Below are 57,671 nucleotides of genomic sequence, written 5' to 3'. Positions count from 1 at the left end.
GGGCGGCGTTTCGCGCATGACTAATGTATCCAGGCAGGCATTTCCGGCGCCGCCGGCCAGAGCGAGCAGGATGTACAGGAAAAATGCCTGCAGGAAACTCCCGCTGCTGCTGATGGCCATCAGCAGGATTCCCTCCAGCAGAAGTCCGGTGAGCGCTGCTGCCAGCAGCCGCCTTTTCAGCAGCCTTCCCGCGAAATAGCTGAGGCTCAGCCCAATTCCAAGCGCTGCATAGAATGCGCCCACTCCGGCATCCCCGGCATGAAACTCCTGCACCGCATATACACTGATCAGCACATTATCCCACCCGTTGATCACCGGCACCAGAAGCTCATAGGCGATTACAATCTGCAGCGCCAGACTGCCCCGGGCCACAAATTTAAGGGTCTGCAGACGGCCTTTGTCAGTCTGCTCTCCCTTCACAGACTCACCATCCGCTCCTCTTTCTCCGTCCGCAGACTCTACGGCAGCCTCAAGCCTGTTGCGTGTTGCCCTGCCCGCCGCCTCAGGCTGCGGAAACGAAATTCCCCACAGGAGCACAGCCGCTGCCAGGAAGGACAGTGCATTCATGACAAAAGCCATATCGGGTCCGAACCATAGTGATACCACACCGCCGATAAAGGCGCCGAGGATCAGTACGCTGCCGTTCATCAGCTGCTCCAGACTGTTTATCTTCAGCAGCGCGGAGGCATCCGCGAGCAGCGGAATGGAGGATTTGCGTACAGGACTGTATACTGCCTCTCCGGCAGCCATAATAAAACTTCCGGCATACAGCAGCCACAGCCTATCTTCCCCGTCCACCAGCAGAAAAGACAGTGCGACCGGTACACGCAGCAGATCTACGGCAATCATAATTGCCTTGCGCGGCAGCCTGGCTGCCAGCAATCCCCCCAGAGGGGCCATAAACAAATAAGGCAGCACTCTGACTCCAAGCGAGATTCCTACAGCCATTCCTGATCCCGTCAGCTGCAGGACGAGCGCTAGCATTGCTACACTGCTGAAACGGTCACCGATTCCGTTGACCAGCCCGGCAGCAAATAATCTGGAGTAGCCCTTCAGCTGCCACAGGCCCGGACCGGCAATCCTTATGTTCATTGCAAACCCCCGCAATCTAATTAATATAATATCTAATTAGATATTAATCGAATGTGCTGGCGATGGCAATGCCTTCTTTTCTTTCCCCTGCGCAAAATATAAAATGATTGTTGACCGCTATGCCGGAATTAATTTATTGATAAGAGGTGTCCTTCCGTGAAAATTGACCGCCTGCTCTCCATCGTGATCCTTCTGATTAACCGTCCCCTGATCCAGGCCAAGGAGCTTGCTGATATGTTCGAGGTATCCGTGCGCACCATCTACCGTGATATTGAAAGCATTAACGGAGCCGGAATCCCGGTCGTAACATACCAGGGTGCAGGCGGCGGAATCGGATTAATGGAAGGGTACCGGCTTGACCGCAACCTGCTGACCGAGCATGAGCTGGCTGATATTTTTACCGCACTTCAGAGCGTGTCCTCCTATGGCGGGGGTGAGCATTCGCTGCTCATGGAAAAAATCAGCAGTGTCATCCCCCCCTCCCAATCCGCCGCCTTCCGCAGCAAAACCGCCCAGCTGGTTGTCGATTTCTCCCCCTGGGGAATGCAGGGGCCGCTGGAGGAACGGCTGACGCTGCTCAAGGAGGCGCTGGAGGAAGCGGCAGCTGTCACTTTCGAATATGTTGCTGCCAGCGGTGCAGTAAGCCAGCGCTCGGTAGAGCCTTACACACTGGTGCTCAAAGGCCAGTCGTGGTACTTGTATGGCTTCTGCACGGAGCGCGGCGATTTCAGGCTGTTCAAGCTGCTCCGCATGAAATCACTGGTCAAGGAGGAGCGCAGGTATGTCCGTCAGGACATTCCTGTGAAGGAGCTGCCCTGGAGCAGCGGCTGGGCTGACCCTTCAGGCACAACGCCGGTTGTGCTGTATTTTCCGGCTGCAGGCAGGCATCTTGCGGAAGACTATTTTGACTGCAGCGAGCTGCATCCGGACGGAGACGGCGGCTATACAGTGACCATCTATTACCCTGAGGATAATTGGCTCTACGGCTTCCTTCTCGGCTTTGGGCCCTTAGCCGAAGTGCTGGAGCCGGAGCATATCCGGCGCAGACTGGGCGAAATAGCCGCCGGCATTGCCGCTGTCTATAATTCCCCCTCACAGCCCGCAAGATCACCGACTTGATGACTGTTTTCATTTATAATTCAGGTAGGCAGGATCTTTTGGGAAAGAGGTGGTGAAGTTGAATCTTGAGCAGCGGAAAATGTGGAATGTGAAGCACAAGGCGCTAACGGAAATGCTCGCCCGGCCTGATCAGCACCCTGGGGCTGTGGAGTTATTTCTGGAACAGCACCGCTGGCTGTATGCCTCGGGAGCTGAGTCTTCCGGGCAAACGACTTATGAGGATGAAATTTTAAGCGGCCTCACAGAGCAGACCTTCCGCAATTATCCGGTACATACACCAGCCAGCAGGAACTCTATCGCCTGGCATCTGTGGCACGCTGCGCGGATTGAAGACATCACGATGAATATTCTCGTCGCAGGCCGGGAGCAGGTGCTGCACAGCGGAGGATTTGCGGAGATACTGAATACGCGTTTCATCCATTCGGGCAACGGGATGGATGAGGCAGAGATTGCCGAACTGAGTGCGGATCTGTCTTTTGGGGCATTAAAAGACTACAGGCTGGCCGTTGCCGGACGGACCCGTTCCATTATTTCCGGACTAAGCGCTGCCGGGCTGAAGACTAAAGTAGAGGCATCACGGCTTAGACAGGTCAGTGATCAGGAGGCTGTCAAAGCTTCAGAGCAGTGGCTGCTTGATTACTGGGGCGGCAAAAGCGCAGCCGGTCTGGTGCTGATGCCGGCCACCAGGCATAACTTCCTGCATCTGAACAAGGCGATGAAGGCTAAGCTGAAGCTGCAGAAGCAGCCGATTTCCCCGTAGAGTGAAACGGCAGCACAAGAAGCGGGGCAGGGAATCTTCCTGCTCCGCTTCTTGTGTAATTTTGTTGAGCCCTTAGCTTCCTAAAGAACCGGCTCATATCCCGCTGCTGAAGGTTCCCAGCTTAACCGGCTTACCCAGACGGCCGGCCGCCTGTCTGGCCTTCGTACCGCCAGCCAGCTCACTTGCTATGGACATCATCAGCTTGATCCGGTTCGCCTGGTTCACTACACTGACCCCGGCATCATAATCAATCGCCGCAATATTCGCTCCCGGGTACAGCTCCTTCAGCCCTTTGATGGTGCCGCGGCCGGTGATATGATTCGGCAGGCAGGCAAACGGCTGAATGCAGACGATGTTGTTCACCCCGTTGTCCAGCAGATCCATCATCTCCGCCGTCAGGAACCAGCCCTCGCCCATCTGGTTGCCGACCGATACAAGCCGGCTTGCCTTCTCGGCCAGCCCGTAAATATTCTCGCGGCTCTTCGCGAGGCCCGCCTCCTCCAGCGCCACCTTCACCGGCCTGCGGTAAATCTCCAGATAAGAGATCAGCATCGGGTTGATATAGCCGAGCTTCTTGCTCTTCCCGAACTGCTCCGCCTTGTAAATCGGATTGTAGATGCAGTAGAAAATAAAGTCCAGGAAGTCCGGCATCACCGCTTCGCCGCCCTCCGCCTCAATCATGTCAATGATCCGGTTGTTGGCATCCGGATGGAACTTGATCAGAATTTCGCCGACAATGCCCACCTTCGGCTTCTCGTAATCATGCACCGGCAGGCTGCAGAACTCTGCGACAATCTCCTTGACCAGCCGTTTATATTCCCGGAAGGAGAAGGCCGACAGGCTGCTCTTGCAGCGCTCCATGCCCTTGCGGTATAGCGCTTCGGCGCTGCCCGGAATCTGCTCGTACGGCCGGAACCGGTGCAGCAGCCGCATCATCAGATCGCCGTAGCAGGCTGCGGCTACAAGCCGGTTAGCCAGCTTGAGGCTGATCTTGAAGCCGGGCTGGTTTTCCATGCCCGAAGCATTCAGCGAGATGACCGGAATATGACCCAGCCCCGAGTCCTTCAGCGCCTTGCGCAGCAGCGAAATATAATTCGTTGCCCGGCAGCCGCCGCCTGTCTGTGACATGATGACCGCTGTGCGGTTCAGGTCATAATCACCGCCTTTAAGAGCGGACAGAATTTGCCCGATGGTGACAATGGCCGGATAGCAGGCGTCATTGTTCACATAACGGAGCCCTTCCTCCGTCTCCTGCGGTCCGGTAGTCTCCAGTATCTTGAGCCGGTAACCGGCATGGCGGAAGACGCGTTCAAACAGTTCAAAGTGCACCGGTGACATTTGCGGCGACAGAATGGTATAGGTATCCTTCATTTCTTTGGTAAAGGTGATATTGGCCTGGGTTTTGTACATGAGCTGCGGCAGCACTTCGCTCTTCTCGCGTTCGCGCATTGCAGCCAGCAGCGAACGCAGCCGGATGCGGGCTGCCCCCAGGTTGCTGATCTCATCGATCTTGATCAGTGTATACACCTTGTTGTGCCGCTCCATGATCTCCTGCACGGCATCGCAGGTAATCGCATCGATGCCGCAGCCGAAGGAGGTCAGCTGGACCAGCTCAAGATCCTTCCGGGCCGAGGCCAGCCGGGCGGCCCGGTACATCCGGGCATGATAGGTCCATTGATTAACCACCGCCACGTCGCCTTCGCTGCGGTCCAGATGGCAGACCGAATCCTCGGTAAGCACAGCAAGCCCCATACCGGTGATCATATCGGCGATGCCGTGGTTAATCTCCGGATCAGCGTGATAGGGATGCCCGCACAGGAGAATGCCCTTGGTCCCTGTCTCGCTGAGGAATACCAGCGTCTCCTCGCCTTTGATGCGTACATCCCTTTTGGCGTGCTCCGCTTCAGCCAGCCCCGCCTGAACAGCCGCCGCAATCTCTTCCCGCGGAATGTCGGTAAAGGTCTTCATCAGTCCTTTGGTCAGGGCATTAATATCGTCAAAGGTCAGGAACGGGCTGACCAGCGGGACACCCTTTTCCTTCAGGCTGTCCATATTGTTGCGGATGACCTCGGGATAGGAGGCGACCACCGGACAGTTGAAGTGGTTCGTCGCCGCATCGTCTTCCTTTTTCTCATAAACAACCGCCGGATAGAAGATAAAGTCTACCCCTTTGCCGACCAGGCTCTGCACATGACCATGGGCCATTTTGGCCGGATAGCAGATCGACTCGGAAGGAATGGTATCCATTCCGCTTTCGTAGAGCTTTTTGCTGGATTTGGGGGACAGGACCGTGCGGTAACGTAAACGGGTGAAAAAGGTATGCCAGAACGGGTAGTTCTCGAACATGTTCATCGTCCTTGGGAGGCCTACAACACCACGTTCTGCCTGCTCTTCAGGCAGCCCTTCATAATCAAAAAACCGTTCATACTTATACTGCATCAGATTGGGCAGCGTGTTCTTGGTCTTCTTGCCGCCTGCACCGCGTTCACAGCGGTTGCCGGTCACATGGAAGCTCTTGTCCGGGAAGCGGCTGATTGTCAGTGCGCAGTTGTTGGCGCACAATCCGCAGCGGCCCGGAGAAACCTGATAGGTAAAGGCCTCAAGCTCCTCCGGCCCGAGCAGCGAGCTCACTCCGCCGGGAACGGCCTGTTCCTTGGCCAGCAGCGCGCAGCCGTAGGCACCCATGACTCCGGCAATGTCCGGCCGCACCACTGTTCTGCCGGTCAGCATCTCAAATGCCCGCAGCACAGCCTCATTATAGAAGGTTCCGCCCTGCACAATAATATTGCGCCCCAGATCCTCGCTATTCCGGATTTTTATGACCTTTTGCAGGGCATTCTTAATCACCGAGTACGCCAGGCCGGCTGAGAGATCGGCCAGCGAAGCGCCTTCCTTCTGTACCTGCTTCACTTTGGAGTTCATGAATACGGTGCAGCGTGAGCCGAGGTTAACCGGCTTGCTTGATTCCAGTGCAGCCATGGCAAATTCGGCAATGCCCAGCTCCAGGGCGGAGGCGAAGCTCTCCAGAAAAGAGCCGCATCCCGCCGAGCAGGCCTCGTTCAGCATCAGGCTGTCGATTGCTCCTCCGCGGATCTTGATGCACTTCATATCCTGTCCGCCGATATCGAGAATGAAATCAACCTCAGGCATAAATTTAGAGGCTGCCTTATAATGGGCTACCGTCTCTACCTCACCGCCGTCTGTCCGCAGCGCAGCCTTAATCAGGCCTTCGCCGTATCCGGTCGCATATGAGCCGGCGATATAACAATCCTCCGGCAGCAGCCGGTAGATTTCCTTCAGTGCATCACTGACCGACTGCAGCGGATTACCCTTGTTGCTTCCGTAAGAGGTGTACAGTATCTGATCATCGCTGCCGGTGATAACCAGCTTGGTGGTTGTCGATCCTGCGTCGATGCCCAGGTAGCAGGGTCCGCTGTAATCCGCCAGTTCGGCACGCTTGACTGCAGCCCTGCCATGGCGCTGCCGGAATTCGGCCAGATCTCCGGCCGTCTCGAACAAAGGCGGCAGCTCGGCATCCTCGGCGCGGTCAGCCTTGAAATCGACTGCGGCGATCCGGGAAATCCAGTCTGCCAGCGGCAGAACAAGCGGCTCCGCCTTCGAGAGCGCCGAGCCGATAGCCACAAAATACTGGGAGCGCTCCGGAAACAGCACCTCCCCCTCGCTAAGCCCCAGTGTCTTCGCGAACAGCTCCCGCAGCACAGGCAGGAAGGTCAGCGGACCGCCCAAAAAAGCCACCCGGCCGCGGATCGGACGGCCACAGGCCAGACCGCTGATCGTCTGGTTCACAATGCTCTGGAAGATCGAAGCGGCGATATCCTCACGCCGCGCCCCTTCATTAAGCAGCGGCTGCACGTCACTTTTGGCGAACACCCCGCAGCGGGAAGCAATCGGATAGATCCGCTCATGCTGCTCAGCGAGCGCATTCAGGCCGCCCGGGTCCGTCTGAAGCAGCGCAGCCATCTGATCGATGAACGCCCCTGTGCCTCCTGCACAGGCAGTATTCATCCGCTGCTCGATCCCGCCGTTTAAATAAATAATCTTGGCATCCTCCCCGCCAAGTTCAATTGCCGTGTCGCACTGCGGGATCAGCTCACTGATCGCTTTAGTGCAGGCAATGACCTCCTGTACAAAGGGGATTCCGCCAAGCTTGGACAGGGACATCCCCGAGGAACCGCTTACAGCGAGTGCCGCCTTCCTGTCCGGAAACCTGTCCCGGACATCGGACAGGAGGGACAGGGCGGCTTTTTTTATATCACTGAAATGTCTGACATAGTCTTGATAAACAATGGTATTTCGTTCCATAACAACCAATTTGGCCGTAGTTGATCCGACATCAAGCCCTATACGCATCATCATGCCATCCCCTTGCCATGCCCCAAATTTGAAGTAATATGAGGCAACTATATCATGAGAGCGCCTTATAGAGGCTGTTAAAAAAGTTACAGACAATTTCAAATCTTTACCAGCATACTAATTATTTCGCAAGCTCTTCCAATGTCTTTTCCACATGGCCTTTAACACGGACTTTACGCCACTCTGCCGCCAGTTTTCCCTGTTCATCAATCAGGAAGGTTGAGCGCACAATCCCCATAAATTCCTTGCCGTACAGCTTTTTGAGCTGCCACACGCCGAACATTTCACTTACCCGGTGCTCTTCATCCGACAATAGCGGAAACGGCAGGCTGTTCTTCTCTGTGAACTTGCCGTGTGAGGCCAGGCTGTCCGGGCTGATCCCCAGCAGGACCGCTCCCCGGGCGGAAATCTCATCATGGGCGTCACGGAATTCGCAGGCCTCCTGGGTACAGGCGGGGGTCATATTTTTGGGATAAAAATAAAGCAGCACCTTACGCCCAAGATACTGACTCAGGCTGATGTCGCCGCCTGTGGAGGCAGGAAGCGTGAAGTCAGGGACCTGCTGTCCGATTTCGATTGGTTTCGTCATATGTATACCACTCCTAATCCGTTGCTTTGCTTTACGATTGTGCTAAACATTTTGGTGAAATATTCCGAAATTGCTTGTATTCCTAAAAGAAATTATAATGTAGAGAATGTGAATGCGAAAGGAAGAACGAAATGCCTCCAAGAAAGAACCGGCACGCAAAAGCCGGCAAGTCAAAAAAGAAACCGCTGCTCTGGACTCTGGCCATTATACTTCTCCTGATTGCCGGCGGCGCCGCTTACTACTTTACCAGTCTTTACACCCAGCTGGACAACCTGCATAAGACTGGAGAGGATTCACCTTTTGCAGCCGTTCCTACACCATCAGCTGAAGTAGAGCAGCCTCCTGAATGGGAAGGCACCGAGCCTGTTAACATCCTCCTTATGGGCGTCGATGCACGCGGAGTGAAGAAAGGCGAAGTTCCGCGCTCAGATACCATGCTGGTTGCCTCTCTGGATCCGGTTAAGAAGAAGTTCTATGTGTTTTCCATTCTCCGTGACACCTATGTGGACATTCCCGGCTTTGGCAAGGAGCGCATTAACACAGCAATTACACATGGTCCCGAGGTAGCGATGCAGACCGTAAGCGATCTGCTCGGCATCCCGGTTCAGTATTATGTATATACAGATTTCCAGGGCTTCATAGCGCTGGTTGATGCAGTCGGCGGTGTGGATTATGAGGTCGAGAAGGACATGGTCTACAAGACCATAGCTGACGGACCCGAATACGACATCGATCTTAAAAAAGGCTTCCAGCATCTCGACGGCAGTATGGCGCTGCAATATGTGCGCTTCCGTCATGACGCAACCTCCGATTTCACCCGGACAGAGCGCCAGCGCGGCTTCCTGAAGGCCGTAGCAGATAAGGTAATCAGCACAACCTCCATTATAAAGCTTCCATCGATCCTGTCCCAGGTTACCCCTTTCATTGATACGAACCTGGACATGAATGATATGTGGAAGCTGGGCACCGTCGGTTATGACAGCTCCATGGGCGGCAGCGAGCAGATTCCGCCCATGGACCTGCTGACCGAAGAAAGAACCAGCGGCGGCGCTTCGGTCATCGGGTTCAAGAGCGAAGAAGAGCTGAAGCAGTTCGTGCAGGATGCAATGGCCGAACCGGAGCCGACGGCAACACCGGAGGCATCTCCGGAGAGCAGCCCTTCTGCAACAGCTGAAACCCACTAAGCAGTTCCCCACTCGGCCAAAGGACGGGCGGACAGCGGAATTCCCCGTTGTTCGCCCGTTCCCATGCCCGTACATAAGAAAGGATGATTTTGATGACACGCAGTAATTCAGAACAGTTATACCAGGAAGCCCTCCAGCATATTGTCGGCGGGGTTAACAGCCCGTCCCGTTCCTTCAAGGCTGTCGGCGGCGGCGCCCCCGTATTCATGAAGCGCGCCAGCGGCTCCCGCTTCTGGGATGAGGACGGCAACGAATACATTGATTATCTTGCGGCATATGGTCCGATCATTACCGGCCATGCCCATCCCCACATCACTGCAGCAATCACAGAAGCTGCGCAGAACGGCATTCTGTACGGAACGCCGACCCAGCTTGAGATCAAGCTGGCCAAGATGCTCAAGGAAGCCATCCCTTCGATGGATAAGGTCCGCTTCGTCAACTCCGGTACCGAGGCTGTAATGACTACCATCCGCGTTGCCCGTGCCTACACCAAACGCAGCAAAATCGTAAAATTTGCCGGCTGCTATCACGGCCACTCCGATCTGGTGCTGGTTGCCGCCGGCTCCGGCCCTTCCACGCTCGGCATTCCGGACAGCGCCGGTGTCCCGGGCAGCATCGCCCAGGAAGTTATCACCGTGCCCTTCAATGACCTGGACGGGCTGCGCGAAGCACTGGAGAAGTGGGGCGAGGATGTTGCTGCGGTTATGGTTGAGCCCATTGTCGGCAATTTCGGTATGGTTATGCCGAAGCCCGGCTTCCTTGAAGGGCTGTGCAAGCTGGCTCACGATAACGGCTCACTCGTCATTTATGACGAGGTCATTACCGCTTTCCGCTTCCATTACGGCTCCACCCAGACCTACGCCGGTCTTGATAATCATGAGGACATCACACCGGACCTGACCGCACTGGGCAAAATCATCGGCGGCGGACTGCCGATTGGCGCTTACGGCGGCCGCAAGCATGTTATGGAGCAGGTTGCTCCGCTGGGACCGGCCTATCAGGCCGGAACGATGGCCGGCAACCCTGCCTCCATCTCGGCAGGAATCGCCTGTCTGGAAGTGCTTAGCGCAGAGGGTGTCTACGATGAAATGGAGCGCCTGGCCATCCGCCTGACCGAAGGGCTGCAGGCCTCCGCCGGCCGCCACGGCATCCCGCTGACGATCAACCGCATCCGCGGCGCGTTCTCCACCCATTTCTGCGAGCATCCGATTACGAATTATGACGAAGCGCAGGATACCGACAGCGAGCTGTTCGCCAGCTTTTTCCGTCATATGCTTAACCGCGGCATCAACCTCGCCCCGTCCAAATACGAGGCCTGGTTCCTGACCACGGCACACACGGATGCTGATATTGATGCTACCCTGGAAGCGGCTGAAGCGTCCTTCCAGGCTATGGCGGCAGAGAACAAATAATCTGTCCGTTAATATAACCGGTTCCATACAAATAACCCGCCGCCTCCCCGGCAGCGGGTTATTTGTATGACTATTTCAGGTCATACAGGCTGCGGATTTCCACATCCTGCGGCAGCTTGAACGGATTCTCCTGATTAATCCGGTCATAGAACATAACGCCGTCAAGGTGATCCATTTCATGCTGGATAATGATGGCCTGATAGCCTTTGAATTTCAGGGTAACCGGCTTCCCCTCCAGATCAAAGCCCTTTACCTTCACTGTTTCATATCGGGGTACAAAGCCGTGTACCGGCCGGTCTACGGACAAGCAGCCTTCACTCTCAGGCAGATAGACCATAGAGACCGAATGGCTGATTATCCGCGGATTAACCCAGGCATGCTCAACGATTCTGCCTTTTTCATCCTTCGAGTACATGACGAACATCCGCTTCGCCACGCCAATCTGATTTGCAGACAGCCCTACGCCGGAACGCAGCTTATATTTGGCTGACAGCTCCGGGTCCTGACTGTTCTTGAGAAACTGCAGCATGCATGCAAGCGTCTCACGGTCCTCCGCCCCAAGCGGAAGCTCTACCGGCGCAGCTGCGCTGCGGAGCACGGGATCGCCCTCACGAATAATATCATCCATCGTGATGATATAGTCTGCCTTGAATTTTGTACTAGACAACGCAATTCATCCACCTTTGCTTTTGGCTGGTTAACCATTACTTTAGAATCATGTTCCGGTTATGGATTAATAAATGCCGTGCGCAGCTTGCTGCTGTAGTTCACATCAAAACCAAGTCCGGTAGCGAGTGCAGCGAGCGGCAGATACGTTTTGTCCTCTTTTCCTACTTTTTGCAGAAATGCCGGGGTATCAATCGCCTGGTTCACTCCGTTAACCCGGATAAACTTGGACCCGATCGTTATGACCACCGTACGTCCGCCGTAAACAATGGTTGCACTTGACGTTTTGTTGTCCCATTTACCCGTGGCGCCTACCGCATTGAGAATATCCTTCAAGGCCAGGAAGTTCTGGCCATTCTTCAATATAGGCTTATTCGGGGTATTCAGCTCCACCCCTTTTACAACGATCGACATCGGAACCGCCGCAGCACCTGTCATTGCTATAGCTGAAGGTGTACGGTATTCTCCCCACTCCAGCTCGGCAAACACTCTGGCTATTTTCTCATAGCCCAATTGGGTTGGATGAAAATCTGCTGCGCCTGCACCAATAATATGGGTCAGCGATGCCTCGACTCCAGCGAACCGGGCAGCAACATGAGCTGTAACTACCGGGGCTGCCGCCGTATTCAGGCTGGCAGTGACGCTATCCGCAGCTGCCGTGAACCGTTCCGCGGCACCCATCAGTGTGGCATAATTGGCGCCGAGGGCGATTTTGGGAGCCGGCTGGTATTGATCCGCAAGCAATATGGTTGCAGCAGGATTGACCGCCCGGATATTCTCCAGTGCCGCCTTTACATTGGTGGTGTATGCCGTCAGCCGCTGCTCCAGCTGGGCTTCGAAATCGGCAGAGGGCAGCTCCTTCACCTTCAGAAACAGGCTGCTGACGTCATTGCCGCCGATTGTAATGGTAATCAGATCAGCATCCGCAAGCTCAGTTTTGATTTGCGGTGTCAGCTGCGCAAACTGGCTGATCCGCGGATCGGGCAGGCCTGCCTGAATACCGTCAGCCGGGATAACGGCGCCGTTCTTGATAGCCCCGGTGTAGTTAAGCAAACCTGCCGAGGTCAGACCAAGAATCCCGTAATTGTTCAGGGCGCTTCTGCCGTGATACCAGCCCTGCTCCAGCAGCCGCTCTGCATATCCGTAAGGTTTCGTATTCGGATCCGTCATCCCCGGCTCATAACCGGCGGTGATGGAATCCCCCAACGCCACGATGCGAAAGACATCCTGCCCCGTTCCCTGCCCTGCCGCTGTATCAGCAGCATCAGCCTGCTCCGCCCCTGCACCCAGCAGCAGAGTGAACAGCAGCATGCCGCTTGTTCCGGCGGCCCATAGTTTTTTCCATGCCATCAGCATCGTACCCCTCTACATTATTATAATTCCATTCTATCATCTGGACGGCCTGCAGCAAAAGAGCGGGTTCCCGTTAACCGGAAACCCGCTCCATAGCTTAACCTTATTCTATTGCTGCCCGCCTCCGGATCCGGAAGCCGGCTTGCCGTCTTTATCCGGCCGATGATCAATAATACCGGAACGCTTCAGATATTTGTCGTAACGGTCATCCAGCTCACGGGCAATCTTGCGGTACCGCAGGGTTTCTTCCACAATCGGGTCGTGTGCAGTCTGAATCCGGATTTCGTATTTGGGCGAAATCTGGCGGACCTCCGTGGCTGTACGGTCGCTCTGCTCCATTTCACCTTCCTGCAGCATTTCGCTCAGCATTTCACTCAGCCTGCGCTCCAAATCGTAATCATTCATCCTTCAGCTGCCTCCTTAAAGCTTGAATCCCGTAGCTTCCGCTTCCTGCAGCGAGGAGACCAGAAATTCATGGATCTGCCCGTTGCTTGCCACAATATGACGTGTACCGATGTCATACGGATTGCCGAGCGTATCCGTTACCCGTCCGCCCGATTCAAGCACCAGCAGCACGCCTGCAGCGCAATCCCAGGGGCTCAGGCCGACTTCCCAATAGCCGTCCACCCTGCCTGCTGCAACATATGCCAGATGCAGGGCAGCCGAGCCACCGGCACGGACGCCGCGGATCTGCGGCAGAATATGCTGCAGGCCGGCCATATTCGCCGGCTGGGCGAAGGTGCGGTCTGGCGGGAAGCCCATTGCAATCAGGCTGCTGCCAGGCTCCGTCTCCTTGGATACCGCGGTCGGGATGCCGTGCATATAGGCGCCTTTGCCTTTCTCGGCAACGAACATTTCGTCGCGGATCGGATCATAAATAACCCCAACCGACAGCTCCCCGTTAATCGCCAGGGCAATAGATACACAGTAGAAAGGAAAACCGTGTACGAAATTGGTTGTCCCGTCAATCGGATCGACAATCCACAGATATTCATGCTTGCGTCCCTCTTCGAGGGCGGCAGTGACTGCATCTGCACCGGGAGTCACCCCTTCTTCCCCAAGGATGGCATGGTCGGGATAATGGGTCAGGATCAGCCGCCGGATCATCTGCTCCACACCTTTATCAACTTCAGTAACCAGATCCTGCGCCGACGTCTTGCTGCCCAGTTCCTTCACTTGTCCCTGTCTGCTCTTGATCCATTCCCCCGCTTTGGCTGCAGCGTTGATCGCTGCCGCCGTATAACCCTTGCTTGTTACCACATAGGGCTCCCGTTCATTCCGTTTATCAGAATTCAAAGGATTCATCTCTTCACTCCGCTTTCTTGAACTTGATTGCTCTCCCGTGAAACACTGCAAGTTAAGCAAGCACACTCCCTGCCGCTTAAGTTTCATTCAACGTACCCTATTTCCGGGCACTTATCAAGTCTAACCTTGCTTAAGGTTCAACATTGATGCTGGCTCCACTCAGAACGGTAATTCCATTGCCGGCCTCCGCCAGCTCCTTCATTGCCTCCATCAGGCTGAACAGCGCTCCGTCCTTCAGTTTTGCTTCAATCATTACATCAACAGCAGGTGTATCCGCGGCAATCCGCTTCAGAAAAGCAAGCAGCGGCGCCGGCTCCACCCCGTCGGCATGGCTGCGCGGATCGGACGGGCTGCGCGGGCTGGAGACATGGATCTTCGGCGGGAGCAGCTCTCCCGGGCCTACATCCGTCAGGGCAAGCCTGCTCTTCCACGTACCGAGAATGTCCGGCCAGAGCTCCCAGGGCAGCTCACCCTCGTTGTTCACCCACTGGTGGTGAATATCAAGCACCATCGGCAGGCCGAGCTGACGGCAGACAGCTAAGGTCTCCCTGGCATTAAAGGTCTTATCATCATTTTCCAGCGTCATCCGCTCCTGCAGCCTGGAGGGCAGGCCCGCGAAATGCGTTTTGAAGCGCTCTGCCGCAGCAGGCTTGTCCCCGTAGGCTCCGCCGATATGGATGTTGTTCTTGGCTGTTGCCTTAAGCCCCAGGGCGTCCAGCATGTCCGTATGGTACTGCAGGTCACGGACGGAGCTGGCCAGCACCTCGGGGCGGGGTGTACTCAGCACCGTGAAGTGGTCCGGATGAAACGATACCCGGAGTCCGTGCTTAATAATATATTCCCCGACTTCGGCAAACTCCCCGGCGAGCGCCGTAAAAGGGTTCCAGTCCTGCAAGTCGGGATGGGTCGAGAGCGGGATCAGCTTGGAGGTCATCCGGTACACCTTAATCTCCGAGCCGACATTATGCTTCAGGAGGCGCAGCGTGTTATGCAGGTTCATCCTGGCGATCTGCTCCAGGCGCCGCAGGCCGGCCTCCCGGTCATCCAGCTTGTTAAAGCTGGCCATAGTCATGGTCTTGGAGGGTGAGCAGTCTTTGATGACAGTCGACATGGCCACGTAACCGAAACGGACAATCATTTTTCTTCCCCGAAAAACATCTCGTAGGCGAGCGCAGTCTGCACCCGTGACTCTTCCTCATTCAGCCTGCGCACCAGATCCATCTCCACTGCGGTAACCTCATTGCCCTGAAAATTGATTTCGGCGATGGAGGCGGAAATCTTCACGATTGCCACAGCCACATTCTCAGGCGTGTAGGCAATCACCTTCTGGCCGGTCGGGTAGACGCGGAAGCCCTGCTTGACCATCTTGGTACGCCCGTACTCCAGCAGTTCGTATAGCTCCTGCTCATTCTTGAACTTGCAGACTGAATTGAATTCCGATAGAAATCCCATTGCTATTCGATTCTCCTTCCCGGCCGGATTGCCTCCGCCGCTTCGCTTAATATTAATTATTCATTATCGTATTTAAGGCCTTGTCTGAACTGGTACCGCTCCAGCGCCAGCTCAACCATACGGTCCAGGAGCGTCTGATAAGACACGCCGGTCTCCCGCCACAGCAGCGGATACATGCTGAAAGGGGTGAAGCCCGGCATTGTATTCACTTCATTAATCAAAATTTTGCCGTCCGACTTCCGCAGGAAGAAGTCTGCCCGGGTAATGCCGCTCCCCTCAATGGACCGGAAAGCCTGAAGCGCCGCTTCACGCAGACGGTCGGCCACTTCCGGATCAAGCGGGGCGGGAATCAGCATCTGCGACTTGCCGTCGATGTACTTGGCCGCATAGTCATAATATTCACCGGAAGAGACGATTTCACCCGGAACCGATGCTTCGGGCTCTTCATTCCCCAGTACGGCTACTTCCACCTCACGGGCATCCACAAATTCCTCGATAATAACCTTCGTATCATACCGGAGAGCGAATTCAACAGCCCTGATCAGGCTCTCTTTATCCGATGCTTTGGAGATACCTACGCTTGAACCGAGATTGGCCGGCTTGACAAAGACCGGGTAACCCAGTTTATCCTCCACTCCGACAATCAGCTCATGGCCTTTCTGTTTCCATGCAGAGGCGCTGAAATAACAGTATTTGCACTGCTCAAGTCCCGCTTCACCGAACAGCTTCTTCATTACAACCTTATCCATACCCGCTGCAGAAGCCAAAACGCCTGCTCCGATATACGGAATGTTAGCCATTTCGAACAGCCCCTGAATGGTGCCGTCTTCCCCGTTGGTTCCATGCAGCAGCGGGAACATGACATCGACTATGCTCTCTTCCCCGTTCAGCCCGCTGAAAACAGTATTCAGCGCCATGCCCATGTCTCCCGCCGGTCCTTCCAGCTTCAGATCCTCAATCCTGCTGTACGGGGCACCTAACGTCTCCCCGACCTTCCACAGCCCCTGCTTGGAAATGTAAAATGGAATAATTTCATATTTATCGTAGTTAAAAGCGTTCATGACTGCAAAAGCCGTCTGCAGCGATACCTCGTGCTCCCCGGATTTGCCCCCGTACACCAGTCCTACGGTACATTTTGTGTTCCCCATGCCCTAACCTCTTTCTGAATTATAAGTAGTCATTAATATGAAAAAAACGGTAGGCCGTTCTGTCGGTCCATGCATAGGAATCACGATAATCCCAATAACGGTGGCGGCTTGAAACCGTCCGGGCATTCACCAGCGGCATGCCCTCCGCATCAAAGGCGGTAACAATTGTGCTGTGCTGAAAATGGCCGTTGCCGTCCCAGTCATATTGAATGATATCCCCCAGGCTCAGCTGGTCCGGGCGCTCCATGGCCTCTGCACGAAGACCGCTTAAGCGCTGCCCGCTCAAAAACCGCTCCAGACTGTCCGATACAGCCCAGCTGAAGCTCCACCATTCCCGGGTTCCGTTGTAGCCTTTGTACCACCAGCCCGTTTCTCTTTTACCAGTATAGTTGATCGGTGCTTCCCCTGCAAAGAGACATTGGGAGACATAATTGGTGCAGTCCACCTCAAAAATTTCAAACTCCGGATTGCCGTCCTTCCACCAGCGGTCAGCATAAGCTACCGCTTCCTCCCGGCGGTACCTCACCTCTCTGGCCCCGGGAGTACCGCGCAGGATCTTGCGGTTAAGCAGCGGCTGTGACGGCTGCGGCGCCTTCAGCACCTCACCCCATTGGGACAGCCGGACTGCCGGTTCCGCCTCAGCCGCCCTCCGCAGGGAATTGCGCTCAGGCACGCTGCGCTCAATGTTCACGATCTCCCAGCTGCTCCCTGTGCGCACAAAGGTCAGCCGTTCAGATTCAATTTTATCCTCGCGGTGGGTAATTCCGCCCTTTTCATAATAAAGTGCACTGTGCAGGGCCACATCGGCTACAAGCTCACCGGGGTTCTGCCGCACAGTCCGCAGTGTCCGCACCCCGGTCTCGCCGCGAAGCGGCGTAATGCTGCGCCGTTCATACCACTGCGCAATGCGGCGTGAACGCTCGCCATGCATTTTGTGGAAACGGGCATCCTTTACGGTGCCCTGAACCTGCGCATATCCCGGAGCGACCCGACCTTTGTTCAACAGATCCACATAAGCGTACAGACTTTTTTTCCATTCCTGCTCCATTGCATACCCGCCTCTCCCTATTTGGCTGCTGTCCTATGTATATGAACGAAAAGGAGCCGCTATACAGGCGGAAACAGGCGGGAGCGGGGAAAATGGTCCGCCAGACAGGCAGCTTCCCCACGAGCTGTCAGAGGCTGTTTGCAATGTCAGGCCAAATCCCGTTATAGTGGACAAAAAACATATGCGACAACACCGGAAAACCGGCTGCAGCCCATGCCAAACCGGGCGGATAAAACAGCAAAAAAAACTTTACTCTCATCTATGTAACCGTTATACTTTAAATATAAGCAATTTGAAATGGAGTTTCACCAGATGAAACAAGGAGGCGCATATATGCCAAGCAAGGATCATTTTTCGCTGTCCAAGAGCCTGGAATCAGGCGGAAAAACTTACCGTTACTATGATCTGAATTCCCTCGAACAACAAGGTGCAGGCGACATTTCCTCCCTGCCTTTTTCCATCAAAGTGCTGCTGGAGGCTGCTGTCCGCCAATATGACGGGCGTGCCATCACGGAAGAGCATGTGAAGCAGCTGGCCGGCTGGTCCGGCGGCATCGACCGCAACAAGGAAATTCCGTTTATTCCGGCACGCATCGTGCTGCAGGATTTCACCGGCGTACCGGTCGTAGTTGACCTTGCAGCCATGCGCGATACCGTCAAGAAGGCTGGCGGAGACCCTAAGAAGATCAATCCGCTGGTTCCTGTAGATCTTGTTATTGACCATTCCGTCATGGTTGATGCATTCGGCACGGCCGATGCGCTTGATTATAATATGAACGTTGAATTTGAACGGAATGAAGAGCGCTACCGCTTCCTGCGCTGGGCGCAGACCGCATTCAACAATTTCCGTGCCGTTCCTCCGGCAACCGGAATTGTGCATCAGGTCAATCTGGAGTACCTCGCTTCCGTAGCGGCTACCAAGACCGTTGACGGTGAAACCGTAGTCTATCCGGATTCCCTTGTCGGAACCGACTCCCACACAACCATGATCAACGGCCTGGGCGTCGTCGGCTGGGGTGTCGGCGGGATCGAGGCTGAGGCAGGGATGCTGGGACAGCCGCTGTATTTTGTCACACCTGAGGTTGTAGGCTTCAAGCTTACCGGCAGCCTGGTGGAAGGTGCTACGGCAACCGACCTGGCGCTGACTGTTACCCAGATGCTGCGCAAGAAGGGCGTTGTCGGCAAATTCGTAGAATTCTACGGCCCGGGTCTGGCTAACATCAGCCTCGCTGACCGTGCTACTGTCGCTAATATGGCTCCTGAATACGGTGCAACTATCGGCTTCTTCCCGGTAGACGAAGAGACGCTGGCCTATCTGCGCAGCACCGGCCGTCCGGATGAGCTGGTTGAGCTGGTCGGGGATTACTATAAAGCCCAAGGTATGTTCCGTACTGCTGATACACCTGATCCGCAATTCAGCGATGTCATCGAGCTTGATCTGGCGTCCGTTGTTCCGTCCCTGGCTGGACCTAAGCGTCCGCAGGACCGTGTAGAGCTGTCGCACATGAAAGAGAATTTTGAAGGCATCATCCGTACGCCTGTCGATAAAGGCGGCTACGGCCTCAGCGATGAGAAGATCGCCGAAGTGGTTGAAGTGCAGCACAAGAACGGAACCACCAGCAAGATGGGTACAGGAGCCGTTGTTATCGCTGCAATTACCAGCTGTACGAATACCTCCAACCCAAGCGTTATGCTCGGTGCGGGGCTGCTCGCCAAGAAGGCTGTGGAGCGGGGCCTGACCAAACCGGGTTATGTAAAAAGCAGCTTGACCCCGGGCTCCCTCGTCGTTACCGAATACCTGGAAAAGGCCGATCTGCTGAAGCCACTGGAAGCGCTGGGCTTCTACCTGGCCGGATACGGCTGCGCTACCTGTATCGGCAACTCCGGTCCGCTGCCGGATGAAGTCAGCCAGGCCATCACTGACAATGATATGACAGTAGCCGCCGTTATATCCGGTAACCGTAACTTTGAAGGCCGCGTGCACGCCCAGGTCAAAGCCAACTATCTGGCTTCACCTCCGCTCGTTGTGGCTTATGCCCTGGCCGGTACGGTTAATATCGATCTGCAGACGGAGCCGCTTGGCTATGATCCGCAGGGCGAGCCTGTCTTCCTGAAAGACATCTGGCCGACGTCTGCCGAGATCCGCGAAGCAATCGGGCTGTCGCTCAGTCCGGAAATGTTCCGCCGTAAATATGAGAATGTGTTCACCGCCAATGAGCGCTGGAATGCGATTCCTGTACCGGAAGGCGAGCTGTATGAGTGGGATGACAATTCCACCTACATCCAGAATCCGCCGTTCTTCGAGAATCTGGCGGACGGAGTCAGCGACATCAAGGATATTAACAATGCGCGCGTGCTGGCACTGCTGGGCGATTCCGTCACTACTGACCACATCTCGCCGGCCGGCAATATCTCTACATCAGGTCCTGCCGGGGAATACCTGCGCAGCCACGGTGTGGAACGCGCTGACTTTAACTCCTACGGCTCACGCCGCGGGAACCATGAGGTGATGATGCGCGGTACGTTCGCCAACATCCGTATCCGCAACGCGGTTGCTCCGGGCACAGAGGGCGGCGTGACCACCTTCCTGCCTAGCGAAGAAGTCATGTCCATCTACGATGCTTCCATGCTGTACCAGTCGGCCGGCCAGAATCTGGTCGTTATTGCCGGCAAGGAATACGGCACAGGCAGCTCCCGTGACTGGGCAGCCAAAGGCACACTGCTCCTGGGCGTCAAGGCGGTTATCGCCGAGAGCTTCGAGCGGATTCACCGCAGCAACCTGGTCGGTATGGGCGTACTGCCGCTGCAGTTCCAGGAAGGCCACGGCTGGAGCAGCATGGGGCTGACCGGACGCGAGACCTTCAATATTACCGGCCTCGACAACTATGTGCTTCCGGGGCAGGAGCTAACCGTTACAGCCACCCGTGAAGACGGCACACAGTTCGAGTTCCCGGTTATTGCCCGCCTGGACAGCACTGTGGATATAGACTACTACCGCAATGGCGGTATTCTTCAGACGGTACTCCGCCAGATGCTGGCTGATGCTACCGCTTCGGAAACGGCATTACCTGTAGAATAAGAACAGCTGCATAGCCTGAAATAACCAAAAGCCCCCGGCGCTCTTCAAGAGCACCGGGGGCTTTTGGTGTATCAGATTTCAATTCGTTCGGAATTCAGGATCCGTTTATAAATAAGGGCAATAATCTGCGAGCGGTCAGTCACATTCATTTTATTGAAAATCCGGCTCAGATGGTTTTTGACGGTATGCTCACTGATGAACAGGGCACTGGCAATCTCTTTGTTCGTTTTGCCATGCACTATCAGCTCCAGCACCTCTTCCTCGCGCGGGGATATGCCCCATTCCTCCTTGGAAAGCGTCAGCGCCGCACTGTCCAGCAGCCTCGACCCGTTCACAACCCGTTTCTTGGGCCGGGAATCGGTACGGCTTCGCAGAAACTGCCGGAACGAGGACAGCGGTTCATCCTCGACTGCATCTGCCGCATCAGGCTCCAGAATGAACCGGGACGGGTCAATCCACTTCTGCGGCTGGCCGGCAAGCTGCTCGCGGTCCGCCTGTCCGCTTATGTGCCGCAGAACAAGCAGAAGCAGCTCAGCCGTTAACGGCATTACCTGCTTATCTTCCGCCGGATGCTGTAGACGAAGCCGGCTCACCTGTTCAATCAGCTCAATCTCCCTGTGGAAGAAACCATACTCACTCAAAAGATGGCTGCGAAACGGGGCAAGCAGACACGCGCGCCTCAGCAATTCAGCTTCAGCTTCCGGACGCCCCATATAACGTGCGAAATCACGGGCCAGCTCCGAAGCATCCAGTGAAAGATAATACAGCTGTGCATTGTTATTCTGGAGAAAATCGCGGAAATTAGCCAGAAATACTTCAGACTGCCTGGAGTACCTGCTGTCCCTTTCGATCAGGCGGATGGCCGTGCCGGCCATCGCCGCGATAGTTTCCAGCTGGATCATCCACTGTTCAGCCTCACTGCGCTGCCTGAAGCCGACAGAAAGAACACCCATGAATTCATTTCCGGACAGCAGCGGACATTCGAGCAGCATTTGCTTGGACTCAGACTCTCGGAGGATAGCTGATGACAGAAAGGCTTGAGGCGAATAGCGGGCTTCCAGATCCCTCACGTAGTACTCTTGAGATTCCGGTGCCCAGCCTCTGGCGTAGTATGTATGAGCGGCATGCTCCCCTGTCTGGAAATGCACCAGCACCGAAGACAGCAGAACGGGCAGACCCGTCACCACATCAAGCAGAAGCGTCCCCAGCTCCTGAAGCGACCCGGCATGCTGGAGCTGGACTGCCGCTTCCTTTAGACGCAGGGCCCCTTCCGTGCCCGGCTGTGCCTGGCACAGCAGCTTGCCCATGGTACTGGCGAGCACTGCGATGCGCTTCCTGATGCCGGCAAGCTGCTCCCTGCCGCATTCCGGCAGTTCACCGAGGCCGGCCCGCATCCGTTCCCCTAATAGTGCCTGCACCTGCTCCCGCGTGCCTGGCTCCATGTATAACCCTGACCACAGATAGTACATCTGCCCGTAGCCTGCTGCCAGCGGAATGACTACAAGATTCAGTCCCGGAACCCACTCCAGGACGGCAGGACCGGTCATTCCCTCCAACTGCTGCAGCATCCGGCCCTGAGTCTGCAAGGCATCCCGCAGTAAATTCAGCCTTTCTCTGTTATTCCTGCCGCCGGCCGAAGAGCTTGTAATCATGTCACCCTCCTGATCGGTGAGCATTATCGCCTGATCCATTGCTGCTGCGAACATATCCTGCAGCTGCTGCATTTCTTCCATCAAAGAATCGGGTACTCCTGTGTTCATAGAATCACCCCATGCCCGGAATTATCAAAGAACTTATAAATGCGCAATACTATCGCCACTTCCTACTTTCTATATATAGCTTTTTATCATAGTTCATTTTGGGCAGAGATACAATTTTTCATTTTCAATTTATGAGCATGCCGGATACTGTTGCCCGTTTGCCATTTCACTCCGGTTTTACCTTAGCTTTACTGTTTATTTAACCAAATAAACCGCTTTCATAACGGTAATCCGGGATCGGAGCCGATTCCCGGCTATCCGATCATTAAGCCCATTTCGGCAGCATTTGCTGCCAGAATGACCGCATATTCCTCCAGCGTCTCCCGCGACAGCCGACTGACTGGTCCCGAAAGGGACAGCGCCGCGACCACCTTGCCGCTGCGGCCTATAATCGGCACCGCTACTGCAGCCGCACCGGGCTCCCGCTCTTCAAAGCTGGTCGCATACCCGCAGCGGGTGATCTCCCTGAGCTGCTCCAGATAGAGGCTGCGGTCGACGCTCTCCGGCCAGGCAGGGTCCGCCAGCAGGCGCACCTGGACCTCCGATGGCGCATAAGCGGCAAGAACCTTGCTGGATGCGCCCACAGACAGCGGCAGCCGGGCTCCGATCTGCGCCACACGGCGGATAGCCTGGTGGCTCTGGACAGCCTGGATACGCACACGCTCGAGGTCATCGCGCAGATAGAGGCTGACTGTCTCGCCGAGCCGGTCACGCAGCCGCTCCATCGCCGGAAGCAGCAGCACCGCAGGCTCATCAAGCGTCGGCAAATGGGTGGACAGCTCCCAAATCCGGATGCCAAGCCTGTATTTATCCGTCGCTTCATTGCGCAGCAGGAACCCTTTTTCCTCAAGTGTTGTCAGCAGCCGGTGCACTGTACTCTTGTGCAGGCTGATTTTTCCGGCAATTTCCGTCAGGCTTAAATCGCTCTCCTGGGTAAAGCAAAGTAATATATCCAGCGCCCTTTCAACAGCGCGAACAGTCAGTTTCCGGTCCTCCACGGTCTTCTCCCCTTACCTGTTTCATTATATGAAACCCGGTTACATTATTCTACATAGTCAACTCTATCTTAGAGCAAAACTCCAGAGAAAGTCCAGCATAATAACAGGCCCGGAAAAGGCTGGAGCTCAGTTTACATTTAGATTACAAAAGCGGCTAATTCATTGACTTTGCAGGGGCATCAACCTACGATTAAATATATGAATTATTCTTTTTGGGAGTTGAAAATATGGATCTGGCAACACTCCGTACCGGCCCGCCGGTCTCACACAAGCCTGATAAACAAAAGCCAGGTGCAGCACATCAGATTTCTCTGCGGATGATCCGTGTCAAACATATTATTGTGGCGTTGCTGTTATCGGTCTTTTTCTTTTTTGTCTTCTGCTTCATCGCACTGCATGGCTATATTGCCTGGGTGCTGTCCAACCCCACGGTAGCCCCCCTCTATTCCACACCTATGATTGCCAAGGGACTGGAATATGAGGATGTGAACTTCCCGGCACAGGATGGCAGCCGGACGATGCAGGGCTGGTACATTCCGTCTGAAGGTTCAACCAAGACGATCGTATTCAGCCACGGCTACGGCGCCAACCGCGAGGAGACCTGGGTTCCGATGTATGATCTGGCCCACTACGCGCACAGCCTGAACTTCAACGTCGTCATGTTCGACTACGGCTTCGCTTCCCAGATTAACAAGGATATTGCTACAGGGGGTAAAAAAGAATCCCAGCAGCTGCTCGGCGCCATTAACTTTGCCAAGGAGCGGGGAGCCAGGGAGATTGTTGTATGGGGCTTCTCGATGGGCGCAGGCACTGCGCTTCAGGCCGGGCTTGTTACCAAGGACGTCGATGCTATGATACTGGACAGCACCTTCCTGCTGGAGCCGGATACGCTGTACCATAATATTAAGCAAAACATTGATCTTCCGCGCCAGCCTTCCCTGGAGATCATGGAGCTGCTGTTCCCGGTGCTGAACGGAACCGGACTCAACCAGATTCCTTACGCCAAGGTGAAAAAAGAGGATTATCCGTTCCCGATCCTGTTCATGCACGGCACGAAGGATGACAAGGCTCCATACCCGATTGCCGAGGAGCTGGCAGCCAACCAGAGCAATCCTTACTCCGATTCCTGGATTATTGAGGACAGTCACCATGAGCTGCTGTTCCGGGAGCATCCGCGCGAGTATCTGCGCCGTGTCTCCGCTTTTCTCGGCAATGTGCAGCTGGCCCAGTCACTGGAGAGTAGCAGCCCAACCTCCACAGCAAGCAAATAACAGACAGAAGCCCCTATACCAACGTGCAGAAATGTATCTATACAGCTCTGCACGTTTTTTTGTGTCATCTTACAGGACCGGCGGTAATCCTCATATTCTCTTTTCCGGACTCATATAATGAACCGTTATTGAGCCAAGACAGGAGGTCTTCCAGCCATGCTGTATATTTACGGGCCGCTGCTGCCTGTGCGCATTCTCGAGGAGATTATTTTCTGGAAAACCCAGGAGAAGGAGCATACCGAAGTTATAAAAGGCATTGTTCCCCGCCTGGAGCAGCCTTACGTCAAGCTGCTGGATGAATGGGCTGTTGTCTTCGGCGCAGCAGAGCAGGCCGCACGGCGCCTGCTGGAGGTGTCGCTTGGATCAGGATCTGCCGGGCACCCCGGGCTTGCTTCCGATACGGAGCAACTGGTCCATATCGCCTGCGGCCAGTCCCGCGAGTTCATCCGCCAGCTGTACGCTTTGCGGGAAGCTAGTAGGGCGGTAAATGCCCAGCCGCTTGCCGGAATCGTGATTGTGCACATTATCCGCGAATCAGAGTATTTCCTGGCTGTACTCGGAACGCTGAGCGCGCCGGGACAGGTTGCCGGACTGATGCGGGAAGCCGCCATAGACCAGCCGGAGCTGTATCAGCCGGATTTCAGGGCTGAGCCCTCAGATCCTTTTGCACCTTCCTTCCCGGGGGCTCCGCAGCCGGAGCTGCGTGAGCCGGGCACCGTACCGGTCGGCGGCCATACTCTCCCGCCGCTGCCCTATGCCTATAATGCACTGGAGCCCTACATCGATGAGAAAACAATGGTTATCCACCACGACAAGCATCACCAGAGCTATGTAGACGGACTGAACAAAGCCGAGCTCAAGCTGGCAGAAGCCCGCAAGAACGGCGATTTTGATCTGGTCAAGCATTGGGAGCGGGAGCTGGCCTTTAACGGGGCAGGCCATTATCTGCACACTATCTTCTGGAACGTCCTGTCACCCCAGGGCGGAGGACGGCCGACCGGAGCCTTGCTGGACGCGATTGAGCGCAGCTTCGGCAGCTACGATGCCTTCAAGACCCAGTTCACGGAGGCGGCAAATAAGGTTGAAGGCGGCGGCTGGGCTCTTCTCGTCTGGAGCCCGCGCAGCCGCCGGCTGGAGATCCTGACCGCAGAGAAGCATCAGAATCTGTCACAATGGGATGTTGTCCCGCTGCTGGCGCTGGACGTCTGGGAGCATGCCTACTACCTCAAGCACCAGAATAACCGCGCCGATTATATTAAAGACTGGTGGAAGGTGGTCAACTGGCCATATGTCTCCGAGCGTTATGCCGCTGCCCGCAAGCTGATGTGGCAACCCTTTTAATCCGGTCCCGCCGGTGATAGCAGGGCTTATTACCTTAGGCGAACCAAAAAGCCCGTCCGGCACAGAAGTGCGGGCGGGCTTTCAATATATCCGGAGCGCATTGCAGCCTGCTCCGTTCTATTCTTTGATCAGAGCAAGGAATTCCGCGCGTGCAGCTGCGTCTTCACGGAAGGTGCCTCTGGTGGCCATAGTCACCGTCTTGCTGCCGGGCTTCTTTACCCCGCGGGCGCACATGCACAGATGTTCGCCTTCCACCACAACCATCACGCCGTGCGGACTAAGCACTTCGGCCATAATGTCTGCGATCTGCGCAGTAATGCGTTCCTGCACCTGCAGGCGGCGGCTAACAGCCTCCACAAGACGGGCCAGCTTGCTAAGCCCGGCAATCCGTCCGCTTGGCACGTAACCGATATGGACCTTGCCGAAGAAAGGGGCCATATGATGCTCACACTGGCTGTAATAGACAATATCTTTTACGATGACCAGCTCTTCATGAGACTCATCAAATGTTACGCCGAGCGCCTCGCGGGGATCTACTGAATAACCGCCAAAGATCTCCTCATACATCCGCGTGACGCGTGCCGGCGTATCCAGCAAGCCTTCACGGCCGGTGTCTTCACCGATTAATTCCAATATTCTGGCAACGTGGTACTCGATCTGTTCACGGTTCGCAGATACCTTGCCGTTCACATATTCCTTGATGCCCCCCATTGAGCCTCCCCCTTTCGTCCCCGTATCTGTAATCATCTATTACGAGAACCTCTATCTGCCTTTGCGGCCCTGCTTCTGTCTGGCTGCAGGTGCTGGCCGTCCCGGCTGGTTATTGTTTTTGAGCATCTGCTGCGCACGCTGCATCTGCTTGTTGTTCAGGTTATAACCCATTTGCTTCGCAACCTTCTGGAGCATTTCCGGATCATTCTGCATCGTTGTCATTTGTCTGCGCAGATAGAAAACACCAATGGCAAATCCGCCGATCAGACCTACGACAAGCGTAATAATAGGCAACGCAATATTCATCTAATGTCCACCTCTGTACTCAATTGTCGGCATTGCCCGTCCTGGGCACGCGATTCTATCATAGCATTTCAACATCTGGACAGCAATTGGTAAATCCCATAGGCCAGATCGAAACGGCCATGCCTTTAAAAAAGATAAATCCCTGATTGATCCGGTGCTGTCTGCCCGGCCTCCAGCTCCAGCAGACAGCTCTTAATCCTGAGCCCCCCGGCGTAGCCCACAAGGGCACCTGCAGCCCCGATGACCCGGTGGCAGGGGACAATGACCGGGATTGGGTTGCGGTTATTGGCTCCCCCGACTGCCCGGACCGCCTTGACGTTCCCTGCCGCAAGCGCCATATCCTTATAGGAAGCCGATGCCCCGTAAGGAATGGTGCGCAGCGCTGTCCAGACCTCGAGCTGAAACGGGGTCCCGCGCATATCCAGCGGCAGCGAAAAGTCCCGCCGCTGTCCGCTGAAATACTCTGTGAGCTGATGTTTCACTTCAGCAAGCGGCTCTTCCGCGGACTGCAGCTCCACCTTGCCTATCCGGACAGCCAGCCATTTCTCCATATCCGGCCGCGTCCTGGCAAGCGGACCGAACCGGACCAGACACAATCCCTTGTCCGTTGCGCATAACGTCAAATCACCAATCAGGGATTGCATTTCACTGTAATATACCGTTGTTACATCTGCAGATGCCGCCATACTAAGCTTATTCACCGCCCGGCTCCTTCTGCTCCAGCAGTCTGCCGTGTGCCCGGTCCAGCATTTCCCGCACCGTGCCATCCTCTTCACGCTGCAGCGCCTGCTCCACCGCCGCCAGTGCCTCACTGCCGCCGATTTTACCGAGTGCCCAGGCAGCGGTACCGCGCATCTCCGGACGCGGTTCGCGCAGGACAATCTCGGCCAGCTTCGGAACAGCAGCAGCTTCTTTGAAATTCCCCAGAGCAATTACAGCATTGCGCTGAATCGGCTTCTTGCCGCGCCAGGCTGCCGAGCTCATGCCGAATTTCTCCTTGAATTCCCGGTTGCTGAGATCAAGGATCGGCATCAGCAGCGGCTTGACAATTTCCGGATCAGGCTGCAGCTCCGGACGGTGGTTCCAGCTCTTCCCCCGGTTCTTGGGGCAGACAATCTGACAGGTATCGCATCCGTACAGGCGGTTGCCGATCTTCGTCATATATTCCTCACTCAGAAACCCTTTAGTCTGCGTGAGAAACGAAATGCATGCCTGGGCATTCAGCTGTCCGGGTCCGACCAGCGCCCCCGTAGGACAGGCATCAATACATTTGGTGCAGTCTCCGCAGCCGTCCTCTACAGGCTTATCCGGCGGAAAGGGAATATTCGTGATCATCTCCCCCAGGTAAATCCATGAGCCCCAGTCCGGGGAAATGACCGCACAGTTTTTGCCGCTGAAGCCGATTCCGGCCCGTTCCGCTACCGCACGGTCAACCAGCACTCCCGTATCGACCATACTCTCAAGCACGGCATCAGGAACGCTCTCACGGATAAAGCCCGCCAGCTTCGCCAGCGCTTCCCGCAGGACAAGATGATAATCCCGCCCCCAGGAGGCTCTGGCGAGAATCCCCCGCCGTTCTCCGGGCTCCGACTTGGGCGGGTTCTCCATTTTGGACGGATACGCTACAGCAATAGCAATAATAGACATAGGTTCACCATTCTTCAGGGCCGGGACCGTGCGTTTCTCGAGATCCTGCTCCTCGAAGCCGGACTCATAGCCCTTGTCCCGGTGATCCTGAAGAATGTTCTTCAAATATAGAAAGGGTTCAGCCGTAGTGAACCCGATATCGTCAATCCCCAGCTGCGGGGCAGCCTCTTTAATTTCAGCCTTCAGCTTCTCCCACCTGGAAGCCGGCGGGGCATATGCTGACGGGGCCTTGATGTTCATTTCCGCCTTCTCCTTTATTGAGCATGATTCAGCCGGTCTGGCCGGTGCAGTTTATAGTGCATTCAGCTTGGACAGGGGCCACCAGATATATGCAGCCTTTCCGATTATATAGGACTCCGGAACAGCACCAAAATAACGGCTGTCCTTACTGGCTCCGGCATGGCGGTTGTCACCCATTACGAAATAGGTTCCTGCTTCAACCGTTACCGCCTGGAAATCGGAATCCTGAATTACCGTATCAATATATGGCTCCTCAGCTAATACGCCATTGACATACAACTGATGCTCCTTTACTTCTATAACATCTCCGGGTACCCCGATCACGCGTTTGACCAGATACTCCTTCCGGTCCGGCCCGATACTTGGATCATGAAGCACAACAATATCACCCCGTCCGGGGTCCGCAAAGCTGAGGGTGATTTTGTTAATAATCAGCTTCTCGCCTTCATACAGCGTCGGCTGCATGGACTGTCCGATCACAGTCGAGACATTGAATACGAATATATTAAGCAGCGACATGACTGCAAATACAATTGCAGCAGTAACCATCCAGTCCCGTATCTCGCGGACCCATCTCTGCGCCGGAGTCCTTCTGGAGCCGTTATGGGTAACTGAGCGGTATCTTTGCTTGCGGCTGCGTATGAGTTCCTCTTTGGTTTCCCCGTTCATATGCCACCCTCTTGCTCCGGTAATTAGTAGGGTACTGCCGCCGCTGCAGCTTTAGCCCGTAACAATAGAAAAGCATATCTCCCGGCCATTTGCAACGGACAACGGGGAGATATGCTTCAGTATAATGGAACAGACCATATAAGTCGTTAAAGTTCTCTATTCTAGTAAATGTTTCCGCTTACGTCATACCGGATGGCAAAGGTTCTTATCCGACAATGCTAAGCTTGCGTACGGATTTAAAAATCTGATTCTCGTTATAGCCCATAGCTTCATACAGGGGCAACGCAAACGAATTGTGCTCATCAACAGCCACGTAAATACCGCTAACCTTGCGTGCCTGGAATCTGCTCTCCATTGCCGAAACCAGACTTCTGCCGATTCCTCTGCGGCGGTATTCGGGATGAATGGCGATGCGGAAATAACAGCCATGATTCTTTTCAATCGTACCAATCAGCGCACCGACAATTTCTCCTTCTTCTTCAGCAACTACAATGAGATCGGAATCCCAGGAAAGCTGCCTGGAAAAAGGCTCCATCGTGTTCTCGAAACATTCTTCCGACAATGCGGTCTGCAGCAATTCAGTCACAGGGGTAACGTCGCTTAATTGAAAGGAACGAACGTGCATTCTTTATAATCTCCCTTTTCTATGGCTTGGATGTTACAAAAAGAAGGAGTTCCTGCAAAAATAAACACAGAAAAAAAGCATGAAAAAAAAGTAATGGATGTTATCTGAAGAAGCGGCCGGATCCATCTTAACGTAGAAGCTTTTCTTGTGGTCAAAGAAGTATTAACCGAATGTAAACGGCTGATCACATCTTCAATGTTCAAAAAACGAGGAATACCTGCTTTTAACTCTATTAAAGCACACTTTTCTGGCGATATCACCATTTTTCTTTAGTAAGCGCTTTATATCAAGCGCTTTTATTAAAACAATTTACACATTTTCATGATAAAGGTAAAATCCCGGGTATAGAAACTGCTACCCCGGGTTAATCTATCTCTTTAACATAGTGTTTACACTTCCCGTGAGGTTGTCACAGCTGTCACTTTTTAAACATTTATGTTTGTTTAATGTTGCATTCTTCTTCCAGATACGGTTTAATAATAATATCGTAGTGGTTACATACCCTATAAGGCGTATTGGAAATAAGGGGTTTTGACGTCAAGACCGCCAAAATTCTTTATCATACAAATTCTCATAAAACTCAGGAGGGATTTTTCCATGGCATTTCAATTACCGGCACTTCCTTACCCGAACAACGCACTTGAACCGCACATCGACGCTCTGACGATGGAAATTCACCATGACAGACATCACAACACTTATGTGACGAACCTGAACGCCGCTCTGGAAAAGGCGCCTGAACTGCAAGACAAGAGCATTGAAGAGCTGCTCACTGACCTGAACGCAGTACCTGAAGCCATCCGCACTGCAGTTCGCAACAACGGCGGCGGACATGCCAACCACACTCTGTTCTGGGAAGTTATCGGACCTAACGGCGGCGGCGCTCCAACAGGCGCTCTTGCAGCAGCCATTGACAGCGAGCTCGGCGGCTTCGATAAATTCAAAGAAGATTTCGCTGCTGCAGCAACTACCCGTTTCGGCAGCGGCTGGGCATGGCTCGTTGTTAAAGACGGCAAGCTTGCTGTAACAAGCACTCCTAACCAGGACAACCCGATCAGCGAAGGGGCTACACCAATCCTTGGTCTGGACGTATGGGAGCATGCTTACTACCTGAACTACCAGAACAAACGCCCTGATTACATCAAAGCGTTCTGGAACGTAGTGAACTGGGAAGAAGTCGGCAAACGCTACGAAAGCGCAAAATAAGACTCCTGCCGCATAAGCGGCTTGAGTGAACATAACGGATACTGCCCTTTGGGCGGTATCCGTTTTTGTGTTCAGGTGAGGCGGGCTGGACTGTTCATGAAAGTAGTACAACATTTTAACCTTCGAGCAGGTACCGGCTGATTGCATCTAAATCCGGCTGCCTGAAGTCAGGGATGCTTATAGACCATCATTAGGGAGGGTTACCTTAAGAGTTAATTGCAGTTTGTGCAGCTAAAATACCGGTTTTTCCGCGCAACTGCCGATTAGCTGCATTCTGTGCAGTTAAATAAACGGATAATGCCAGATTCAGCCGTTTCGGGCTGATTTAGCTGCATGAACTGCATCTATATGGTGCAAAAGCTGACAACCGCCGGTTTTAAGTGTACAAAGTACAGCTATCCAAATAGCTAATGATGGCAATGCATCTGCAGGTGAGGTCAAGTCACGCTAAGCGGAAAATCATCACCTATTAAGACGGCATTTGCCGGGATAGGGATTCTAGTTAGCAAAAAGACACTTAAATCTACCACCTGTCTGCTCAAAGGGGCATTCCGCTTAAAATAAGTGTCGTTTTTACACCTAATAATAAAGGCCCTGCCGTAGCATACGGCAAGGCCTTTATCTTGTTGAGGTTGCTGCTAAAGCTGCAATAATGAAGAAGCACCCACAGTACATTCGCTTCGCAGCTATTGTACTCATTAAGCTTCATTATCAGCACTCGCCTATCCCTTGCAGCTAACATACGCAGCATATGCAGCTGCCTACAGCTGCTCCTTCTCTGCCTCATCGAAGTAACTGTTCAGCAGCTTGAGAAAAACGTTCGGAAACGCGTAGTCCGCCATGTCCTCACGGCGGATCCAGCGCACAGCGCCGGCGTCCTCCGGATGGCCGCCATCCGCGAACGGCTCCGCCGGCGCAAGCTCCGCAGCCGCATAGGACGCCCGCGCTTCTGCCGCCAGCGGCAGCGCCAGGGCGTCCTCCTCCCTGCAGATGTACACCTGCAGGGTCCAAACAATGTGGCTGAACGTGTGCTCCGCAGCCGTCCAGTGCCCCTCAGGCCGGGCGAGAATCCCGGCCTGGCGCAGGGACCGGCGCAGCCGGTCCAGCGCTGCCGCCTCCGGCAGCGCACCGGGGCCGCCGCCCTCGGCAGGCGGCGCAGGCCAATGCGGCAGCTCCCACATGCGGGCTAACAGCCCGCTCTGTGGCCGCTGCCGGATCAGCACCCGGCCGGCGTGCTCGCCGCTGCCGGTGACCAGGGCCGCCAGCCGCTCTTCCGGGCGCGGCGGCTTGGCCTTGGTCTTGACGGGCAGCGAGGTCTCGCAGCCCGCCAGGCGCGCCGCGCAGTGCTCCATCACCGGGCAGATCAGGCAGCGCGGTGATTTCGGCGTGCAGACCAGCGCGCCAAGCTCCATCAGCGCCTGATTGAAGTGCGATGCCTCTCCCTCCGGGATCAGCTCGGCCGCCAGGCGCTCCATTTTTACCCGGGTCGGAACCTTGGCAATGTCATCCTCCAGCAGGAAATAGCGGGACAACACCCGCATGACATTGCCATCCACCGCCGGCTCAGGCCGGTTGAAGGCAATGCTGAGGATAGCTCCGGCGGTGTACGGCCCGACTCCCTTCAGTCCGAATACTGCATCCCGGTCATTCGGGACCTCCCCGCCATACAGCTCCTTGACCTGCCGGGCCGCATACTGCAGATTCCGGGCTCTTGAGTAGTAGCCGAGGCCTTCCCAGCATTTCAGCACCTCTTCCTCAGGCGCATCCGCCAGCGACTCTACCGTAGGAAACCGTTCGATGAACCGGTTGAAATAAGGGATGACCGTATCCACCCTCGTCTGCTGCAGCATGATCTCCGAAATCCAGATATAATACGGATTACGGTGACGCCGCCATGGCAGATCACGCTTCTGAACCTTATACCATTCCAGCAGATTCGTGCTGAAAAACCGTTTTACCTCCTGCTCCTGCTGTTCATGCGTTGTCATTCTTTATCTCCTTGCCTATAAATTCTATTTATACAAAAGGACTGTCCTTAACTCTTCCATTAATCCTTAGTCCCTGCGCTCCACAACCGCAAAGGTCGAAGCCAATTCCTGGCTGTGGGTGATGGTCAGATGGAGAATATACTCTTCCCTGTTCATGCCCAGCCTGGACCAGGCAGCCTCCGAGAGCGTCACGGAGGGCTTGCCGGAGCCATCCGGCAGTATCTCTATATCCTGAAAGCCCACTTCACTGCCGATTCCGCAGCCCAGCGCTTTTACAACCGCCTCTTTGGCGGCAAACCGGCCGGAGACAAATTCAGCCAGCCTGCCTGTCCGCCCGTCTGCCAGCTGCAGCTCGGCCGTTGTAAGGATGCGCCGGATAAGTTTGGGGCCGGATTCCCTGGCCAGTATCCGCTTCATGCGGCCGATCTCCAGCACATCATGGCCGATTCCATAAATCACAACTTCACACTCCTTATGAGCTTGACGCCTTCAAACACATTCATCTGCCATCTTTCTTTAACCGCTTTAATAATGGTATTATCTTCATATACATTCTGGGTATTCTGAGATGATTATAGTCCGGCTTTTAGATTCTGTCATATTATCTCTGATTAAAGAGAGGGGATTCGCCCGATGAACCGTAATTTCGAGTTGCCTGCCGGAGAGGACGCAGTCCTGCGCTGCTCCCATTTCCCTGCCCGCAGTAAGGCCAAGAGCCTGATAGTCATCGCACACGGCTACAAAGGATTCAAAGATTGGGGGATGTTCCCCTACACCGCAGCCGCACTCAGCCATGAACATGAAGTCATCTCCTTCAACTTTTCCCATGCCGGGATCGGCGAGGATTTGCAGCATTTTACCGAGCTTGAGAAGTTTGCCCGCAACACCTATAACCGGGAGATCAAAGACATGGAGATCCTGCTCTCCTATCTCAGCCAGCACCATAAATTCGGAGCCCTGCCCCTGTTTCTGCTGGGACACAGCCGGGGAGCCGGCGACAGTCTGCTCTACGCGCTGGACCATCCCGATGAGGTTGCCGGAGTCATCTCCTGGAACGGGATTACCGACCTTGATCTGTTCACCGGGGAGCAGAAGCAGGAAATGAGAACATTAGGCCGCAGCCATGTACTTAACGGCCGTACCGGCCAGCAAATGCCGCTCGATGCTGTGATCCTTGAAGATCTGGAGCGCCAGGCTGAGCGTTACAATATTCTTGAGCGGATGAAATCGGCCTCTTTCCCGGTCGTCCTGATCCAGGGAACCGAAGACAGCGCAAGGCTGCGGCAGGGATCCGAGCAGTTAACCGCGCTCCGTCCCGATATCAGCTGGGTGCAGATTGCCGGAGGCGACCATACCTTCTGCAGCGTTCATCCCTTTGCCGGAACAACACCGCAATTGGAGCAGGCGATTGCAGCTTCGGAAGCTTTTATCGGGCACACGCTGGAGAACAGCAGCCTGCTCTGACCTGCACAGCAAAACCGCCGGAAAGCGGTACAGGCTGACTCCGGCGGTTAGTATTGACCTATGAATCCTGGGGCAGGAACTTTAGCGCCTGCCCCTGTTAAATCCCCGGTATGACATTACGTTTATGAGCGGTTCTCTTATAGTAGCGTTCAAGCTTCTCCGCTGCCTCCGGACTGACCGGCTTGCCCTCCAGATAGTCGCTGTTCTCATCGTATGTGAGGCCGAGCTCGGTTTCATCCGTTTGACCAGGCCACAGGCCCGCTGTCGGCGCCTTGGTCACAACCTCGGCCGGCACTCCCAGATAGACCGCAAGCTGGCGTACCTGACGCTTATTAAGCGTACTCAGCGGCGTAATGTCAACCGCACCGTCGCCCCACTTGGTATAGAAGCCGGTAATTGCCTCGGAAGCATGATCCGTACCCACTACCAGCAGATTATTCTCAAAAGCGAGCGCATACTGCATCACCATCCGCGTTCTGGCTTTTACATTCCCCTTGCCCTGATGCGTAATATGGCGGTGCTGCCCCAGCGCCTTGAGGCTGTGCTCCACTTCGAGCGCAATCTCATTAACCGCTTCTTCAATATTGGTTTCAACTTTGCGGGTAAGCCCAAACGCCTCGGCCACTGCATAGCTGTGCTCAATATCCTCCTGCTCACCGTAAGGCTGGAAAACACCAAGCGTAATATATTCCTTGCCTTCCTCGGCGGTCAGCTCGTCCGTCGCCCGTTTGCACAATCCTGCAGCGACTGCGCTGTCGACACCGCCGCTGATCGCAATCAGCAGCCCCTGGGCACCGGCCTGACGTACATAAGATTTCAGGAAATCCACACGTTTCTGTACCTCTGCTTCCACATCAATGGCCGGCTTGACGCCAAGGGCAGCAATAATCTCTTCTTGCAGGCTCATAACCATTCCTCCGTTTCTGCATCTCCTTATTTGAAAAAAAATCCCGCAGAGCCGGGCTTCCGGCCGCCGCGAGATTCCTCTGATTTATTACCCTTAATTTACTGGCAATAACGGTCGAAAACCTCTTTCAATTCAGCAGCAATTTCGCTTGCCGAACGGTCTTCAACACCATGGCGCTCAATAAAATGAACAAGCTCCCCATCCTTCATCAGTGCGATGGAAGGTGAAGAAGGCGGATATGGAGCGAAGTATTCACGCGCTTTGGCGGTTGCTTCCTTCTCCTGGCCCGCGAACACCGTAAACAGGTGATCCGGCAGAATTTCATTCTGCAGAGCTTGGGCTACGCCTGGACGGCATTGGCCGGCTGCACAGCCGCACACTGAGTTCACAACAACAAGCGCTGTTCCTTTTGCAGCTGGAAGAGCGGCTTCCACCTCTTCCGGAGTCAACAATTCCTGGAACCCGATACCGGTCAGGTCATCACGCATAGGCTGAATCGAATCCCGCATATATTGATTAAATGACATGGACATTTCTTCTGCACTCTCCTTTGCCTCTTGAATGTAAGGTTAGGCTGCATTACCGCAGCAATCACTAACTTTATTATACATACATACCCTGTGAAAGCAAGGAATGCGGGCCGGATGCCCCCCCTTATCCCGCAAGGTTTTCTTCTTCCGCTTCATAGGGGAGGGCTACCGTTATAGCAGTACCTTCTCCCGCCGCAGAATCTACCCTGATGGTGCCGTTATGACGCTCAACAATGCTCAGGCACAGCGGCAGACCGAGGCCTGTCCCGTGGTTCTTCGTCGTAAAAAAGGGAGTAAACAAATTCGCAAGCTTATCTTGTTCAATCCCGCTGCCGGTATCCCTGATCACAATTTCAATATTGCCGTTGTTCACCCGGGTTTCCAGAGTCAGCACTCCCTTGGCCTCCATAGCTTCCATTCCGTTGCGGGCCAGATTCAGAATCAGCTGCTTGACCTCCCGGACATTCAGCCTGAGGAGCGGCAGGGCAGGAGCTGTGTTCAGCTCAACGCTCTGGCCGCGCAGATTGGCATCCGCCCAGATCAGCGGAGACAATTCTTCTATTATATGATGGAACTGAACCAGTTCTTTGTCCGACACCCTGCTTTGAGCCAGCGACAGAAAATCATCGATGATTCCGTTGGCACGGTCCAGCTCATCCATTACGATCTGATAATAGGAATCAAGCTCCCCCGGACTTTTCTCCCGCATTAGCTGCAGGAACCCGCGCACTACGGCCATGGGATTACGGATCTCATGAGTGATGCCGGCCGCCATCTGTCCTACCAGCGTCAGCCGTTCGGCATGATCCAGCTCCGTGCGGAGCTTCTCTTCCTCCGTCACATCCTGAACAATCATCACCACGCCGTCCGAAAAACCGGAACCTTGCTGAACCGGAGCCGTGTATATCTGATAAATGTAGTCTCCGCAGTTTATTTTGGCATTGGAGCGCTGTTTATTAAAAAACACGGCCTTCAGCTGCATATAGGTCTGTTTGTCCACACTGTCTGCAAACAGCAGCGCCGCCTGCCGGGAAAGAATCAACTCTCTTGTATAATCCGGATAGTGCCTCCGGATCAGCTTCAGCATGAACTCATTGAGCTCTGTAATATAGCCGAGTTCATTCATCGACATAATATTAAGCTGGACAATATCTGTGACCTGCTCCAGTTTTTTGGATTCCCACATGAACCGTTCCGAAAGGCCCTCCATCTTCTCTTTTACCAGAACCTTATCCCAGGCGGTTTCGATGCAAAAGATCAGCAGACCGCCTGTCAGCACAGCGACAAACAGGTAGGCTGTAACCAGTATTACATCAGAGGTAAATGTCTGTGCCTCGCGGATTTTCTCCATATGGGGCACCATGACAACAAAAAACATGCACGGGAACAAAACAGCCCACAGCAGCATTACCTTTTCTAACCATTTAGCCTGTTTGAAAGGACGCGCTAAACCAAAGAGCAGCGGATACAGCAATGCCCCTGAATTCATGATGATGGCGCTCAGACCCGGCGGCTCAGAGAACAGGGCGGTACTCAGCAGAAAGAACGCAGCCAGGCTTAGCCCGGAACGGAAAGGCGCATACAGGATGCCGATAAAAGCCGGCAGAACCGCCAGATTAAGATAGACCCCTCCGGCCAGTGACGAGGAAAAGATCGTACAGACGGCAATGCTGAGCGCACAGCCGATAACCAGAAAGGACAAATCATCAGGGAGACGCCTGTTCCTGCGGGTCATATGACCCTGGTCCAGCCACCATTGAAACACAAATAAAAAGGAACCGGCTGCCGATATCTGCAATAGAATATCCTTAATTTCCTCAATAATTGTAATCACTCCCTGAGTTAGACAAAATACCCTTTCCAATTAAGATTAAAGCATAGCCAGGGCAGTTCTGACAACGGAAATCCCGCAAAGATCCGGGCGCTGCATTGAAACGGCTGACATGGTAAAATTAAAGCAAACAAACAGTTTGGGAGTTAAACAAATGAGATACGATGTAATCATAATCGGCGGGGGCTCCGCCGGGCTGATGGCCGGTATTGCCGCAAGCAGTAAGGGCGGGAAGGTGCTTCTGCTGGAAAAAGGAGACAAGCTGGGGCGTAAGCTGGGCATCTCCGGCGGCGGCCGCTGCAATGTCACCAACAATAAAGAGATTGATGAGCTGATCAAGTATATTCCGGGAAACGGCCGGTTTCTTTACAGCGCTTTTTCCCAGTTCAACAATAAAGACATTATCGCCTTTTTCGAGAATTTGGGAATCCGGCTGAAGGAAGAGGACAACGGGCGGATGTTTCCGGTGAGCGATAAAGCGAAAACGGTTGTGGACACCCTCGTCAATCAGGTACGGGGACAGGGAGTGCAGATCCGGCTGCACGCGCCGGTGCGCGAGCTTCTCTACAAAGAAGGACGGGTTGAAGGCGTCCGGCTGCAGAGCGGCGAGGTTATAGAGGCCCGCAGCGTCATTGTTGCAGCAGGCGGCAAGTCCGTGCCCCAGACCGGCTCAACAGGGGACGGCTATGCCTGGGCTGAACAGGCGGGGCATACGATCACGGAGCTTTTTCCGACCGAAGTTCCGCTTACCTCCAATGAACCTTTTATCCAGAGCAAGGAGCTTCAGGGCCTCTCTCTGAGAGAGGTGTCCCTGTCCGTATGGAATCCTAAAGGCAAAAAGCTTATTGAGCACCAGGGGGATATGCTGTTTACCCACTTTGGCATTTCCGGGCCGATTGCCCTGCGCTGCAGCCAGTTTGTCGTCAAGGCCCTGAAGCAGTACGGCAGCGGAAACATTGAGGTCTCGATTGATTTTCTGCCCGAAAAGAGTAAAGAAGATGTGTATAACGAAACGCTGAAGCTGGCCGCCCAGGAATCAAAAAAATCGGTCAAAAATGTGCTGAAGGGCTATCTGCCTGAGCGGATCATCCCGATTCTGCTGCAGAGGGCGGGGCTGCCGGATAATCTTACTTATGACAATATCCCCAAGCAGGACTGGCAGCAGCTTGCCCAGCTGGTCAAACGTTTTCCGATCAGAGTGTACGGCACGCTGTCGATCGAGGAGGCTTTTGTTACTGGCGGCGGCATTAACCTCAAAGAGGTTGATCCCAAAACGATGCAGTCCAAGCTGATGGAGGGCCTGTATTTCTGCGGTGAGATCCTCGATATTCACGGCTATACCGGAGGTTATAATATTACGGCTGCTTTCTCCACAGGTTATATGGCGGGGGATCATGCGGCAGACCGGCTTGGATAGGAGCAGCTTCTACTCTTAGAGATGCCAAAAAGCGTTGCCTGCGGCCTATGCGCGGGCAACGCTTTTTATATGGGGTTTCAGAGCACTTAATGCTCTGTCAGCCGGATCGTGCTGTAAATCCGGGCGATGAAAGTTCCGATACCGAAGCCCAGCGGGGCAAACAGCAGCAGCCCCCACCAGCCGTACAGCGGAATACAGACCACCGCGGAGCACAGTACCGTATACGGAACAGCAAGAATCAGCATAGCCTTGGAGCCGGCCGCAGCCTTCTGCGCTTTCGTAAACGGCAGGATGCCGATATAATCATCTCCGGCGAAGAGCAGCCAGAAGGAGCTCAGCCAGTAGCACATTAATAAAGCCAGCACGACAAGCAGAATCCATTTCAGGAAGGCCGGAGCAATAAGGAGTGCACTCATGGATACGCCTGTAAACGATAAATACAGCTTCAGGTGAGCCGGATTGCGCACCAGCGCCTTGATTCCGGCTGCAGTAAAGCGGCTCTCCGGCTGCCTGGAGGACAGCAGCGGCTGCGATCTGCGGAAGATCCACGGCTTGTACCGGGTGGGACGCGGCTTATCCAGCACGCCGCGCAGCAGCAGGCCGGCAATTCGCATCCGCTGCTTGTAGTCCTCGCGCACATCGCTGAGGAAGGTTCCCTGCAGCCGGAGGCGGCAGCGCAGAGCCCAGACGGTTACTGCTGCGTATACAGCGGCTGCTGCAAGCAGCAGCCAGGGGCTGTTCTGCCAGAGCAGTGCCAGCCATACATACAGCCCGGCAGGCACTGTCACAGCGGGAAGCAGCCGCAGCCAGCGGCGGAAGCCCTGACGCTGTACCCTGACGATATGCCCCAGCAGCTTGATGCTCCAGCCGGCAGTGACCGTCAGCAGCAGCAGCGCTCCGGCCGCTGCCGGACTGAGCCCGTAGCCGCGGATAATAAAGGGCAGTAGAACAGCGTATACCGCAGCTATTTTGAGCGCAGTTACGGTCAGGCTGTAAATCATCCCGCGCAGCAGGATACTTCTTATCCAGCTCTGCCGCTGTCTGAGAAACAGCAGATCACCTTCCTGAAGCAGCAGGACCATTCCGCCGGTCAGCAGCAGGACTGCAAGCAGCAGCAGAAGCGTTATGAAGGGCAGGACCGTAGTCCAAGCCGGGACCTCGCCCGACCAGAAGCCGTAGTAGAACCGGCCGCCAAGCAGGCCGCCGGGAATTACAATATAGAGCAGCACCGTCCAGTCTGCAGCCGTCCGGATGATGGCCGATTGCTCGCGCCAATGCGAGAACAGCCGCCGCCGGAACAGGCGCGGTCCGGTAGGGAAAGCATAGCCAGCTCCTGCTGGACGGGGGCTGCTATCTGCAGCCGTATGTTCGCGCGCCCTCATGTCAATTCGTCGAAGCAATCAAACAACGACCCCTCCGGCAGATCGGCACTGTCACGGATTTCTTCCAGCGTGCCTGTTGCTGCTATTTCGCCGCCGGAGATCAGCACGAAGCTGTCACAGATTTTCTCCGCCGTGTCGAGGACATGCGTGGACATAAGCACGCCTGCCCCGCGCTTCCGCTCAGCTTCCAGCAGCCGCAGGAAATCCTTGGTCGCACGCGGGTCCAGCCCGATAAACGGCTCATCCACGATGTATACGTCAGGTTGAACGAGAAAGCCGAGCATCAGCATCATCTTCTGCTTCATGCCCTTGGAGAAGCCTGCCGGAAGATCGTCGCGCACATGGCTCATGCCAAACTGCACCAGCAGCTTCTCTGCTGCCGGCTCAAACTGGTCATACGGCAGGCCATAAGCGGCAGCAGCCAGATCCAGATGCTCCCAGAGTGTCAGATCCTCATAAAATACCGGCTGCTCCGGTACATAGGCATAGGATTTATTCTCCCCGCCAAGCGTTACTCTGGCTTTGGCATGCTTGAGCAGGCCGAGCAGCGTCTTGATCGTCGTACTTTTGCCGGCGCCATTCGGGCCGATCAGCCCCAGCAGCTCTCCGCGCCGGACCTGAAAGGAGATGTCGGAAATCCGTTTGTCCCCCGCCTCATAGCCGGCCTCTTCAATATCGACATCCAAAACAATCTCCCGCTCTTCCCCCAACTCTTCCATCTCTTCCATTCCGCTTTCCATCTCCTAATGTTGAATGCCTTTGTCCCGGAAGTTTTCCGGGCTTTTTACCATTATACGGATTATGGCCGGGAGACTTCAAACATTACTTGCGGCTCCGTCCCCGCAGTCCTGTCCCTGGCCTCGATTCGTCCGCTCAGCGTCAGCATGGCAAGGCCAAGCAGTGCCGACAACACCCCGGATAAGATAAAGGCGGAAACTGCTCCGGATGCTGTCACAAGTGCACCGCCTGCTACAGGCCCGAGAATAGCTGCAGCGCTGGTCAGGCTGTTCACCGTACCGAACACCCGCCCTGTGTAAGCTTCAGGTGTCCGCCGCTGCAGCATCGCATAAAATGGGATAAATACAAGCCCCGCCCCTGCTCCTGCCGCCGCAAACGAGCCGAACAGTATAATGTTCATCCACAATCCTGCCTCCCCGTAAGCTGTTACCAGTGCAGCGGCGGCAAATACAGAACCCATAAGGATGGCCCCGGCACTCATAAAGATCAGCGGCCGCTTGCCCGTACGGCTCGCGGCAAGCGCTGACAGCAGTGTGCCAAGTCCGCTGGCAGCCAGACACCAGCCGAGCATATCCCCGCTGATACCGGGAATATCACGGAACAGGGTTATCGTCTGGGAATCGGCCATCTGCAGCACCAACAGTACTGTTACCAGCATGACAAGCCCGCCCAGTGCAGCCGGCATTCCGGTAAGCAGCCGCAGGCCGGTACCTGCTTCACGGAAAAAGGATGCCCGTCCCGGCAATTTCGGCGCGGTCTCCGCCCCGCGGGCTGTCTTGTATTTCCCTGCCCGCGGCACTGCCAGCAGAATTGCGGCTGAGAGCAGATAGGTGGCCGAATCCAGCAGATAGCAGGCGGAAATTCCGAATGCCGCGACGAGCAAACCACCGAATGCCGGACCGATAATTTTGGTGATCTGCTCAATGGATGAGCTCAGAGCAACTGCCCGGTCCATCTGGGCAGAGGGGACAAGCTCCTTGAGCTTGCCGCTTTTGGCCGGAGAGAACAGGACATCCATCATGCCTTTGGCTATGAGCAGCAGGTAAACCTGCCATAGGGAGCCGGCAAATACAAGACAGGCTACAATTCCGGCACGGGCCAGGTCCGAGCCGATCATGATAGCCTTGCGGTCAAAGGTATCGCCCAGATACCCGCCCAGGGCTCCCCCGAGCAGCATCGGCACAGCCATACACAGAGAAATTGCCGTAATCTCCCACGGGCTGGCCTGCCACTTCAGCCCAACCATGGTCAACAGGGCAAGAAAATGCAGCCAATCGCCTATATTGGAAATCAGCTGTGCAGCAATCAGCAGCATAAACGGCCGGTTAGCGGTCAGCTTTTCATCCGCCAGTGCTGCATTGTTTGGTTCCTTCATTATTTCATCCTCCCGCATCTGCATATTTGAATTCATAATACGGGAAAATTGCCAGGTTCCTCATCAATCTGCAGCTGTAATTTTTCGCGGTTCCGGGGGCTGAAGACCCTCTCCTGCCGGAGGCGGAGCGCGAATTTGACACTCTTTTGCCCAAAACAGAGTCACCGTCAAAAAATTGTTTGATTTTTAATAATTAAAAGTGTGCTCATTGTGACAAATCACATGTTCTTGAAGCCATTGTTTGCCGTATTGTAAGGGTATCTCAAATTTAACTGCACATTTAAGATGCAGCCGGGTCCATGATTCCTTACGTACGGGGCGACCTGTACGACTAACGATAACGATAGAGGGTGGAGAAGCATGATACAATCCTATGAACGCGATACTCAGTTAACACTTCATTTGTACCGGGTTTTTGCCAAGTCTTTCAAGAGTATTAACGAGCATGCCGTTACCGGAAGCAAGATTGAAGGATTTAATCCTACAGCCTTTGCTGTCATGGAGGTCCTGTACTACAAAGGTCCTCAGCCGATTCAGCAGATCGGAGCCAAGCTGCTGCTGCAGAGCGGCAACGTCACTTACGTCATTGATAAGCTTGAAGAACGCGGCTACCTGCAGCGCAAGCCTTGTGCCAATGACCGCCGTGTGATCTTCGCTGAATTGACAGCCGAAGGCGAACAGCTGATGAGCGAAATGTATCCGAAATATTCGGAACGCCTGCACCTGGCTTTCAGTGGATTGAACGATGAAGAGAAGGAACAGATGATTGTCCTGCTCAAGAAGATGGGCCTGCAGGCTGAGAAGCTCTCGCCACTGCCCCGCAAATAATACAGGCAAAGCAAAGATAGTGAATTGATTCACGATCTCTTTCAGCACTTTAACTGCCTCTCACAGAACCATCAATACACAGAAACGGCTGCAGCGTCCTTATGGACCGTGCAGCCGTTTCTGTATAAGTGAGGGCAACGGATCCAGAAAAGGAAGGTAAAGGCCTCCGGCCACGTTTATCTTCGTATTTCCTGATTTCGCACAAGCTCAATTAATTTAGGTGGATTTTCGCCACTTAATTTCCCCTTTTAGCAGCATTTACGATAACTAAGTGGATAAACGTCACTAGACATGCGGCAAACCTAACATAAATTTTTTTGAAATAGTTAGCTAATTATGGATAAAAAAGATGAGTTTACTCTGGTGAAAAATGAAAAAAGCCCTAATGTAGAGAGAGTAGGCAGGTTACCCACATCTCTCCACAAAAGGAGCTAATCCATGGGTAACATATCGCAAAATTCAGTTTTACGCAAGTACTTACAGCATTTAATGTTACATTCTTTTCGTTGTCCATTCGCAGATCATTATTCGAAAAAACTTACCGTTGGGTCCGCGATTACCCTTTTTGTAGAAGCTCAGTTGCAGCAGAGGCGGACTCTTTCCGACATTGTGCTCCATTTGGAAACGAATGCAGAACTTCAGGACATTACCGGACTCACGACCATTCACGAATCGACCTTGAACCGCAAGCTCGGCACCATCCCTCTTGCTTATCTCGAGTGGTTGTTTACCGATCTTGTTCAGGAATTAAAATTGCGAAAAGCGGAAGCCAAGGGCATCAAGCATCTTGGAAAGTTAGCACCCGTCGATTCAACGAGCCTTTCGCTACCCAAAATACTCGGCGATTGGGCGTTTTATCAAAATAAGACCAAGGGTGTCAAAATCCATACGCGGCTGCTTTCGCTGGAAGCAGGGTGTCATTTTCCGGATGAGATTATCCTTTCCACTATCGGTGTGTCGGATCAACAAGCGGTCAAATATCTGGTTGTGCCTGGAGAATTCACCTACATTTTCGACCGTGGCTATGTGCATTACGGAAACTTCAGAGAATGGTCGGAAGGGACGGTGCTTTTTGTAGCCCGGATCCGTGCAAAAACAAAGTACACCGTGCTGACCGAACATCCCATTTCGGGCAGCAGCAATATTACTCGGGACGCTGACGTTGAGATTCTGGATAAAAAATCGGGCCAAACGTTTTGCGTTCGCCTTGTACAATTCCAAGATAAGCATGGAAAAATCTACGAGGTCATCACAAATCGTCAGGATCTTTCAGCCGAAGACGTTGGTGAAATTTATCGCTGTCGCTGGCAAATTGAGCTGTTTTTTAAATGGATCAAGCAGCATCTGGCCACCGTAACGTTCCACAATCACCACCCCCACGCAGTGTGGGTCCAATGTTACATCGGAATCATTACGGCGCTACTTTGTCAGCTCATCCATTTAGAAGTGCGGTCCACCCTAAGTGTATGGAGCATGCTGCGAAAGATGAGGTATTACGCCATGAAAGACTGGGATGTATTTATTGAAGCGCTGAATCGTGAACCGACTCGTCGTTCTAAAGGTCGGCAAAAGATCCCTAAGCCCGCAGAAACTCCAGAACAAACGAAAGAGAAACGAGCGACGGTAAAGATAATTCTCAGATAACAAACATAATATACCATTTATTGGTAACTAACCTACGTTTTAAGACGCCACTGTTCTTTTTTCATTGAGTCTATAAAACTAACTGTAAAATTATTACTTTCGGTTTAATTTAGCTCTCATGTAAGTTTGTATGCATGTCTAGTGGATAAACGTCACTTATATCGGAGCAAAACAGCCTTGTGAAGCAAATCCGGAGAATTTAAGTAGCGTTTTGCAGCTAGAATAAAAAGTGGACACCCGTTAAGAGAGCATGAATAATGAACTTAACGAGGAGGTGTTCACATGGGTGAACAACGGCAACGATACAATGAAAAGTTTAAAAGAGAAACCGTCAAGTATATTCAGGAACAGACGAAGACGGTAGTGGAGATTGGTGAGGAGCTGGGGATCTCCCCTGGCGTGCTGCACAACTGGCTGGCGAAGTATCGGGAGTTCGGCAATGAACCTGTAAACAGTGCGGAAAAGGTTCGCGAACTCGAGCAGCGGCTGGCCGAACAAGAAAAAGAATTACGGGCAAGAGCGCAACGAATTGCAGACGTCGAAGAGGAGCTTGCCATCGTAAAAAAAGCGGTGCACATCTTCAGCAAACCAAAGAACTGAGATTTCAGTTCATCGAAACCCATCGCTCTGAGTTTCGAGTGGAGAAGATGTGCAGCGTTCTCAAAGTCTCCCGGAGCGGGTTTTACAAATGGCAAAGCGCGGCTACCAGCCCCCAAGCGGAGCGTAAGGCACGGTTACTCCAGCGAATCACCTATCATTTCAAGGATAGCAAGAAACGTTACGGCAGCCCAAAAATCACCAAGCTTCTACAGAAAGAAGGCTACATCGTTAGCGAGCGGACGGTAGGGAAATACATGCAAGAGCTGGGTTTACGCTCATGTGTCGCCAAGCGCTTTCGCGTGAAGACGACCGATTCCAATCACGATTTGCCCATCGCCCCGAACCTACTGAACCAAGACTTCAAGACCGCCGAACCCAACAAAGTCTGGGTTACGGATATCACCTACATCCCCTGCCGGGAAGGCCGGCTGTACTTGGCCAGTGTGCTCGACCTCTGCACGAAAGAAATTGTCGGTTGGAGGCTAGAGGAGCGAATGACGACTGATCTGGTACTAGGTGCCTTGGACGATGCTTACCAAGCGAAACGGCCCAAGAAGGGACTCACCCATCACTCTGATCGGGGATCGCAGTATGCCTCAGCAGATTACCGTAAACGTCTTAAGAAGTACCACATGAAGGCAAGCATGAGCCGCAAGGGAAATTGCTATGACAATGCCTGCATCGAATCCTTTCATAGCGTACTAAAGAAAGAATTTGTCTATTGCACCAAGTTCAAAACGAAGCAACAAGCGCAGGACGAGATGTTCCAGTACATTGAATTCTTTTATAACCGCAAGCGAATCCACAGTGCGCTAGGCTATGTTTCCCCTGTCCAGTTTGCGGCGAAGTTTAAAAAGAGAAAAACCGCATAATCTTTTTTTCTTGTGTCCACTTTCTTGACGGAGGTCCATTTTTCCACCTAATTTCTCAAAACATCCTTATACTCGAAAAATAGATGGAGAAAATCCACTTAGTCTGATGAACGCACAGGTATACGTACTATGTAAGCCCTATGCTGATTATTCAGTCTGGGAATTTGACTCCAGGAAATGCCTGAACTTACAACTGCTGTACTAGTTTAATCTAAAGAGGCCTGTGTCCCAGATACTATGCTTCCTTCAGCTTCGTCTTCTCCTCATTCAGCGAAGGTACTCCCTGGCGCAGCCCGGAGGAAATAACCAGCGACAGAACGGCCAGTACAGCCATCATAATGAACAAGGAATGCAGGCCGCCTTCCAGCGCACCATGCAGGCTGTTCCAGGCATCGCCGGTCAGGGTGCTGCCGCCATGCGGGTTCAGCAGGCTGTTGATATCCGCTCCGCTAACTGCCGCACCGGGCTGGTCTGAGAGCAGCCTGTCGATGCTCAGATTCAGCCAGGATCCGAATACCGCCGCCCCGACCGTCTGGCCGAGTGATCGGGTGAAGGTATTCAGCGCCGTTGAAGCGCCGCGCTGGTCATGCCCGACGGATGACTGGGCGATAATGGTGAATACGGTAGACGCATAACCGAAGCCTACACCGCAGAACATCATCAGAACCAGAAGCAGCAGCTGCGAGGAGTCTGCAGTCATAAACGTAAGTCCTACTGCCCCTGCGGCGATCAGGGAGAGTCCCAGCATGCCTGTGCGGCGGGAGCCGGCGCGCAGAATCATCCGGCCTCCGGCTATGGAGCCCAGCGTCCAGCCCACAGACATCGGAGCCAGCAGCAGACCGGAAAGAGCCGCACTTTCGCCGAATACACCCTGTACCCACAGCGGCACATAGGTGGACAGTCCAATAATCAAGGTGCTGACCAGGAGGTTGGCTCCGGTCGACACGGCAATATTGCGGATGGAGAACAGCGACAGCGGAAGCATCGGCTCCGGCGCCCGCCGCTCCACAAACAGGAATATAACCAGCAGGATAACCGCCGTCCCCAGCAGGCCAAGCAGCAGCGGTGAAGTCCAGGCCAGATTCTGCCCGCCGGCGGTAAGGCCGAACAGCAGTGCACTTACCCCTGCAGCGAACAGCAGAACTCCGGCTATATCAATCTTCTTCGCCACCCGTTTTACCTTTTCTTCCTTCAGGTAACGGGCAATAAACAGGATCGACAGCAGGCCAAAGGGCAGGTTAAACACAAATACCCAGCGCCAGCTCAGGTAATCCACCACATAGCCGCCGAGCAGCGGACCTACAAGTGATGAAATTCCCCAGACTGAGCTCAGCAGTCCTTGCGTCTTGGCCCGCTCCTTAATGCTGTAAATATCACCGATAATCGTAAAGGTCATCGGAATAAGCGCACCTGCCCCGATGCCCTGAATAGCCCGGAACAGAATGAGCTGCCCCATGCTCTGCGAAATGCCGCACAGCAGGGAGCCGAGCAGAAAGACAACCGCTCCCCCCATAAATACCGGCTTGCGGCCAATCAGGTCACTCAGCTTACCGAAGATGGGCGTTGTCACCGCCATGGTCAGCAGGTAGGCGGTAAAAATCCAGCTCAGCCATTGGATGCCCTGAAAATCGCCGACGATTGCCGGCCCTGCCGGCCCCGTAACTGTTCCTTCAATGGCTGCCAAAAAGGTGGCCAGCAAAACCCCGGTTAAGATAAGCTTGCGCTCTGTTGCTCCTGGTGTACTCAATGAAATCCCGATCCTCTCTCTATGTTATCTCTGTACAATTCCAACGTTCCCCTCCGCCAAGCTATTTCTGTCTATCACTGCGCAGCAGCGCAAAAAGAGCCGCGTCCTGAAAACCGGCACCGGTATGCCGGTATTGACGCAGCAGCCCTTCCTCTGAAAAACCCAGTGCGCGGAACAATCCCGCCGCCCGGGTATTGCCGGGATAGCATAACGCTTCGATCCGGTTCAGCCCCATTGTGCCGAAGCCGAAATCCAGCATAAGCTCCAGCGCCTCCCTCATGTATCCTTGCCCCCAATAAACAGGTGACAGCTCACAGCCGATCTCACCCCGGTAAGCTCCCGCCAGCTGCCACTGGTTATAGCCGCAGCTGCCGATAATCTTCCCGTCCGGCAGCGCAATGCTCCAGCGCAGGCTCTCTTCCTCCCGCGACATTTGCAGCAGCAGCTCAATCAGCTGCCCGGCAGCATTGGCTGATTCCAGCGGCGGGGCATTCAGCCAGGGACCCACAGCCGGATGGGTCCATATCTCATACAGCGCAGGTGCATGAGATACAGCTATTGCCTGCAGCTCTATTCTTGCTCCGTGCAGTTCCGGGGTTACCCCGCCGCATATGTACACCCTATCCGTCCCCTTTCCAATTCATTAAGTATACACCATATGTAAGGATTTCCCGAAGGAAACAGCAAATTTGCCGGCCTGATCATTCCGGAGCGCCAGTACATGACAAAAAGCGCCGCACCGGGCGGAAGGCCGCCCTGATACTGACGCAGTTCATTGCTTGATTAAAAGCTGCAGCCTTTCGCATAAACTCCGCGGCTGTGCTAGCCTGAAGCCGGAATCAGCCCGAAGCTTTTGCCGCTGCCTGAGCCGGAGTAAGCACCTCAGAGCATAACACCTGCAGCTTCTCCTGAATATGTTTGAACTCCTCTATTCCAGTACCGGTTAAACTGAACGCATCGCCATGGGCAGTCAGGAAATTTTCCTGGGTGAGCCGTTCCAGCTCCTGCTTCACTTCGCGTTCCGCAACCCGGTATCCCAGGTTTTCAAGCTCAGGCAGCATATCAGACAATGTTAAATCCCTCTCATGTGCAATATAAAGCATATGGATTCCTATGAACAAATTCTGTACATCGGCGCGCATATTCCACTCCTTCCGGCCAAGAGCCTATGATATATTAAGCATTACCCTGGCAGGCGGAAGCGGAAACACCGTTATGACTCCAGTTAAGGCTCGTATTGTGATTTATGCAAATTTACGGTAATGCTTGACGAGCCGAGTCCGGCTGTACTATGTTGTTAATTACAGTTATATTTCATTACTGATTTAAGGTACAGGAAGGTGATACTTCATGTTTCAGGCAATGCCCTATGACGGGACACGCAGCGAACGGTTCGAGGCCGTGCTTTCACAGCTTGCAGCATTGATCGACGGTGAACCAAGTGCAATCGCCAATCTGGCAAATGCCTCGGCGCTGCTCAAATTCTCTATGCCGGATACCAACTGGACCGGATTCTATCTATTCGACGGCAAAGAGCTTGTTCTCGGGCCGTTCCAGGGTCTGCCCGCATGCATCCGTATTCCGATGGGCCGCGGGGTCTGCGGAACCTCCGCTGCAGAGCGCCGGACGCTTGTGGTGGATGATGTCCATGCCTTCCCCGGACACATCGCCTGCGATGCCGCATCGAACAGCGAGATCGTGGTTCCGCTCATCAAGGGCGACCAGCTCCTTGGCGTACTCGATATTGACAGCCCGCTCAAGCACCGCTTCGATGACGAAGAACGGCGTTTTCTGGAGCGCTTCGCAGCCATGATTGCTGCTGTGCTGTAGACACTCCGGCACACATAAGGCCGCCGCAGACCAGGGGTTACCTGGATCTGCGGCGGCCTCTTTGCTGACAGCTCCGCTTCTTTTTAACCGACCGGATTGATCTTCCAGATTTCCGCCGCATAGCGGCTGATGGTATTATCGCTGGAGAACTTACCGGAGTGGCCGATGTTGACAATCGACTTCTTCAGCCATTCCCGCTGGTTGCGGTAGGCGAGGTCGATTTTGACATGAGTCTCTACATAGCTTGCAAAGTCTTTAAGGACGAAGAACTCATCATTATTATCAAGCAGCGACTGGTACAGCGTATCAAATTCCTGGGTATTGCAGCAGATGGGTCCGGGCGTAACCAGCTGATCCAGCACTTCCTTCACACGCCCGTCGCCGTAATAGATGTCGCGGGAGCGGTATCCGCCGAACTGGTAATAATCCATAACCTGCTCCGCCCGCAGCCCGAACAGGAACATGTTGTTGTCCCCGACCATTTCATGCATCTCCACGTTCGCCCCGTCCATCGTTCCGATGGTCAGTGCCCCGTTCATCATAAACTTCATATTTCCGGTACCGGATGCTTCTTTACTGGCTGTAGAAATCTGCTCACTCACATCGGCCGCCGGAATAATCTTCTCCGCCAGGGAAACCGAATAATTCTCCAGGAAAAAGATGCGGATCTTGCCCTTGATATCCGGGTCCTTGTTCACTACATCGGCTACTGTATTGATCAGCTTAATAATCCGTTTGGCCAGATGATAGCTCGGTGCTGCCTTGGCTCCAAAAATAAAGGTGCGCGGCACCATATCCATGGACGGGTTATCCTTCAGCTGGTTATACAGATGCATGATGTGCAGAATGTTCAGCAGCTGGCGCTTATACGCATGCAGCCGCTTGACTTGGACGTCAAAGATCGAATCCGGATCGACCTGAACACCGTGCTTCTTGGTGATATAATCAGCCAGCCGCAGCTTGTTGCGCCGTTTGATCGCTGCCACCTGCTCCTGAAAGGAGGCATCCTCACAGTATTTGATCAGCCCGATCATTTCCTGCGGGTGATGAATCCAGCGTGTGCCGATGGAATCGTTGATGAGACCTGCCAGCTCCGGATTGGCATGCAGCAGCCAGCGGCGGTGGGTAATTCCGTTGGTCTTGTTATTGAACCGGTGCGGATACATCTCATTCCAGAGCCGCATTTCACGCTTCTGCAGAATCTCCGTATGCAGAGCAGCTACCCCGTTGACGCTGTGGCTGGCCACAATGGCCAGATTGGCCATGCGTACCTGATCATCATGAATGATCGCCATCTGGTTAATCCGGTTCTGGTCACCGGGATATTTGCTCATCAGCTCACCGCAGAACCGGGCATTAATCTCCTCAATAATCAGGAAAATCCGCGGCAGCAGCTCCTTGACCATATTCATCGGCCATTTCTCAAGGGCTTCACTGAGAATGGTATGATTCGTATACGAGACCATCCGGGTTGTCATATCCCAGGCCTTATCCCAGCCCAGGCCGTGTACATCCATCAGAATGCGCATCAGTTCGGGAATCAGCAGTGTCGGATGCGTATCATTGATGTGCAGCGCTACTTTGTCCGGCAGTGCTTCAAGCGGCGCTCCGGTCTTGCTGAAGGTGCGCATTATACTCTGCACGCCCGCACTGCACAGGAAGTACTGCTGCTTAAGCCGGAGCAGCTTGCCCTCATACTGCGAATCATCCGGATACAGGAATTCCGAAATAGATTCCACAGAGCGTTTGTACTCCAGGAACTTGTGGTAATCCGAACCCGTTAGCGAGCCTGACATCCGGGAAGCCGGAGTAATCGACTCGGCACTCCAGTTACGCAGCGTATTGACATGCTTGCGGTCGGCGCCGATCACCGGCACGTCGTAAGGCACTGCGCGAACCGCTTCATAATCCTTATGCTCAAAGACCAGCTCACCGTTCTCTTCACGGGTCTCAATCCGGCCCCAGAAGCGGACCTCCACCTGTTTGTCTTCCCTGCGCACTTCCCATACATTATCGTTCTGCAGCCAGTAGTCTGGAAGTTCTACCTGATAGCCGTCTACTATTTTCTGCTCAAACAGGCCGTATTTGTAACGGATGCCGCTTCCATGGCCCGCATACTGCAGGGAAGCGAGTGAATCCAGAAAACAGGCTGCAAGCCGGCCGAGACCGCCATTGCCAAGCCCCGCATCCGCTTCTTCTTCCTCTACTGCACGCAGATCAAAGCCCAGTTCCTCAAGACCCTCCCGCACAACCTCCAGCACGCCCATATTCAGCAGGTTATTGCCCAGCAGCCGGCCGATCAGAAACTCCATTGAGAAGTAGTATACCTGCTTCTGCTGGCTGATCTTAAACTTCTGGTTCGTGTCTGCCCAGTTCTTCCCCGCATTCTCACGGATCATATTGCCCAGAATCTTGTATACGTCACCATTCGATGCTTCTTCCAGCGGCTTGCCCAATTTTCCGATAAGCGTCTCGCGGAATACTTTTTTGAAGCTTTCTTTGTCGTTAAACAACAGCAGGTTCCTCCAGTCGGATGTGTATTTTTGTGAGATACATGGCCTCTATGGAAAGTCAGGACCAGCCGGGCTGCATGCTTACACAGTCCAGCTGATCCTGGGGTTAAATTTTGCTGCTCTTGGCGATGACAAACGGACGTCTGCTATCCCCAACAAGTATCCTGTCTTTGCTGAGGTGTACGTCCTTATCCATGATGACATTCTCAATTACAGCATTCTCTTCAATTACACATTTCTGCATGATGACAGAATTGACGATTTTCGCGCCTTCACGGATCTGTACTCCCCGGAAAATTACGCTGTTCTCAACGGTTCCGCCGATAACGCAGCCGTTGGCTACCAGGGAATTGGTGACACTTGCGCTGTCCAGATAACGGGTCGGCGCTTCATATTTAATCTTGGTCTGCACCGGATTTTCTTTGAACAGACCCAGATAATTCTCCTGTTTGAGAAGCTCAAGACTATTCTTGTAATAGCTCTCCAGTGAATTGATTACGGCGTGATAGCCTTTGTATTCATAGCCGGCAATTTTGAAATTGGCCCGGTTCTTCTGGATCACGTCACGGAAGAAAAAGCTCTCTCCATGCGCAATGCAGTACTCCACCTGCTCCAGGAACAATTTCTTTTCCATGATGAATATATCCAGGTAGACATTGGGATGATGCTTCTCCTGGTGAATCTCGGTAACGAGATCGTCCTCATTTAATTCAAGCCGCAGGCACGGATCATGCTCGGGCTGAAGCTGGTCAATCGCTTTGTAGACAAGCGTGACATCGGCACCCTTTTCCAGATGGTACTGGAAGGCATCCTGCAGATCGACCGTGTTAATATGCTGGCTGCCCGAGAACACAATGTACTTGGCGGAAGCTCTTTTGAAAAAATCCAGATTGTTATGATAGTGCTGCAGATCCCCGATTGACGTATCGGTCGGATCGTTCCAGTCCGGAGGCAGAATGAACAGCCCGCCATGCTTGCGGTTCATATCCCAGGATTTGCCGTCACCGAGATGGTCCATCAGCGAACGGTATTTGCGGCGGACGAACAGCCCTACACTCTCCAGCTCCGCCCTCATCATATTGGACAATACGAAATCGATCAGCCGGTAACGGCTGGCAAAAGGCACGGCCGCACCGCAGCGGAAATAGGTTAATTCGTTCAATTTGTCCAGTTCATGATCAAGATTAATTACGCCCATAAGCTCTTTCATCGCGGTCACCGTCCTCTAAAATTATATGGTTTTGGCTGCAACTGTTTTGCGCTTTTTGCTACGATTGTCGATCAGCAGAATCTCATCCTCATTCTCCCGGTCATTGCCGATCTCCATATAATCTTCGATCACTGTATTTTCGCTTATGATTGCTTTATGAATTCTTACATTCTTGCCGATCTTCACCTTGGGCATAATAACAGAGTCGGTAATGACGCTGCCTTCGCCCACTTCCACGCCGTAGAACAGCACCGAATGCTTCACTTCCCCGCGCACAATGCAGCCCTCGTTAATGATGCAGCTCGATACTTTGGCTTCCGGAGCCACATATTGTGCCGGCTGGTTCGGGTTGCGGGTAAAAATCCGCCAGTTCGGATCATTCAGATTCAGCGGCGGATGGTCGCTCAAGAGATCCATGTTGGCTTCCCAGAGGCTGGTTACCGTACCAACGTCTCTCCAGTAGCCTTCAAAAGGATATGCAAACAGGGAATTGCTGTCTGCCAGCATCAGCGGGATAATGTCCTTCCCGAAATCATGCGAGGAATCCGGCTTCTCGCCATCCTCCAGCAGATGCTTGCGCAGAACCTCCCATTTAAAAATATATACACCCATTGATGCCAGTGTGCTCTTAGGCTGAGCGGGTTTTTCTTCAAATTCGTATATTTTCAGGTCTTCATCGGTATTGAGGATGCCGAAACGGCTTGCCTCTTCCAGAGAAACGTCAATGACGGAGATTGTGCAGTCCGCATTTCTTGATTTGTGATACTGCAGCATGGCGTTGTAATCCATCTTGTAGATATGGTCGCCGGACAGAATAAGCACATGCTCCGGATCAAACTGGTCTACAAACTTCAGATTACGGTAAATGGCATCAGCCGTACCCCGGTACCAGCTGCTTCCGTTCTCCCGTTCATGCGGCGGCAATACGAATACACCGCCGTCCTTACGGTTCAAATCCCAGTCACCGCCTACTCCAATGTATGAATGCAGGACAAGCGGCTCATATTGCGTCAGCACGCCAACCGTATCGATTCCTGAATTCGAGCAGTTACTCAGCGGGAAATCAATAATCCGGTAGGTTCCTCCAAAATACACAGCGGGCTTGGCGAGCGATTTGGTCAAGCCCTTCAGCCTTTTCCCTTGGCCTCCCGCCAATAGCATAGCTACCATTTCTTTTTTCTTCATGGAAGAGCCTCCTTGACATATGGGTAATAAAAAATGAAATAAATGAGGTTTATGTGAATCTGATTCCAAAAAGAAGTGTACCCAAAAGAAGTAAAATGAAAAGAAAGGTGCCTGATAGGATATTTGATAAGATGACGAACGGGGAAAACAAAAGGATATGTACCACGCTGCCGGAACGCTGGAAATTTCTTTAATCCTCCGGTTAGGTATCCTTATTGTAAAGTGTTCTAGGCCCGCCGTCAAAACCCTTTTTACACCCTGAAAAAGTTAAAATTCCCGCTAATTCCCTTCAAGAATTTACATTTACAGCCTGTATACATAGATTAACCATTATGATTAACCATGAACGACATTTTCGAATCGCCTTGGCAGAGTTTTCAGCAAACGTTCAACCTCATGTGTCATACTATAGCTATCTCTTATTGTAAATGGAGGAAATAATGATGAAAGCAACCCAGGGCGTACGCCTCCTGCTCGTTGACGACGAGCCTCATATACTCCAGTTTCTGGAACTGGGACTCTGCAATGAAGGCTTTGAAGTAAAAACTGCACCGGACGGCGCAAGCGCCATCGCCATTGCTGCGGATTTCAAGCCGCATGTGGCGATTCTTGATGTGATGATGCCCGGGATGGACGGGTTCGAGGTGTGCCGCTATCTCCGTTCGGAAGAAACGGAAATTGCCGTCATTATGCTGACGGCCAAAGACGAGGTGGATGACCGGGTTAAGGGCCTGTCCATCGGCGCAGATGATTACATGGTTAAGCCGTTCAGCTTCGATGAGCTGCTGGCCCGGATTCAGGCACGGCTGCGCAACCAGTTCCCCGGCCTGCTCGGTGAAGTCCGCTGCGGCCCGTTCCGGATCGACGGCAGACGCAAGGAAATCCGGTTCAGGGACGAAGTGCTTGAGCTCTCCCCGACTGAATATGAGCTGCTGCAGTACCTGGTGATTAACCACGGCCTGGTGCTGAGCAAACCGATGATTCTGGACAAGGTATGGGGCTATGACTTCGGCGGTGAGGAAAATATCGTCGAGGTCTATATCCGTTCCCTCCGCGAGAAGCTGGGCGATAAGGAGCACCGGATTATCCGTACACTGCGCGGCGCCGGTTACCGGGTGGACCTGTTATGATAACGCGTCTGCCCCGCTTCCTGCGCAGGCTGCACGCCCCGCGTTCCCTGCGCAAACAGCTGCTGGCAACCTCGCTGCTCATTCTTTCCGGCCTCCTGCTGCTCATCGGAGTGCTGCAGTATGTGCTGATGCGCAACTTTATTTACAGCAACCGGGCTGAAACGATGGAGGCCCAGCTGCGGTCTGTGCCGCGTGATTTTTTTTACCGGCTTATTTACGGGGATTTCACGAATCCCCTAAGCGGCATCGGCAGCATGCCGGGCAACAGCCCGTCAGGCCAGCGCAACGGTGAGGGCGGACGCCCGCTGCTGCTTGATGCGCATACGACCATTGCCGCATACAGCTCGGACGGCACCTTTACGGATTTGCAGAAGGATACGCTGTCCGAATCTGCGGCTCCGAGGCTAACCGATGAGCAATATAATGAACTGCTCATCCACACGACAGATAAAGCGACTGGAGGCTACAGGCTTATTACGGCCTCGGACGGCAGCCAGCATCTCGCGGTTTTCATGGATCTGGGCCGGCCGGGAAGCAATAAAATCCTGCTGCAGATGAGTGTCGAGACCGGACCGCTGCGGGATGTGATTCTGCAGCAGCTGATGATCTTCGCCGTGCTTGCTGTAGTCGCTCTGCTGGCCGGCTTGTTCCTCTATCTGCCCGCACTGCGCAAGACACTGGTCCCGCTGTCCAATATGGGGGAAGCCGCCCAGAGCATAGATGCCGGTAATCTGGATGTCCGTTTTCCGGTTAACCAGGGGCAGATGGAGATCGACAAGCTCTCCCACTCCTTCAACGGAATGCTGGAGCGGCTGGAAATCTCCTTCCGGGGTGAGCGCGAGGCCAAGGAGCAGATGCGGCGGTTCGCAGCCGACGCCTCGCATGAGCTGCGCACCCCGCTCACCTCGATCCACGGCTTCCTGGAGGTACTGCTGCGCGGGGCTGCGGACAATAAAGAGCAGCTTTACAATGCGCTGAACAGCATGCACGGGGAATCCAGGCGGATCAACAAGCTGGTGGAGGATCTGCTGCTGCTGGCGCGGATGGACGGCGCACCCCAGCTCAGGGTCAAAGAGCTGCTGCTGGATGAGATTATTGAGGAGATGCAGCCGCAGCTGCTGGTCCT

The 57,671-nt window shown here is 53.9% G+C and carries 47 protein-coding genes and 2 pseudogenes (2 of these 49 only partly in view); 17 read left to right on the top strand and 32 right to left on the bottom strand.

Annotated elements, in window-relative coordinates; translation table 11 throughout:
* Positions 1-1,092, bottom strand: partial view of an MFS transporter gene (locus AC4G46_RS03055; protein WP_491126634.1) — the 5' portion only. It extends 237 nt beyond the left edge of the window; 1,092 of the gene's 1,329 nt are visible here — the first part of the coding sequence; it begins with the start codon at positions 1,090-1,092; its stop codon lies off the left edge, out of view.
* A gap of 156 nt (positions 1,093-1,248) precedes the next feature.
* On the opposite strand from AC4G46_RS03055, the gene AC4G46_RS03050 reads away from it, so the two are divergent.
* Together AC4G46_RS03050 and AC4G46_RS03045 are read left to right on the top strand one after the other, a co-directional pair.
* The gene (locus tag AC4G46_RS03050; RefSeq protein ID WP_491126633.1) at positions 1,249-2,211 is read left to right on the top strand and encodes a helix-turn-helix transcriptional regulator; all 963 of its coding nucleotides are present in this window, start codon (positions 1,249-1,251) and stop codon (positions 2,209-2,211) included.
* Between the two features lie 58 nt (positions 2,212-2,269).
* A complete protein-coding gene (locus tag AC4G46_RS03045; protein WP_491126632.1) occupies positions 2,270-2,971 on the top strand; it encodes a DinB family protein in 702 nt (233 codons plus the stop codon).
* Between the two features lie 93 nt (positions 2,972-3,064).
* On the opposite strand, the gene AC4G46_RS03040 is transcribed toward AC4G46_RS03045, so the two are convergent.
* Together AC4G46_RS03040 and bcp are read right to left on the bottom strand one after the other, a co-directional pair.
* Entirely contained in the window at positions 3,065-7,348 is a 4,284-nt protein-coding gene (locus tag AC4G46_RS03040) for an acyl-CoA dehydratase activase-related protein (protein WP_491126631.1), read from the bottom strand.
* Positions 7,349-7,466: 118 nt separating this feature from the next.
* The gene (gene bcp, locus AC4G46_RS03035) at positions 7,467-7,934 is read right to left on the bottom strand and encodes a thioredoxin-dependent thiol peroxidase (protein ID WP_491126630.1); all 468 of its coding nucleotides are present in this window, start codon (positions 7,932-7,934) and stop codon (positions 7,467-7,469) included.
* A 131-nt stretch (positions 7,935-8,065) separates the two neighbouring features.
* Here bcp and AC4G46_RS03030 point away from each other — a divergent pair, with 131 nt between their 5' ends.
* Together AC4G46_RS03030 and AC4G46_RS03025 are read left to right on the top strand one after the other, a co-directional pair.
* Positions 8,066-9,118: an LCP family protein gene (locus AC4G46_RS03030; protein WP_491126629.1), complete on the top strand. Its 1,053-nt coding sequence runs from the start codon at positions 8,066-8,068 to the stop codon at positions 9,116-9,118.
* Positions 9,119-9,210: 92 nt separating this feature from the next.
* Positions 9,211-10,530: a glutamate-1-semialdehyde 2,1-aminomutase gene (locus AC4G46_RS03025; protein WP_491126628.1), complete on the top strand. Its 1,320-nt coding sequence runs from the start codon at positions 9,211-9,213 to the stop codon at positions 10,528-10,530.
* 70 nt (positions 10,531-10,600) lie between these two features.
* Here AC4G46_RS03025 and def read toward each other — a convergent pair whose 3' ends face one another.
* The 8 genes from def to AC4G46_RS02985 form a co-directional block, all read right to left on the bottom strand.
* A complete protein-coding gene (gene def, locus AC4G46_RS03020; protein ID WP_491128775.1) occupies positions 10,601-11,158 on the bottom strand; it encodes a peptide deformylase in 558 nt (185 codons plus the stop codon).
* Positions 11,159-11,256: 98 nt separating this feature from the next.
* On the bottom strand, positions 11,257-12,546 hold the full coding sequence (locus AC4G46_RS03015; protein WP_491126627.1) for a stalk domain-containing protein: 1,290 nt from the start codon (positions 12,544-12,546) through the stop codon (positions 11,257-11,259).
* Positions 12,547-12,657: 111 nt separating this feature from the next.
* Entirely contained in the window at positions 12,658-12,954 is a 297-nt protein-coding gene (locus AC4G46_RS03010) for a hypothetical protein (protein ID WP_491126626.1), read from the bottom strand.
* Between the two features lie 15 nt (positions 12,955-12,969).
* Positions 12,970-13,854, bottom strand: a complete 885-nt coding sequence (locus AC4G46_RS03005) for an inositol monophosphatase family protein (protein ID WP_491126625.1) — start codon at positions 13,852-13,854, stop codon at positions 12,970-12,972.
* Between the two features lie 130 nt (positions 13,855-13,984).
* A complete protein-coding gene (uvsE, locus tag AC4G46_RS03000; RefSeq protein WP_491126624.1) occupies positions 13,985-14,992 on the bottom strand; it encodes a UV DNA damage repair endonuclease UvsE in 1,008 nt (335 codons plus the stop codon).
* Entirely contained in the window at positions 14,989-15,306 is a 318-nt protein-coding gene (locus AC4G46_RS02995) for a hypothetical protein (protein WP_039869572.1), read from the bottom strand. The genes uvsE and AC4G46_RS02995 overlap by 4 nt, the downstream gene beginning before the upstream one ends.
* Before the next feature lie 56 nt (positions 15,307-15,362).
* Positions 15,363-16,454, bottom strand: coding sequence for a D-alanine--D-alanine ligase (locus tag AC4G46_RS02990; protein WP_491126623.1), 1,092 nt, complete (start codon positions 16,452-16,454; stop codon positions 15,363-15,365).
* 19 nt (positions 16,455-16,473) lie between these two features.
* Positions 16,474-17,502 (bottom strand): amidase domain-containing protein, encoded by a 1,029-nt coding sequence (locus tag AC4G46_RS02985; protein WP_491126622.1) that lies wholly within the window; start codon positions 17,500-17,502, stop codon positions 16,474-16,476.
* Positions 17,503-17,835: 333 nt separating this feature from the next.
* Between AC4G46_RS02985 and acnA the strand changes: the two genes are divergently transcribed.
* Complete coding sequence (gene acnA, locus AC4G46_RS02980; protein WP_491126621.1) at positions 17,836-20,580, top strand: aconitate hydratase AcnA; 2,745 nt, start codon at positions 17,836-17,838, stop codon at positions 20,578-20,580.
* 71 nt (positions 20,581-20,651) lie between these two features.
* Here the strand turns inward: acnA and AC4G46_RS02975 are convergent.
* Positions 20,652-20,852: pseudogene (locus AC4G46_RS02975) on the bottom strand (response regulator transcription factor); the annotation flags it as partial.
* A 1,742-nt stretch (positions 20,853-22,594) separates the two neighbouring features.
* A complete protein-coding gene (locus tag AC4G46_RS02970) occupies positions 22,595-23,338 on the bottom strand; it encodes an IclR family transcriptional regulator (protein ID WP_491126620.1) in 744 nt (247 codons plus the stop codon).
* 227 nt (positions 23,339-23,565) lie between these two features.
* Here AC4G46_RS02970 and AC4G46_RS02965 point away from each other — a divergent pair, with 227 nt between their 5' ends.
* Positions 23,566-24,609 (top strand): alpha/beta hydrolase, encoded by a 1,044-nt coding sequence (locus tag AC4G46_RS02965; protein ID WP_491126619.1) that lies wholly within the window; start codon positions 23,566-23,568, stop codon positions 24,607-24,609.
* Between the two features lie 156 nt (positions 24,610-24,765).
* Complete coding sequence (locus AC4G46_RS02960) at positions 24,766-25,950, top strand: Fe-Mn family superoxide dismutase (RefSeq protein ID WP_491126618.1); 1,185 nt, start codon at positions 24,766-24,768, stop codon at positions 25,948-25,950.
* 117 nt (positions 25,951-26,067) lie between these two features.
* Here AC4G46_RS02960 and folE read toward each other — a convergent pair whose 3' ends face one another.
* The 5 genes and pseudogenes from folE to AC4G46_RS02935 form a co-directional block, all read right to left on the bottom strand.
* Positions 26,068-26,661, bottom strand: a complete 594-nt coding sequence (folE, locus tag AC4G46_RS02955) for a GTP cyclohydrolase I FolE (protein ID WP_068723229.1) — start codon at positions 26,659-26,661, stop codon at positions 26,068-26,070.
* A 51-nt stretch (positions 26,662-26,712) separates the two neighbouring features.
* The gene (locus AC4G46_RS02950) at positions 26,713-26,967 is read right to left on the bottom strand and encodes a YneF family protein (protein WP_068723224.1); all 255 of its coding nucleotides are present in this window, start codon (positions 26,965-26,967) and stop codon (positions 26,713-26,715) included.
* 125 nt (positions 26,968-27,092) lie between these two features.
* A pseudogene (gene queG, locus AC4G46_RS02945) lies at positions 27,093-28,854 on the bottom strand (tRNA epoxyqueuosine(34) reductase QueG).
* A 51-nt stretch (positions 28,855-28,905) separates the two neighbouring features.
* Positions 28,906-29,523, bottom strand: a complete 618-nt coding sequence (gene lepB / locus AC4G46_RS02940) for a signal peptidase I (protein ID WP_491126617.1) — start codon at positions 29,521-29,523, stop codon at positions 28,906-28,908.
* 205 nt (positions 29,524-29,728) lie between these two features.
* Positions 29,729-30,148 carry a GNAT family N-acetyltransferase gene (locus AC4G46_RS02935; protein ID WP_090715169.1) on the bottom strand — a complete coding sequence of 140 codons (420 nt, stop codon included), beginning with the start codon at positions 30,146-30,148 and terminating at the stop codon, positions 29,729-29,731.
* Between the two features lie 597 nt (positions 30,149-30,745).
* On the opposite strand from AC4G46_RS02935, the gene AC4G46_RS02930 reads away from it, so the two are divergent.
* Positions 30,746-31,354 carry a superoxide dismutase gene (locus AC4G46_RS02930; RefSeq protein ID WP_342564136.1) on the top strand — a complete coding sequence of 203 codons (609 nt, stop codon included), beginning with the start codon at positions 30,746-30,748 and terminating at the stop codon, positions 31,352-31,354.
* Positions 31,355-32,115: 761 nt separating this feature from the next.
* Here AC4G46_RS02930 and mutY read toward each other — a convergent pair.
* Positions 32,116-33,342 carry an A/G-specific adenine glycosylase gene (gene mutY / locus AC4G46_RS02925; protein ID WP_491126616.1) on the bottom strand — a complete coding sequence of 409 codons (1,227 nt, stop codon included), beginning with the start codon at positions 33,340-33,342 and terminating at the stop codon, positions 32,116-32,118.
* 66 nt (positions 33,343-33,408) lie between these two features.
* Positions 33,409-33,801: a holo-ACP synthase gene (gene acpS / locus AC4G46_RS02920; RefSeq protein WP_491126615.1), complete on the bottom strand. Its 393-nt coding sequence runs from the start codon at positions 33,799-33,801 to the stop codon at positions 33,409-33,411.
* A gap of 174 nt (positions 33,802-33,975) precedes the next feature.
* Here acpS and AC4G46_RS02915 point away from each other — a divergent pair, with 174 nt between their 5' ends.
* The gene (locus tag AC4G46_RS02915) at positions 33,976-34,806 is read left to right on the top strand and encodes an alpha/beta hydrolase family protein (protein ID WP_491126614.1); all 831 of its coding nucleotides are present in this window, start codon (positions 33,976-33,978) and stop codon (positions 34,804-34,806) included.
* Positions 34,807-34,903: 97 nt separating this feature from the next.
* Here AC4G46_RS02915 and nadE read toward each other — a convergent pair whose 3' ends face one another.
* From nadE to AC4G46_RS02900, 3 genes are all read right to left on the bottom strand, one after another.
* Positions 34,904-35,713, bottom strand: a complete 810-nt coding sequence (gene nadE / locus AC4G46_RS02910; protein ID WP_491126613.1) for an NAD(+) synthase — start codon at positions 35,711-35,713, stop codon at positions 34,904-34,906.
* A 98-nt stretch (positions 35,714-35,811) separates the two neighbouring features.
* Complete coding sequence (locus AC4G46_RS02905; protein WP_491126612.1) at positions 35,812-36,246, bottom strand: BrxA/BrxB family bacilliredoxin; 435 nt, start codon at positions 36,244-36,246, stop codon at positions 35,812-35,814.
* Between the two features lie 121 nt (positions 36,247-36,367).
* Positions 36,368-38,077 (bottom strand): two-component system sensor histidine kinase NtrB, encoded by a 1,710-nt coding sequence (locus tag AC4G46_RS02900; RefSeq protein WP_491126611.1) that lies wholly within the window; start codon positions 38,075-38,077, stop codon positions 36,368-36,370.
* A gap of 151 nt (positions 38,078-38,228) precedes the next feature.
* Here AC4G46_RS02900 and AC4G46_RS02895 point away from each other — a divergent pair, with 151 nt between their 5' ends.
* Positions 38,229-39,491, top strand: a complete 1,263-nt coding sequence (locus tag AC4G46_RS02895) for a BaiN/RdsA family NAD(P)/FAD-dependent oxidoreductase (RefSeq protein ID WP_491126610.1) — start codon at positions 38,229-38,231, stop codon at positions 39,489-39,491.
* Between the two features lie 86 nt (positions 39,492-39,577).
* Here the strand turns inward: AC4G46_RS02895 and AC4G46_RS02890 are convergent, their stop codons facing one another.
* The 3 genes from AC4G46_RS02890 to AC4G46_RS02880 form a co-directional block, all read right to left on the bottom strand.
* Entirely contained in the window at positions 39,578-40,891 is a 1,314-nt protein-coding gene (locus tag AC4G46_RS02890; RefSeq protein ID WP_491126609.1) for an ABC transporter permease, read from the bottom strand.
* Positions 40,870-41,601 (bottom strand): ABC transporter ATP-binding protein, encoded by a 732-nt coding sequence (locus tag AC4G46_RS02885; RefSeq protein WP_491126608.1) that lies wholly within the window; start codon positions 41,599-41,601, stop codon positions 40,870-40,872. The genes AC4G46_RS02890 and AC4G46_RS02885 overlap by 22 nt, the downstream gene beginning before the upstream one ends.
* A 71-nt stretch (positions 41,602-41,672) precedes the next feature.
* Complete coding sequence (locus AC4G46_RS02880; protein ID WP_491126607.1) at positions 41,673-42,986, bottom strand: MFS transporter; 1,314 nt, start codon at positions 42,984-42,986, stop codon at positions 41,673-41,675.
* A gap of 360 nt (positions 42,987-43,346) precedes the next feature.
* Between AC4G46_RS02880 and AC4G46_RS02875 the strand changes: the two genes are divergently transcribed.
* From AC4G46_RS02875 to AC4G46_RS02860, 4 genes are all read left to right on the top strand, one after another.
* Positions 43,347-43,814 (top strand): MarR family winged helix-turn-helix transcriptional regulator, encoded by a 468-nt coding sequence (locus AC4G46_RS02875; RefSeq protein ID WP_039869523.1) that lies wholly within the window; start codon positions 43,347-43,349, stop codon positions 43,812-43,814.
* Between the two features lie 438 nt (positions 43,815-44,252).
* Complete coding sequence (locus tag AC4G46_RS02870; RefSeq protein ID WP_491125428.1) at positions 44,253-45,458, top strand: IS4 family transposase; 1,206 nt, start codon at positions 44,253-44,255, stop codon at positions 45,456-45,458.
* Between the two features lie 282 nt (positions 45,459-45,740).
* On the top strand, positions 45,741-46,058 hold the full coding sequence (locus tag AC4G46_RS02865; RefSeq protein ID WP_060818741.1) for a transposase: 318 nt from the start codon (positions 45,741-45,743) through the stop codon (positions 46,056-46,058).
* On the top strand, positions 45,965-46,930 hold the full coding sequence (locus AC4G46_RS02860; RefSeq protein WP_491128774.1) for an IS3 family transposase: 966 nt from the start codon (positions 45,965-45,967) through the stop codon (positions 46,928-46,930). The genes AC4G46_RS02865 and AC4G46_RS02860 overlap by 94 nt, the downstream gene beginning before the upstream one ends.
* A 235-nt stretch (positions 46,931-47,165) precedes the next feature.
* Here AC4G46_RS02860 and AC4G46_RS02855 read toward each other — a convergent pair whose 3' ends face one another.
* From AC4G46_RS02855 to AC4G46_RS02845, 3 genes are all read right to left on the bottom strand, one after another.
* On the bottom strand, positions 47,166-48,677 hold the full coding sequence (locus AC4G46_RS02855; protein ID WP_491126606.1) for an MDR family MFS transporter: 1,512 nt from the start codon (positions 48,675-48,677) through the stop codon (positions 47,166-47,168).
* A 61-nt stretch (positions 48,678-48,738) separates the two neighbouring features.
* A complete protein-coding gene (locus AC4G46_RS02850) occupies positions 48,739-49,296 on the bottom strand; it encodes a GNAT family N-acetyltransferase (RefSeq protein WP_491126605.1) in 558 nt (185 codons plus the stop codon).
* Between the two features lie 220 nt (positions 49,297-49,516).
* Complete coding sequence (locus tag AC4G46_RS02845; protein ID WP_491126604.1) at positions 49,517-49,819, bottom strand: hypothetical protein; 303 nt, start codon at positions 49,817-49,819, stop codon at positions 49,517-49,519.
* Between the two features lie 208 nt (positions 49,820-50,027).
* On the opposite strand from AC4G46_RS02845, the gene AC4G46_RS02840 reads away from it, so the two are divergent.
* Positions 50,028-50,507 (top strand): GAF domain-containing protein, encoded by a 480-nt coding sequence (locus AC4G46_RS02840; protein WP_068723204.1) that lies wholly within the window; start codon positions 50,028-50,030, stop codon positions 50,505-50,507.
* A gap of 83 nt (positions 50,508-50,590) precedes the next feature.
* On the opposite strand, the gene AC4G46_RS02835 is transcribed toward AC4G46_RS02840, so the two are convergent.
* From AC4G46_RS02835 to AC4G46_RS02825, 3 genes are all read right to left on the bottom strand, one after another.
* Positions 50,591-53,020, bottom strand: coding sequence for a glycogen/starch/alpha-glucan phosphorylase (locus AC4G46_RS02835; RefSeq protein ID WP_491126603.1), 2,430 nt, complete (start codon positions 53,018-53,020; stop codon positions 50,591-50,593).
* A 106-nt stretch (positions 53,021-53,126) separates the two neighbouring features.
* Positions 53,127-54,230: a glucose-1-phosphate adenylyltransferase subunit GlgD gene (glgD, locus tag AC4G46_RS02830; RefSeq protein WP_491126602.1), complete on the bottom strand. Its 1,104-nt coding sequence runs from the start codon at positions 54,228-54,230 to the stop codon at positions 53,127-53,129.
* A gap of 21 nt (positions 54,231-54,251) precedes the next feature.
* Positions 54,252-55,415, bottom strand: a complete 1,164-nt coding sequence (locus AC4G46_RS02825; protein WP_491126601.1) for a glucose-1-phosphate adenylyltransferase — start codon at positions 55,413-55,415, stop codon at positions 54,252-54,254.
* A 443-nt stretch (positions 55,416-55,858) separates the two neighbouring features.
* On the opposite strand from AC4G46_RS02825, the gene AC4G46_RS02820 reads away from it, so the two are divergent.
* Positions 55,859-56,545: a response regulator transcription factor gene (locus tag AC4G46_RS02820; RefSeq protein WP_068723197.1), complete on the top strand. Its 687-nt coding sequence runs from the start codon at positions 55,859-55,861 to the stop codon at positions 56,543-56,545.
* A protein-coding gene (locus AC4G46_RS02815; protein ID WP_491126600.1) for a sensor histidine kinase crosses the window boundary here: on the top strand, positions 56,542-57,671 show its 5' portion. Its footprint extends 403 nt past the window's final position; the window shows 1,130 of its 1,533 coding nt (coding positions 1-1,130); the start codon lies at positions 56,542-56,544; its stop codon lies beyond the right edge, outside the window. The genes AC4G46_RS02820 and AC4G46_RS02815 overlap by 4 nt, the downstream gene beginning before the upstream one ends.

The sequence above is a fragment of the Paenibacillus sp. fava2 genome, from assembly GCF_058313675.1.
This window is presented reverse-complemented; position numbering and strand designations above follow the sequence as displayed.

Coding starts and splice junctions, on each gene's coding strand:
- AC4G46_RS03040 (WP_491126631.1), bottom strand. CDS start 7,348: ATGATGATGCGTATAGGGCTTGATGTCGGATCAACTACGGCCAAATTG.
- bcp (WP_491126630.1), bottom strand. CDS start 7,934: ATGACGAAACCAATCGAAATCGGACAGCAGGTCCCTGACTTCACGCTT.
- AC4G46_RS03030 (WP_491126629.1), top strand. CDS start 8,066: ATGCCTCCAAGAAAGAACCGGCACGCAAAAGCCGGCAAGTCAAAAAAG.
- AC4G46_RS03025 (WP_491126628.1), top strand. CDS start 9,211: ATGACACGCAGTAATTCAGAACAGTTATACCAGGAAGCCCTCCAGCAT.
- def (WP_491128775.1), bottom strand. CDS start 11,158: ATGGATGATATTATTCGTGAGGGCGATCCCGTGCTCCGCAGCGCAGCT.
- AC4G46_RS03015 (WP_491126627.1), bottom strand. CDS start 12,546: ATGGCATGGAAAAAACTATGGGCCGCCGGAACAAGCGGCATGCTGCTG.
- AC4G46_RS03010 (WP_491126626.1), bottom strand. CDS start 12,954: ATGAATGATTACGATTTGGAGCGCAGGCTGAGTGAAATGCTGAGCGAA.
- AC4G46_RS03005 (WP_491126625.1), bottom strand. CDS start 13,854: ATGAATCCTTTGAATTCTGATAAACGGAATGAACGGGAGCCCTATGTG.
- uvsE (WP_491126624.1), bottom strand. CDS start 14,992: ATGATTGTCCGTTTCGGTTACGTGGCCATGTCGACTGTCATCAAAGAC.
- AC4G46_RS02995 (WP_039869572.1), bottom strand. CDS start 15,306: ATGGGATTTCTATCGGAATTCAATTCAGTCTGCAAGTTCAAGAATGAG.
- AC4G46_RS02990 (WP_491126623.1), bottom strand. CDS start 16,454: ATGGGGAACACAAAATGTACCGTAGGACTGGTGTACGGGGGCAAATCC.
- AC4G46_RS02985 (WP_491126622.1), bottom strand. CDS start 17,502: ATGGAGCAGGAATGGAAAAAAAGTCTGTACGCTTATGTGGATCTGTTG.
- acnA (WP_491126621.1), top strand. CDS start 17,836: ATGCCAAGCAAGGATCATTTTTCGCTGTCCAAGAGCCTGGAATCAGGC.
- AC4G46_RS02965 (WP_491126619.1), top strand. CDS start 23,566: ATGGATCTGGCAACACTCCGTACCGGCCCGCCGGTCTCACACAAGCCT.
- AC4G46_RS02960 (WP_491126618.1), top strand. CDS start 24,766: ATGCTGTATATTTACGGGCCGCTGCTGCCTGTGCGCATTCTCGAGGAG.
- folE (WP_068723229.1), bottom strand. CDS start 26,661: ATGGGGGGCATCAAGGAATATGTGAACGGCAAGGTATCTGCGAACCGT.
- AC4G46_RS02950 (WP_068723224.1), bottom strand. CDS start 26,967: ATGAATATTGCGTTGCCTATTATTACGCTTGTCGTAGGTCTGATCGGC.
- lepB (WP_491126617.1), bottom strand. CDS start 29,523: ATGAACGGGGAAACCAAAGAGGAACTCATACGCAGCCGCAAGCAAAGA.
- AC4G46_RS02935 (WP_090715169.1), bottom strand. CDS start 30,148: ATGCACGTTCGTTCCTTTCAATTAAGCGACGTTACCCCTGTGACTGAA.
- AC4G46_RS02930 (WP_342564136.1), top strand. CDS start 30,746: ATGGCATTTCAATTACCGGCACTTCCTTACCCGAACAACGCACTTGAA.
- mutY (WP_491126616.1), bottom strand. CDS start 33,342: ATGACAACGCATGAACAGCAGGAGCAGGAGGTAAAACGGTTTTTCAGC.
- AC4G46_RS02915 (WP_491126614.1), top strand. CDS start 33,976: ATGAACCGTAATTTCGAGTTGCCTGCCGGAGAGGACGCAGTCCTGCGC.
- nadE (WP_491126613.1), bottom strand. CDS start 35,713: ATGAGCCTGCAAGAAGAGATTATTGCTGCCCTTGGCGTCAAGCCGGCC.
- AC4G46_RS02905 (WP_491126612.1), bottom strand. CDS start 36,246: ATGTCCATGTCATTTAATCAATATATGCGGGATTCGATTCAGCCTATG.
- AC4G46_RS02895 (WP_491126610.1), top strand. CDS start 38,229: ATGAGATACGATGTAATCATAATCGGCGGGGGCTCCGCCGGGCTGATG.
- AC4G46_RS02885 (WP_491126608.1), bottom strand. CDS start 41,601: ATGGAAGAGATGGAAGAGTTGGGGGAAGAGCGGGAGATTGTTTTGGAT.
- AC4G46_RS02880 (WP_491126607.1), bottom strand. CDS start 42,986: ATGAAGGAACCAAACAATGCAGCACTGGCGGATGAAAAGCTGACCGCT.
- AC4G46_RS02875 (WP_039869523.1), top strand. CDS start 43,347: ATGATACAATCCTATGAACGCGATACTCAGTTAACACTTCATTTGTAC.
- AC4G46_RS02870 (WP_491125428.1), top strand. CDS start 44,253: ATGGGTAACATATCGCAAAATTCAGTTTTACGCAAGTACTTACAGCAT.
- AC4G46_RS02865 (WP_060818741.1), top strand. CDS start 45,741: ATGGGTGAACAACGGCAACGATACAATGAAAAGTTTAAAAGAGAAACC.
- AC4G46_RS02845 (WP_491126604.1), bottom strand. CDS start 49,819: ATGCGCGCCGATGTACAGAATTTGTTCATAGGAATCCATATGCTTTAT.
- AC4G46_RS02840 (WP_068723204.1), top strand. CDS start 50,028: ATGTTTCAGGCAATGCCCTATGACGGGACACGCAGCGAACGGTTCGAG.
- glgD (WP_491126602.1), bottom strand. CDS start 54,230: ATGAAAGAGCTTATGGGCGTAATTAATCTTGATCATGAACTGGACAAA.
- AC4G46_RS02825 (WP_491126601.1), bottom strand. CDS start 55,415: ATGAAGAAAAAAGAAATGGTAGCTATGCTATTGGCGGGAGGCCAAGGG.
- AC4G46_RS02820 (WP_068723197.1), top strand. CDS start 55,859: ATGAAAGCAACCCAGGGCGTACGCCTCCTGCTCGTTGACGACGAGCCT.